At 72.3% G+C, this 57,035-nt stretch carries 55 protein-coding genes (1 of these 55 running past the window's edge); 38 read left to right on the top strand and 17 right to left on the bottom strand.

Annotation, left to right across the window (positions count from 1 at the left end; translation table 11 throughout):
- The first annotated feature begins 471 nt into the window (after positions 1-471).
- On the top strand, positions 472-1,848 hold the full coding sequence (locus tag ASG88_RS03585) for an HNH endonuclease (protein ID WP_082599856.1): 1,377 nt from the start codon (positions 472-474) through the stop codon (positions 1,846-1,848).
- A 49-nt stretch (positions 1,849-1,897) separates the two neighbouring features.
- Here ASG88_RS03585 and ASG88_RS03590 read toward each other — a convergent pair whose 3' ends face one another.
- Positions 1,898-2,527 (bottom strand): sulfotransferase family 2 domain-containing protein, encoded by a 630-nt coding sequence (locus ASG88_RS03590; protein ID WP_056886066.1) that lies wholly within the window; start codon positions 2,525-2,527, stop codon positions 1,898-1,900.
- A gap of 82 nt (positions 2,528-2,609) precedes the next feature.
- On the opposite strand from ASG88_RS03590, the gene ASG88_RS03595 reads away from it, so the two are divergent.
- The gene (locus tag ASG88_RS03595) at positions 2,610-3,071 is read left to right on the top strand and encodes an SRPBCC family protein (protein WP_056886067.1); all 462 of its coding nucleotides are present in this window, start codon (positions 2,610-2,612) and stop codon (positions 3,069-3,071) included.
- Positions 3,071-4,126, top strand: a complete 1,056-nt coding sequence (locus tag ASG88_RS03600) for an NAD(P)H-binding protein (RefSeq protein ID WP_056886068.1) — start codon at positions 3,071-3,073, stop codon at positions 4,124-4,126. Before ASG88_RS03595 ends, ASG88_RS03600 begins: the two co-directional genes overlap by 1 nt.
- Before the next feature lie 19 nt (positions 4,127-4,145).
- Here the strand turns inward: ASG88_RS03600 and ASG88_RS03605 are convergent, their stop codons facing one another.
- The 4 genes from ASG88_RS03605 to ASG88_RS03620 form a co-directional block, all read right to left on the bottom strand.
- The gene (locus ASG88_RS03605) at positions 4,146-6,206 is read right to left on the bottom strand and encodes a M3 family metallopeptidase (protein WP_056886069.1); all 2,061 of its coding nucleotides are present in this window, start codon (positions 6,204-6,206) and stop codon (positions 4,146-4,148) included.
- A gap of 58 nt (positions 6,207-6,264) precedes the next feature.
- Positions 6,265-6,843 carry a hypothetical protein gene (locus ASG88_RS03610; RefSeq protein ID WP_056886070.1) on the bottom strand — a complete coding sequence of 193 codons (579 nt, stop codon included), beginning with the start codon at positions 6,841-6,843 and terminating at the stop codon, positions 6,265-6,267.
- Positions 6,844-6,954: 111 nt separating this feature from the next.
- A complete protein-coding gene (locus ASG88_RS23435; protein WP_200956337.1) occupies positions 6,955-8,229 on the bottom strand; it encodes a glycosyltransferase in 1,275 nt (424 codons plus the stop codon).
- Positions 8,226-9,239: a hypothetical protein gene (locus tag ASG88_RS03620; RefSeq protein ID WP_056886072.1), complete on the bottom strand. Its 1,014-nt coding sequence runs from the start codon at positions 9,237-9,239 to the stop codon at positions 8,226-8,228. Before ASG88_RS03620 ends, ASG88_RS23435 begins: the two co-directional genes overlap by 4 nt.
- Positions 9,240-9,367: 128 nt before the next feature.
- Between ASG88_RS03620 and ASG88_RS03625 the strand changes: the two genes are divergently transcribed.
- The 5 genes from ASG88_RS03625 (at position 9,368) to ASG88_RS03645 (ending at position 13,236) form a co-directional block, all read left to right on the top strand.
- Positions 9,368-9,775 carry a hypothetical protein gene (locus tag ASG88_RS03625; protein WP_157559539.1) on the top strand — a complete coding sequence of 136 codons (408 nt, stop codon included), beginning with the start codon at positions 9,368-9,370 and terminating at the stop codon, positions 9,773-9,775.
- 71 nt (positions 9,776-9,846) lie between these two features.
- A complete protein-coding gene (locus tag ASG88_RS03630; protein WP_056886074.1) occupies positions 9,847-10,503 on the top strand; it encodes a hypothetical protein in 657 nt (218 codons plus the stop codon).
- Between the two features lie 11 nt (positions 10,504-10,514).
- A complete protein-coding gene (locus ASG88_RS03635; protein WP_056886075.1) occupies positions 10,515-11,324 on the top strand; it encodes an alpha/beta fold hydrolase in 810 nt (269 codons plus the stop codon).
- A 40-nt stretch (positions 11,325-11,364) separates the two neighbouring features.
- Positions 11,365-11,865 carry a hypothetical protein gene (locus ASG88_RS03640; RefSeq protein ID WP_056886076.1) on the top strand — a complete coding sequence of 167 codons (501 nt, stop codon included), beginning with the start codon at positions 11,365-11,367 and terminating at the stop codon, positions 11,863-11,865.
- A gap of 39 nt (positions 11,866-11,904) precedes the next feature.
- A complete protein-coding gene (locus ASG88_RS03645) occupies positions 11,905-13,236 on the top strand; it encodes a lanthionine synthetase LanC family protein (protein WP_056886077.1) in 1,332 nt (443 codons plus the stop codon).
- A gap of 47 nt (positions 13,237-13,283) precedes the next feature.
- Here ASG88_RS03645 and ASG88_RS03650 read toward each other — a convergent pair whose 3' ends face one another.
- Complete coding sequence (locus tag ASG88_RS03650) at positions 13,284-14,093, bottom strand: Fpg/Nei family DNA glycosylase (RefSeq protein ID WP_056886078.1); 810 nt, start codon at positions 14,091-14,093, stop codon at positions 13,284-13,286.
- Positions 14,094-14,098: 5 nt separating this feature from the next.
- Complete coding sequence (map, locus tag ASG88_RS03655; protein WP_056886079.1) at positions 14,099-14,866, bottom strand: type I methionyl aminopeptidase; 768 nt, start codon at positions 14,864-14,866, stop codon at positions 14,099-14,101.
- A 45-nt stretch (positions 14,867-14,911) separates the two neighbouring features.
- Here map and ASG88_RS03660 point away from each other — a divergent pair, with 45 nt between their 5' ends.
- From ASG88_RS03660 to ASG88_RS03675, 4 genes are all read left to right on the top strand, one after another.
- Positions 14,912-17,617 carry a bifunctional GNAT family N-acetyltransferase/acetate--CoA ligase family protein gene (locus ASG88_RS03660; RefSeq protein WP_056886080.1) on the top strand — a complete coding sequence of 902 codons (2,706 nt, stop codon included), beginning with the start codon at positions 14,912-14,914 and terminating at the stop codon, positions 17,615-17,617.
- A 27-nt stretch (positions 17,618-17,644) separates the two neighbouring features.
- Entirely contained in the window at positions 17,645-18,220 is a 576-nt protein-coding gene (locus tag ASG88_RS03665) for a DUF5998 family protein (protein WP_056886081.1), read from the top strand.
- On the top strand, positions 18,217-19,353 hold the full coding sequence (locus ASG88_RS03670; RefSeq protein ID WP_056886082.1) for an alkaline phosphatase family protein: 1,137 nt from the start codon (positions 18,217-18,219) through the stop codon (positions 19,351-19,353). The genes ASG88_RS03665 and ASG88_RS03670 overlap by 4 nt, the downstream gene beginning before the upstream one ends.
- A gap of 85 nt (positions 19,354-19,438) precedes the next feature.
- The gene (locus ASG88_RS03675; protein WP_056886083.1) at positions 19,439-20,377 is read left to right on the top strand and encodes a class I SAM-dependent methyltransferase; all 939 of its coding nucleotides are present in this window, start codon (positions 19,439-19,441) and stop codon (positions 20,375-20,377) included.
- On the opposite strand, the gene ASG88_RS03680 is transcribed toward ASG88_RS03675, so the two are convergent.
- Positions 20,374-21,027, bottom strand: a complete 654-nt coding sequence (locus ASG88_RS03680; protein ID WP_056886084.1) for a thymidine kinase — start codon at positions 21,025-21,027, stop codon at positions 20,374-20,376. The genes ASG88_RS03675 and ASG88_RS03680 overlap by 4 nt on opposite strands.
- A gap of 54 nt (positions 21,028-21,081) precedes the next feature.
- Between ASG88_RS03680 and ASG88_RS03685 the strand changes: the two genes are divergently transcribed.
- Together ASG88_RS03685 and ASG88_RS03690 are read left to right on the top strand one after the other, a co-directional pair.
- The gene (locus ASG88_RS03685) at positions 21,082-21,906 is read left to right on the top strand and encodes a sulfurtransferase (RefSeq protein ID WP_056886085.1); all 825 of its coding nucleotides are present in this window, start codon (positions 21,082-21,084) and stop codon (positions 21,904-21,906) included.
- Positions 21,907-21,963: 57 nt separating this feature from the next.
- Complete coding sequence (locus ASG88_RS03690; protein ID WP_157559540.1) at positions 21,964-23,793, top strand: carboxypeptidase regulatory-like domain-containing protein; 1,830 nt, start codon at positions 21,964-21,966, stop codon at positions 23,791-23,793.
- Positions 23,794-23,856: 63 nt separating this feature from the next.
- Here ASG88_RS03690 and ASG88_RS03695 read toward each other — a convergent pair whose 3' ends face one another.
- From ASG88_RS03695 to sepH, 3 genes are read right to left on the bottom strand one after another with little or no spacing between them, the layout of a single operon-like run.
- Complete coding sequence (locus tag ASG88_RS03695; RefSeq protein WP_056886087.1) at positions 23,857-24,696, bottom strand: MOSC domain-containing protein; 840 nt, start codon at positions 24,694-24,696, stop codon at positions 23,857-23,859.
- Between the two features lie 9 nt (positions 24,697-24,705).
- Positions 24,706-26,715, bottom strand: coding sequence for an SDR family oxidoreductase (locus ASG88_RS03700; RefSeq protein WP_056886088.1), 2,010 nt, complete (start codon positions 26,713-26,715; stop codon positions 24,706-24,708).
- 20 nt (positions 26,716-26,735) lie between these two features.
- Positions 26,736-27,794, bottom strand: coding sequence for a septation protein SepH (gene sepH, locus ASG88_RS03705; RefSeq protein ID WP_056886089.1), 1,059 nt, complete (start codon positions 27,792-27,794; stop codon positions 26,736-26,738).
- Positions 27,795-27,928: 134 nt separating this feature from the next.
- Between sepH and ASG88_RS03710 the strand changes: the two genes are divergently transcribed.
- The gene (locus ASG88_RS03710) at positions 27,929-28,564 is read left to right on the top strand and encodes a trimeric intracellular cation channel family protein (RefSeq protein WP_056886090.1); all 636 of its coding nucleotides are present in this window, start codon (positions 27,929-27,931) and stop codon (positions 28,562-28,564) included.
- Positions 28,565-28,576: 12 nt separating this feature from the next.
- On the opposite strand, the gene ASG88_RS03715 is transcribed toward ASG88_RS03710, so the two are convergent.
- On the bottom strand, positions 28,577-29,890 hold the full coding sequence (locus ASG88_RS03715; protein ID WP_056886091.1) for a D-arabinono-1,4-lactone oxidase: 1,314 nt from the start codon (positions 29,888-29,890) through the stop codon (positions 28,577-28,579).
- A 246-nt stretch (positions 29,891-30,136) separates the two neighbouring features.
- Here ASG88_RS03715 and ASG88_RS03720 point away from each other — a divergent pair, with 246 nt between their 5' ends.
- The 10 genes from ASG88_RS03720 to ASG88_RS03765 all read left to right on the top strand — a co-directional run bounded on the left by ASG88_RS03720 (position 30,137) and on the right by ASG88_RS03765 (position 41,693).
- Entirely contained in the window at positions 30,137-31,168 is a 1,032-nt protein-coding gene (locus ASG88_RS03720; RefSeq protein WP_200956338.1) for a glycosyltransferase family 2 protein, read from the top strand.
- Positions 31,165-33,336 (top strand): glycosyltransferase family 2 protein, encoded by a 2,172-nt coding sequence (locus ASG88_RS23280; RefSeq protein ID WP_082599867.1) that lies wholly within the window; start codon positions 31,165-31,167, stop codon positions 33,334-33,336. Before ASG88_RS03720 ends, ASG88_RS23280 begins: the two co-directional genes overlap by 4 nt.
- Positions 33,333-34,151: a polysaccharide deacetylase family protein gene (locus tag ASG88_RS03730; protein ID WP_157559541.1), complete on the top strand. Its 819-nt coding sequence runs from the start codon at positions 33,333-33,335 to the stop codon at positions 34,149-34,151. The genes ASG88_RS23280 and ASG88_RS03730 overlap by 4 nt, the downstream gene beginning before the upstream one ends.
- Positions 34,152-34,189: 38 nt before the next feature.
- Entirely contained in the window at positions 34,190-35,224 is a 1,035-nt protein-coding gene (locus ASG88_RS03735; protein ID WP_056886094.1) for a GNAT family N-acetyltransferase, read from the top strand.
- Entirely contained in the window at positions 35,217-36,062 is an 846-nt protein-coding gene (locus tag ASG88_RS03740) for a family 16 glycosylhydrolase (RefSeq protein WP_056886095.1), read from the top strand. The genes ASG88_RS03735 and ASG88_RS03740 overlap by 8 nt, the downstream gene beginning before the upstream one ends.
- Positions 36,063-36,067: 5 nt before the next feature.
- Positions 36,068-38,359 carry a phosphotransferase gene (locus tag ASG88_RS03745; RefSeq protein WP_162259804.1) on the top strand — a complete coding sequence of 764 codons (2,292 nt, stop codon included), beginning with the start codon at positions 36,068-36,070 and terminating at the stop codon, positions 38,357-38,359.
- Positions 38,356-40,143: a hypothetical protein gene (locus tag ASG88_RS03750; protein WP_056886097.1), complete on the top strand. Its 1,788-nt coding sequence runs from the start codon at positions 38,356-38,358 to the stop codon at positions 40,141-40,143. The genes ASG88_RS03745 and ASG88_RS03750 overlap by 4 nt, the downstream gene beginning before the upstream one ends.
- Positions 40,140-40,520: a hypothetical protein gene (locus ASG88_RS03755; protein WP_056886098.1), complete on the top strand. Its 381-nt coding sequence runs from the start codon at positions 40,140-40,142 to the stop codon at positions 40,518-40,520. The genes ASG88_RS03750 and ASG88_RS03755 overlap by 4 nt, the downstream gene beginning before the upstream one ends.
- A complete protein-coding gene (locus ASG88_RS03760) occupies positions 40,517-40,699 on the top strand; it encodes a hypothetical protein (RefSeq protein WP_056886099.1) in 183 nt (60 codons plus the stop codon). Before ASG88_RS03755 ends, ASG88_RS03760 begins: the two co-directional genes overlap by 4 nt.
- 127 nt (positions 40,700-40,826) lie before the next feature.
- Entirely contained in the window at positions 40,827-41,693 is an 867-nt protein-coding gene (locus ASG88_RS03765) for a family 16 glycosylhydrolase (protein WP_082599871.1), read from the top strand.
- On the opposite strand, the gene ASG88_RS03770 is transcribed toward ASG88_RS03765, so the two are convergent.
- Entirely contained in the window at positions 41,653-42,867 is a 1,215-nt protein-coding gene (locus ASG88_RS03770) for an MFS transporter (protein ID WP_056886101.1), read from the bottom strand. The two genes, ASG88_RS03765 and ASG88_RS03770, sit on opposite strands and share 41 nt — an antisense overlap.
- A 33-nt stretch (positions 42,868-42,900) precedes the next feature.
- On the opposite strand from ASG88_RS03770, the gene ASG88_RS03775 reads away from it, so the two are divergent.
- The 3 genes from ASG88_RS03775 (at position 42,901) to ASG88_RS03785 (ending at position 45,301) form a co-directional block, all read left to right on the top strand.
- Positions 42,901-43,995 carry a ferrochelatase gene (locus ASG88_RS03775; RefSeq protein ID WP_056886102.1) on the top strand — a complete coding sequence of 365 codons (1,095 nt, stop codon included), beginning with the start codon at positions 42,901-42,903 and terminating at the stop codon, positions 43,993-43,995.
- A complete protein-coding gene (locus ASG88_RS03780; RefSeq protein WP_056886103.1) occupies positions 43,995-44,849 on the top strand; it encodes an inositol monophosphatase family protein in 855 nt (284 codons plus the stop codon). Before ASG88_RS03775 ends, ASG88_RS03780 begins: the two co-directional genes overlap by 1 nt.
- Positions 44,850-45,010: 161 nt before the next feature.
- The gene (locus ASG88_RS03785) at positions 45,011-45,301 is read left to right on the top strand and encodes a DUF4193 domain-containing protein (protein ID WP_056886104.1); all 291 of its coding nucleotides are present in this window, start codon (positions 45,011-45,013) and stop codon (positions 45,299-45,301) included.
- A 117-nt stretch (positions 45,302-45,418) separates the two neighbouring features.
- On the opposite strand, the gene ASG88_RS03790 is transcribed toward ASG88_RS03785, so the two are convergent.
- Both ASG88_RS03790 and ASG88_RS03795 read right to left on the bottom strand, forming a co-directional pair.
- Complete coding sequence (locus ASG88_RS03790) at positions 45,419-45,751, bottom strand: DUF4235 domain-containing protein (protein WP_056886105.1); 333 nt, start codon at positions 45,749-45,751, stop codon at positions 45,419-45,421.
- 9 nt (positions 45,752-45,760) lie between these two features.
- A complete protein-coding gene (locus ASG88_RS03795) occupies positions 45,761-46,210 on the bottom strand; it encodes a DUF3093 domain-containing protein (protein ID WP_056886106.1) in 450 nt (149 codons plus the stop codon).
- A 71-nt stretch (positions 46,211-46,281) separates the two neighbouring features.
- Here ASG88_RS03795 and dut point away from each other — a divergent pair, with 71 nt between their 5' ends.
- The 4 genes from dut (at position 46,282) to ASG88_RS03815 (ending at position 48,608) form a co-directional block, all read left to right on the top strand.
- On the top strand, positions 46,282-46,749 hold the full coding sequence (gene dut, locus ASG88_RS03800; RefSeq protein ID WP_157559546.1) for a dUTP diphosphatase: 468 nt from the start codon (positions 46,282-46,284) through the stop codon (positions 46,747-46,749).
- 76 nt (positions 46,750-46,825) lie between these two features.
- Entirely contained in the window at positions 46,826-47,488 is a 663-nt protein-coding gene (locus ASG88_RS03805; protein ID WP_235534714.1) for a DUF3710 domain-containing protein, read from the top strand.
- Positions 47,489-47,493: 5 nt separating this feature from the next.
- Entirely contained in the window at positions 47,494-47,880 is a 387-nt protein-coding gene (locus tag ASG88_RS03810; RefSeq protein WP_056886109.1) for an OB-fold nucleic acid binding domain-containing protein, read from the top strand.
- The gene (locus ASG88_RS03815; RefSeq protein ID WP_200956339.1) at positions 47,877-48,608 is read left to right on the top strand and encodes a DUF3159 domain-containing protein; all 732 of its coding nucleotides are present in this window, start codon (positions 47,877-47,879) and stop codon (positions 48,606-48,608) included. The genes ASG88_RS03810 and ASG88_RS03815 overlap by 4 nt, the downstream gene beginning before the upstream one ends.
- 24 nt (positions 48,609-48,632) lie before the next feature.
- On the opposite strand, the gene ASG88_RS03820 is transcribed toward ASG88_RS03815, so the two are convergent.
- Positions 48,633-49,304, bottom strand: coding sequence for a potassium channel family protein (locus tag ASG88_RS03820; protein WP_056886110.1), 672 nt, complete (start codon positions 49,302-49,304; stop codon positions 48,633-48,635).
- 1 nt (position 49,305) lies between these two features.
- Positions 49,306-49,968: a potassium channel family protein gene (locus tag ASG88_RS03825; protein WP_056886111.1), complete on the bottom strand. Its 663-nt coding sequence runs from the start codon at positions 49,966-49,968 to the stop codon at positions 49,306-49,308.
- A 68-nt stretch (positions 49,969-50,036) separates the two neighbouring features.
- On the opposite strand from ASG88_RS03825, the gene ASG88_RS03830 reads away from it, so the two are divergent.
- The 6 genes from ASG88_RS03830 to ASG88_RS23285 all read left to right on the top strand — a co-directional run.
- Positions 50,037-52,079 carry an APC family permease gene (locus ASG88_RS03830; protein WP_056886112.1) on the top strand — a complete coding sequence of 681 codons (2,043 nt, stop codon included), beginning with the start codon at positions 50,037-50,039 and terminating at the stop codon, positions 52,077-52,079.
- Positions 52,076-53,218, top strand: coding sequence for a class I SAM-dependent RNA methyltransferase (locus tag ASG88_RS03835; protein ID WP_056886113.1), 1,143 nt, complete (start codon positions 52,076-52,078; stop codon positions 53,216-53,218). Before ASG88_RS03830 ends, ASG88_RS03835 begins: the two co-directional genes overlap by 4 nt.
- A 139-nt stretch (positions 53,219-53,357) precedes the next feature.
- The gene (locus ASG88_RS03840) at positions 53,358-53,705 is read left to right on the top strand and encodes a UBP-type zinc finger domain-containing protein (RefSeq protein ID WP_056886114.1); all 348 of its coding nucleotides are present in this window, start codon (positions 53,358-53,360) and stop codon (positions 53,703-53,705) included.
- Positions 53,706-53,724: 19 nt separating this feature from the next.
- Entirely contained in the window at positions 53,725-54,081 is a 357-nt protein-coding gene (locus ASG88_RS03845) for a hypothetical protein (protein ID WP_056886115.1), read from the top strand.
- Positions 54,082-54,217: 136 nt separating this feature from the next.
- Entirely contained in the window at positions 54,218-56,887 is a 2,670-nt protein-coding gene (gene acnA, locus ASG88_RS03850) for an aconitate hydratase AcnA (RefSeq protein ID WP_056886205.1), read from the top strand.
- A gap of 2 nt (positions 56,888-56,889) precedes the next feature.
- Positions 56,890-57,035 carry the 5' portion of a hypothetical protein gene (locus tag ASG88_RS23285; protein WP_056886116.1) on the top strand. The gene runs 445 nt beyond the window's last position, so the window shows 146 of its 591 coding nt (coding positions 1-146); it begins with the start codon at positions 56,890-56,892; the stop codon falls past the right edge of the window.

Below are 57,035 nucleotides of genomic sequence, written 5' to 3' on the forward strand. Positions count from 1 at the left end.
CCCCGTCCGCAGCCAGCCTCCTGATCAGCGCCCAGTCCTCCAAAGTGATCACACTCCAATCGTTGAGTGCTCACTTTTCACCACCGAAACTGTTCAGTTTTCGAGCGCCGCCGACAGTGGGCATCGGGACCATCTCCAGCCGTGATGCGTGCACGCCTATGCCGCCGAGAGTGCTCGCTGTGTGGGTTCACAACGTCATGGAGGAACCAGCTGGCAAGCGGCCTCGAGTGCCGTTCCAGCGACCGGCGGACCTGGCAGTGCCCGCGGCTCGTCGGCGACGGCGGCGCACCGACCTCGCGCCGCCGAGCACACCCGATCAGCCCCCGGGGTCACGTACGCCGGCAACAGCCGACCCGCGGCCAACGCCCCAAGACCACCGGAAGTGTCACCGATGTCCTGATGCAGAACTGTCACCGATGTCTTGAGACATGACACTTCCCTTCCGCGCCGGCTCGGCGTACAATCGAACACATGTTCGATGATCGACGAGCCGACTCAGCCGAACGGCCCCTCTCGGGCCGGCACGCGGTGCTGGGCGCGTCGGGCATCGAGGAATGGGCGGCAGCCCTGTCCGGCGCGCTCGAGGACGGGAGCGGCCTCGACGACAGTGAACGCGTCGATGCACTGCGGGCCCTGGAGCGGCTCGGCTGCGTCGTCACCGCCGCGCAGGCGCACCTCGCGCGCGAGCTCGACGACTCGCAGCGAGCCGTGCAGGCCGACGCGGGCGTCCGCCCGTCGCGGCAGGGAGCCGGGGTGGCGCAGCAAGTGGCGCTGGCGCGGCGGGAGTCGCCGCACCGCGGGCGACAGCACCTCGGGCTCGCGAAGGTCGTGGCCCGCGAGCTCCCGCACACGTGGTCAGCCTGGCGGGCGGGTCGCATCACCGAGTGGAAGGCCACCATCGTGGCGCGCGAGACCGCGTGCCTCTCGCAGGCCGACCGGCTGGCGGTCGACGAGGTCGTCGCCCGGGATGCGGCAGCACTGGAGGCGATGGGTGATCGTGAGCTGGCCTCCGCGTGCTTGGCGCAGGCCGCCCGGCTCGACGCCGCCGCACTGGTGGCTCGGCGACGCCGGGCGGAGGGGGAGCGCCGGGTCACCCTGCGTCCCGCTCCGGACACGATGACCTACCTGACCGCCCTGCTGCCGGTCAAGGACGGCGTCGCCGCGTTCGCGGCGCTCACCAGGGCCGCCGACTCGGCGCGAGCCGTCGGCGACGAGCGCAGCCGCGGCCAGGTGATGGCCGACGCCCTCGTCGCCCGGGTGTGCGGGATCGCGGACACCGCCGCGACACCCACCTCGGGGGAAATCGCGGCCCCGGTCTCGCTGGGCCTCGTCATGACGGACGCGGCCCTCTTCGGCGGAGCCGACGACGAGGCCCACCTCGAGGGCTTCGGCCCGATCCCTGCCGAGCTGGCGCGCGAGATCGTGTCCGGCGCCTGCGCACGCGACGAGGAGGTGTGGCTGCGCCGGCTCTACGCCAGTCCCACGAGCGGTGAGCTGGTCGCGATGGACGGTCGGGGACGCCGCTTCCGCGGGAGCCTCGCCCGTTTCATCCGCCTGCGCGACCGCATCTGTCGGACGCCGTGGTGCGACGCACCGATCCGGCACGTGGATCACGTGCGACGCCACGCCGACGACGGCCCGACCCGCGAGCAGAATGCCCAAGGGCTGTGCGAGGCCTGCAACTACGCCAAGGACGCACCCGGCTGGCTCGCGAGACCCGGCCCGGACGGCGGCGTCGAGACCATGACACCCACCGGCCGGATCGTCTCCTCACGGCCGCCGCCGGTGGCCCGGATCCGCGGCCGCCAGCTCCCGGCACTGACGATCGACTACGTCCTCGCAGGCTGACGGAGCCTGAGCGTGCACCCCATGGTGCCGCCCGGTGGGGCCGGTCCGGTCAGAACCGGTAGTCGAACTCCGCGACGTCCTTGGCGTAGACCTCGGCGATGCGGTCGCGGGTGGCCGGGGTGTAGTAGTCCCGCCACGAGCCGCTGGAGCGCGCGTTGCGGTGGGGGAGCTCGATCGGGGGCAGGTCGAGCTCGCGCTGGATGGTCGCGATGTCCTCGGCGAGGTGCTCGGTCCGGCCGATGAAGTCGGCACGGTGGTCGTCGCCCACGAGGTAGTCGACCTGCGGCATGGCCAGCCGGTCGTGCTCGGCGGTGCCGCGCAGGACGAACTCGTCGAAGTCGGCGTACGCCGCGACCGCCCGCCACAGCGGGTTGCCGTCCCGAGTGGAGCCCCACTGCCCGTCCTGGGGGCGCCCCGACGCCGGCCCCCAGCGGTGGTTCCAGGTGTCGATCATCGAGTACCACGACACCATCCGCGACCACGGGTTGCGGACGAAGCCGAACGACCAGTAGTCGACCAGCCCGGGCTCGTGGCGCAGGATCCGCTGGAGCCGAGCGTGCCGCTGTTTGCCCACCGTGCGGGCGTCCGGGCAGGCCTCGCGGAGCAGTTGCTCGACCGACGCCCCGCCCGTCTTGGGGATGTGGACGAAGAGCATCCGGCGGTCGTCGGAGATGAGCACCCGAGCAGGCTAGACGACGGTCCGCGGCCGCGTGGCGGGGCGGCCCGTCGGGCGGTGTGCAGCCGCCACCTACGCTTGCCGGGTGAACCGCTTCCGCGCCCGCAACCAGTCCGAGGCCACGCTCCGGTCGTCCCCCGACAAGGTGTGGGACGTCCTGACCGACCCGGTCCTGCTGACCAAGCTGACGCCATACCTCAAGCACATCGAGGTCGACGGCAAGCACTGGACCTGGAACCTCACCCACATCCCGGTGATGAGCGCGACCGTGGCGCCCACCTTCACCGAGGTGATGACCTTTGACGAGCCGACCCGGATCACCTTCACCCATGATCCGGAGCGTCCCGACGAGCGCACCGGCGTGGACGGCGAGTACCTCCTGCGACCCGAGGGCACGGGCACCCACGTCTCGATCGACCTCGAGATCTGGTGCGACCTGCCCCTGCCGCGGCTGTCGCGGATCCCGGTCGAGACCGTCATGCACGGCGTCGTCGCGGCCATGGGCCGCCGCTTCGCCCACAACATGCTCCGCCACCTGGGGGAGTGATGGCCGACTCCGCTCGCCGGGTCCTCGTCCTGGGGGCCACCGGCTACATCGGCTCCCGTCTCGTCCCCGAGCTGCTCGACCGCGGCTACGTCGTCACCGCGGCGTCCTCGCGGCAGCCCACGCCGGAGCGCTTCTCGTGGGGCCACCAGGTCGACTGGGTGCGCTGCGACGTGACGGACGAGTCCGACGTGGAGGTCGCGCTGGAGGGCGTGGACGCGGTCTGCTACCTGGTCCACTCGCTGAGCTCGCGCGGGTTCTCCGAGACCGACCGGCTGGGCGCCGAGACCGTACGCCGCGGCGTCGACGCCGCGGGCGTGTCCCGGCTGGTCTACCTGTCCGGCCTGGTGCCGCAGGTGCCCCGCGACCAGCTCTCCGAGCACATCACCTCGCGCCTCGAGGTCGAGGAGGAGCTGCTCGCGTCGACCGCCTCGTCGGTCGCGCTGCGCGCCGGCGTGGTCATCGGCGCCGGCTCCACGTCGTTCGAGGTGATCCGCCAGCTGGGGAGCCTCCTGGTCTTCCAGCCCATCCCGCTGTGGCTGCGCTCACGGGTGCAGCCGATCTCGGCCACCGACGCGGTGCGCGCCCTCGTCGAGGCGCTCGAGCCCGGCTCGACCCTGACGGGCGCGGTCGACATCGGCGGACCGGACGTCCTGCGCTACCCGCGGCTTCTGGCGGCGTACGCGCGTGCGGCACGGCTGCTGCGGATCCGGATCCCCGTCGCGATGATCCCCACGCCCGTCGCGGCGGTCGGGACGGCCGGTCTCGTCCAGGCGCCGTTCTGGACCGTCAACGCGTTGGTGGAGTCCCTGCGCCACGACATGGTCTGCCGGCCCGGGGCGACCTGGGTGCCGGCCGACGGTGTGGCGCTGATCGACGTCCGCGAGGCGATGCGCCGCGCGGTGAAGGGGGAGGTCGGCACCGCGGAGGCGCCGCTGCCCAGCGACCCCGACTGGACGCGCCAGCGTGCGCCGGTCCTCGACGCCCTGCACGCCCCGCGCACCGTGCGGGCCGGCGCCAGTCTCGCGTGGCACCGGCTCCGCCAGCTGTCCGACTGAGCCGGGGCGGACCGGCGAGCTACTCCGCGCCGATGCGGCGCAGCAGGTGCGCGAGGTCCGGGTCGCCGCCACGGAAGCGGCGGTAGGACTCCATCGCGTCGACCGACCCACCCGGTCCGAGGAGGGTCCGGCGGAAGTGCTCACCGGACTGTCGGTTCATCCCGCCCTGCTCGCCGAACCACGCGACGGTGTCGGCGTCCATGATCTCCGACCACAGGTAGGAGTAGTAGGCCGCGGAGTAGCCGCCGCCGAAGATGTGGTGGAAGTACGCCGAGCGGTAGCGCGGCGGGACCGGGGCGTAGCGCACGCCGGCGCGCTCGAGGGCGGCCAGCTCGAAGGCCTCGACGTCGGCCGGGTCGATGGGCAGCTCGGCGGCGGGCGTCTGGTGCCAGGCCTGGTCGAGCAGCATCGCGGCGAGCAGCTCGGCGTACCGGTAGGTCTCCTTGCCCGACGTGCCCAGCAGCTGCTCGACCCACGCGGCCGGCATCGGCTCACCGGTCTCGTGGTGCACGGCGTAGCGCGCGAGCAGCGTCGGCTCGTACGCCCAGATCTCGTTGACCTGGCTGGGGAACTCGACGAAGTCGCGCGGCACCGACGTGCCGGAGCGCGACGGGAACCGCACGTCGGAGAGCAGCCCGTGCAGGTCGTGGCCGAACTCGTGGAAGAGCGTGATGACGTTGTCCCACGACAGCAGGCTGGGCGCACCCGGGGCCGGCGGCGGGAAGTTGCACGTGTTGGTGACGACGGGCCGGTCGTCGAGCAGGTGGCTCTGGTCCACGATGCTGGTCATCCACGCGCCGCCCTGCTTGGTCGGACGCGTGTAGGGGTCGATGACGACGACGCCGAGGTGGCTGCCGTCCTCCTCGCGCACCTCGTGGACGCGGGCTACGTCGGTGTAGCCGACCAGGTCCTCGCGGGGGTGGAAGGTGATCCCGTAGAGCGCGGTCGCGGCCGCGAACACGCCCTCGGTCAGCACCCGGTCGAACTCGAGGTAGGGACGCAGGGCGCCCGGGTCGAGCGCGGCCTCCTCGCGTCGCAGCCGCCCGTCGACGTACGCCCAGTCCCACGGCTCGAGGGTCGCGCCGGGCTCGGTCTGCTCGAGGTGGGCCTGGAGCTGCTCGCCGCGCGCCCGGACCAGGCCGTACGCCGCGGGGCCGAGGCGACCGAGGATCTCGTTGACGGCCTCGGTGCTGCCCGCGCAGCCGACCTCGGCGGCGTACGCCGCGTGGTGCGGGTAGCCGAGCAGCAGCGCGCGCTCGTGGCGGAGGCGGGCCATGGTGAGCAGGACCTCGCGGGTGTCGGTCTCGGCGTCCGCCCCGTCGGCGCTGACGAGGCCGCGCTGGGCACTCGCCCGGAAGACGCGCTCGCGGGTGGGACGGTGGGTGAGGGAGCCGAGCACCGGCTGGCCGGTGGTGTTGGTGATGGTGAGCAGCCAGCCGTCCCGTCCGGCGGCCTGTGCGGCCTCGTGCGCGGCGGCCCGCTGGCCGTCGTCGAGGCCGTCGAGCTCGGCCTCGTCGGTGACGTGGACGGCGGCGGCGTTGCGGCCGGCGACGAGCATCTGGTCGAACCGCGTGGAGAGGGTCGCGAGCTCGGTGTTGAGCTCACGCAGCCTGGCCTGCTGCTCCTCGGGCAACGCGATGCCGCCGCGCTCGAAGTCCTTGAGCCGCTCGGACAGCAGGTGCTCCTCCTGCTCGTCGAGGGCGACCTCCCCGGCGTCGCGGCGGGCGGCCAGCGCGGTGAGGCGGCCGTAGAGGCGGGCGTCCATCAGGATCGCGTCGGAGTGCTGCGCCAGCCGGGGCGACATCTCCTCCTCGATCGCGTCGCGCTCGTCGTTGGTGTCGGCGGACTTGGCGACCCAGAAGGCGTTCATCGCGCGGGTCAGGAGAGCCCCGGACCGTTCCCAGGCCTCGAGGACGGTGGCCACGGTGGCGGGGGAGTCGTCGCTCGCGATCGCGGCCAGCTCCGCCAGGTGCTCGGCCATGCCCTGCTCGATCGCCTCGCGGTAGTCGGCGTCGGTGAGGTGGGCGTAGTCGGGCAGGTCGAACGGCAGCGTCGACGGGGCCAGCAGCGAGTTGGTCATGGGCCCCATCCAAGCAAAGGACCCGCCGCGGCCGGACGCCCCCGCGCGGGCGCAGCTCTCAGCCGCAGTTGTCGCAGACCTTGGTGGCCGGCAGAGCCATGTTGCAGGTGGCGCAGGTGTCGATCGGCTTGGCCAGGGCGGAGGCCTTGCGGGCCCGGGTGCGCGCGGCGCTGACCTTCTCGGTCAGGGTCGGGACGCCGCCGTCGGCCGGCAGGTCGGCCGCCTCGAAGTAGGTGTGGCACGCCAGCCGCTCGCGGGCCGCGTGGTCGTCGGCGTCGCCGATCTCCTCACCGCGGGTGTCGAGGACGGTCGAGGCGTACGCCGCACCGACGCTGCCCTGGGCGTTGACGGCGAGGGCGGCGAGGTTGGGCTCGTTGCGCTCGGCACAGTCGCGGGCCACGCGGTTGAGGACGTCGGCCATCCAGTGCTGCATGGGCTGACGGGTGGTGATGCCCGTCGCCTCCTGCATCTGCGCAGCGAGGTCCTTGTAGCTGATCATGGCGCGGTAGCGCTTCGCGGTCCTGATCAGGACCGGTCGGGCAGCCTCGGCCCACGCGGTGCGGGTCGACTCGGTCGGGGGGCCGCTCACGTCCTCTTGCTCGATCTGGTCAACAGTGTCGAGCTCAAGGTCAGTCATACCGCGACAGTAGCCCCCGAGGGGTGGTCCGGCCCCTTCGGGGACCCGGGGGCGACCGGTAGTCGGACGCTCGGGCGGAGGGTGTGCGAACGAGTCCGCTCCTCCGCCTCGTCACTCGCCGGCCCACCCGCCGAGCCACGCGGCCAACGTGACCTCGTCCGTCCACGGCCGCAGCCGCGTCTCGAGCGGCGGGCCGGGCGGGGCGAGGTCGGGCCGTCCCCACCGGGCCGCCCGGCGGAGCAGGCGCAGGTCCTGCAGCTCCGCGCAGCCGCGGGCGATGTCGCGGGTGGCCGCGCGGCCGTCGAGATCCGCGAGGAGTGCGGACCAGGCCGCGGCATCCCCGGTCAGTCCGCGTCTTACGACGAGGTGCTGGCGCGCGGTGGCCGGCACGTCCTCCTCCAGCGGCACGATGCGGGGGTCGGTGCCCACGAGCTCCCGGTGCCGCGTCCCGAGCCGGACGGCAGCACGCGGCAGGGCCGCGAGCAGCGAGTCGAGGGTGACGAGCACCTCGGTGTCCCCGAGACCGGGAGCGCAGGTCACGACGACGTCGGCCGGGCCGCGCGCGAGCCCGCGCCACGTCGTGCCCGGCGCCGACGTCCGGTCGGCCACGGCCGCGGTCTCGGCGAGCCGGGCTCCGGGGTCGATGTCGCGCGCCCCGGCGTCCGGGCCGTCGTGCCACGCGACCGCGTCCGGGCGGTGGGCGAGCAGCCCGCCCGCGGTCCAGGACCGGTGGGCGAGGTCCCAGTCCTCACCGCCGTAGGTGTCGAACGTCTCGTCGAAACCGCCGAGCTCGTCGTACCACCAGCGGCTGCACGCGAGCACGGCGCTGATCACGAAGCGGTGGCCCGACCCGTCGGCGTCCAACAGGTCACGGGTGTCCGCGTAGGCGGTGCGCAACCACGCGGGCTCGGGCAGCTCGAGCGCCGGCCCCACCTCCTCGACGGCGGTGCCGGGAGCGATGCCGGCGAGGTCGGCGTGGCGTCGCCTGCCCACGACGAGGGCCTCGGGCAGTGCCTCGGGCAGGGCGACCATGCGCTCGACGAAGTCCGGCTCCGGGGTCGTGTCGGCGTCCAGGAGCACCAGCACGTCGCCGGTGGTCGCGGCGACGCCGAGGTTGCGGACGGCGGCGGCGCGGAATCCGTCGTCGTCCTGCCGCACCAGCCGCACCCCGTCTGGGACCACCGGCGCCCGGCGCGACCCGTCGTCGGCGACCACGACCTCGTCGGGCGGTCGGGTCTGGCGACCCAGCGCCGCCAGCGTGCGGTTGAGCTCGACCTGCTGCTCGTAGTGGGCCACGACCACCGAGACGGTCCGCCGGGGGGCACCACGGGGGGCGAGGTCCCAGCGGTTGCCGGGCACGCTCGTCCCGAACGGCGGTGCGGTCATCCGCCCACCGACGCCCACCACGCGCGGTAGGCGGCCACGGTGTCCTCGAGCCGCGGCCCGAGGTCGGTCCCGGACGGGATCCACGTCGTCTCCGGTCGGAGCAGCGCGGCCTCCAGGCGGGGGACTAGCGTCGCGTCGTCGAAGAGGGTGATCGTGCCGGGCCGCAGCGCCGCCATCTCGCGGGCGTACTCGCCGTCGCGGACCAGCGGTCGTCGTCCCGCCGCGATCCACGAGTTGACGCTCCCGGACGCCGACACGTTGCGGTGCGCGGCCACCGGCACGGCGACCCGGCGCAGCGCGCGGCTCACCTCGTCCTCAGGGACGCGACCGGTGACCTCCACCGGGACGCCGCGCGCCCGGCTCGTCCGCAGCAGCTCCTCGACCTCGTCGACATGGCCCGGCGCGGCGTCGCCGAGGACGCGCACCCGCACCGCGGTCCCGCCACGACGCAGGGCCGCCGCGGCCCGCACGACCTGGCGGTGGCCCTTGCCGGGGTAGACGAACCCGAAGACACCGACCACCGGTGCCGTCGCGACCCGGCTGCCGCGGGCCTCCGGGCCGACCGTGTCGAAGACCGGCAGGGGGATCACCGTCCCGCGGGCGTCCGCGGCGCACCAGCGACCGACGAGGGCGTGCTCGTGCCACGAGTTGGTGGCCCAGGCGTGGGTGGCCCGCACCATCCGCCCGTACGCCGCCGCACGGGCCTCGAACACCGGCCCGTCGGTGGGCTGTGGCACGTCGTGCAGCGTCACGGTCAGTCGCACCCGACGGGCCAGCGACTCCACCGCGGCCGCCGCGGCCGCCGGGTCGCGGTCGAGGAGGCGGTCAGTGACGTGGAGGTGGACCGACCCTCCGGCGTACAGGTGGTCGACGTCCCGGACGACGTGCGCGCCTGCGGCGCCACCCACCTCGCCGGCGTACCGGTTCACCCCGTGGGTCTCAGGCCCCAGCAGCAGGTGGAGCGGGGTCGCGAGGTCGGCCTCGCGTCGTCGGGTCGGGGATGGCAGCACCCCGACATCCTGCCGGTCTTCGGGAGCCTCGGGCTCCCCCCAAAGCGTGGTGCTGAGCTCGTCGTGGGAGAGGAGCCAATCCTCAGGCGCACGCAGCGGCCGGGTGTCGAGTGCGGCAGACTTCCGGCATGGGGTCCATGTCCGGTCGCGGCGACTGCCGTGATGCAGGTCGGGGGCCGTGGGTCACGGGGGCCTTCGTGGCCGTCCTCGCCGGGGCGGTCCTCCTGACCTGGGTGGTCGTGCGAGCAGCGACGACGGAGCCGGTCCCGTGGGTCAAGCCGGCGGAGGTGGACGGCGCGGTCGTGCGCCTGACGTACATGGGCAGCGAGTGCCGCGACGGTGCGTCCGTGGACGTCGAGGAGGATGCCGGGCGAGTGGTCCTCACCGTGCACGAGACGGTCTACAGCCGCTCGTGCAGTGACGTGGGCGTCACCTACGACCACGAGGTGCGGCTCGACGAGCCCCTCGGTGAGCGGGAGCTGGTCGACGGGGCGTGCCTCGTGGAGGAGCTGTCGCGCCGCAGCGCGTGTCGATGATGCCGACCGCACGTGCCCGAGCGGATCGCGAAAGGCGCGCCGTCGACGATCTGCGGGCCTAGGGTGGACGCATGTCGTGGAACCCGTTGCGCAGGGCCCGGGAGCGCCGTGAGGCGGAGCTCGAGGCCGTGGACCGGTGGCGCATCGCCCGGCGGGTGGCCGACGAGGACGTGACCGTCCTGGGTGAGCAGCTCGCCGACCTCCACCTCGACACCCTCGCCGACGATCTCGACGACGAGACCGCGCACCACTACGGACGTGCCCTCGAGCACTACGAGCAGGCCAAGGACGCGGTGCGTGCCTCCACGACGGTGGCGGACGTCTTCGCCGTCGAGCAGGTCGTGGCCGACGCGCGCTACCACCGCGCGGCCGTGCTGGCCCTGCAGGCGGGCGACCCGCTGCCCCAGCGCCGCGAGCCGTGCTTCTTCGACCCGCGCCACGGCCCGAGCATGCGCGAGATGCCGTGGGCGCCCCCGTCCGGCGTCGAGCGCACGGTGGCCGTGTGCGCCTCCGACGCCCGGCGGCTCGAGGGTGGCGAGTCCCCGGAGGTCCGGATGGTGCGGGTGGGCGACCGGTACGTCCCGTCCCACGAGGCCGGTGGCATCGCGGCGGTCGTCGACCGGCACCGCACCATGCGCGACGAGCGGCCGGAGTCGCACAACCGCAAGAACCTCGCCGAGGCCTACATCGACCAGGCCATCAACGGTCCCGACGGTCGGTTCGGCTGAGTGCCAGTGCCATGGGCGTCGTACGGACCGGGAGCGCCGTCCTCGCGAACGGGCTGAGACTGCCGTACGCCGAGACCGGGAGCCCGACGGGTGACCCGGTGGTCTTCGTGCACGCGTACGTCGAGTCCTGGCGCTACTTCGAGGCGGTGCTCGGGCACCTGCCCGCGTCCCTGCACGGGTTGGCGCCCACCCAGCGCGGCCATGGTGACGCCGACGCGCCGGAGGACGGCTATGGCGTCGAGGACTTCGCCGCCGACCTCGTGGGGTTCATGGACGCGCTGGGCCTCGGGTCCGCGGCCCTCGTCGCCGCGTCCAGCGGCGGCCTCGTGGCCCAGGTCGTCGCGAGCACCCGGCCCGACCGGGTGCCCGCCCTCGTCCTCATCAGCAGCCCCGTCCACCTCGGCGACCACCCGGCCGTCGGCGCGATGTGGAAGGAGGTCGCCGGCCTCGAGGACCCGCTGGATCGTGCGTTCGTCGAGGACTTCGTGCGCAGCACGTCGCCGGCCTCGATGCCCGACGACCTCGTCGACGTCCTGGTCGAGGAGAGCCTCAAGGCGCCCGCTCGCGTGTGGCGGGAGACCCTGCGCGGCCTGATCCGCACCGACGCCCGGGCCGACCTGGGCCGCATCGCGGCGCCGACGCTCCTCGTCGTCGGCAGCGAGGACGAGCTCGTCGGCGACGACCAGGACGAGCTGCTCGCTGGGATCCCGGACGCCCGGCTGGTCGTGTACGACGGGGTCGGGCACGGCGTGCACCTGGCTCGCCCGGGACGCGTCGTCAGCGACGTCGTCACGTTCCTGACCGACCTGAGCCTCCGCTAGCCGCCCGGTGACTGTCGGTGCCCTGCGACAGGGTGCGGCCATGGTCGATCTCGAGACACCCCACGACACCTCCGCGCGGCTGGAGGCCTACCAGGACGTGGAGGGGCTCGCCGAGTGGTCCCCGTGGGCGCCCTTCGCCGAGGCGCTCCCGTGGGCTCCCCGGCTCCCCGGTGTCTACCTCTTCCGCGAGCACGACACCCACCGGATCCGGTACCTCGGCATGGCCGGCGAGCGTGGAGGCGGCGGCCGGCCCCAGGGCCTCTACGGCGGGCTGTCGGTCCACCGCACCGGCACGGGGGTGATGTCCGGTTTCGCGGAAGCAGCGCTCGACCGGGCGCTGGCCGACCCCGCGTGGGTCGAGGCCAGGCTGGGCCGTCTCCGCGCCGGTCACCCCGGGCGGACCCGGGACTGGGCCCGCGACGCCGTGCTCCGTCTCGCCCCCGAGGTCAGCTGGACCGCCTGCCACGAGCGTGCCGACGCCCGCCACCTGGAGGTGCAGGTCGACGCCCTGCTGCGGCCGTTCGGCCTGTGGAACAGATGACCGTCGATCACGAGGAGGGGCCGCTGGCATGATCGTCGGGTGCTTGCCGACACCTCCCGCGACGTTGCCGAGGCTGCGTGGCGATGGGTGCTGGCCCAGGTCGGGGGCGACGGCTCACCCTGGATCCCGGAGTCCGTGCCCAGCCAGGTGCCCGGCCCTCCCGAGCAGCGCGACGGCCTGCACAGCGGCATCGGCGGACTGGCCCTCGCGCTCGCCGAGGTGCGCGCCACGCGAGCGTGGTCCGACGAGGAGCAGACGCTCGCCGCCGCCCTCGCCGACCGGCTGCAGGCCCGGACCGCCACGGCGACGGCGTACGACTACTTCGACGGCCTGGTCGGGGACCTCGCCTCCCTGGTGGCCCTGGATGCGGACGGCGCCGACGCCGTCGTCGACCGGTTGATCGTGCTGGCCGCGGGCGACGGGTGGACCCAGGACGTCGTCGGTCCGCCGCGGTTCCGTCCCGCAGCGAGGATCAGCGACGCCACCCTCGGGACGGGCTCGGTGCTCCTGGGCGGTCTCTGGGCGCGTCGGCACGGGGTGGCGCGCTCCGACGAGCTGGTCGAGCATGCTGCCGAGGTCCTGATGGGCGAGGCCGAGGACGTCCCGGCCGGTCTTCGCTGGCGCTTCGTCCCGATGCGCTTCAGGACCGAGGAGGACCCGACCGAGATGCCGAACTGGTCGCACGGCCAGGCCGGGATCGCGGCTGCGCTCGCCCTGGCCAGCGCCGAGCTCGGCCGGCCGGCGTGGGTCGAGGCGGCCCGCAGTGGCGCCGAGCACCTGGTCTCCCTCGGCGACACCTCGGACGGCGGGCTCTCCGTGCCCCGCTACGTGCCGCACCGCGCCATCGACGAGGAGCCGTTCGCCCTGGGCTGGTGCCACGGCGCCAGTGGCACGTCGCTCCTGTTCGCCGCCCTGGAGCACGCCGGGGTTCCGGACGTCGCAGGCGCCACGCCCGGCGAGTGGCGCGGACGCTGCCTCACGACGGTCCACACCTCCGGGATCCCGGAACGGCTACGACCCGGGTTCTGGGACAACGACGGTCGGTGCTGCGGTACGGCCGGTGTCGGCGACATCGTCCTCGACGCCTGGCAGCAGCACGGGCGCCGGGCCGACCTCGATCTCGCGCTGCGGCTGGCTGACGCCCTCGTGCGGAACGCCCAGGTGGACGGTCCCCATGCGTGGTGGCGGTTCGTGGAGCACCGCGCCGCGTCGCCCCTGCTGCCGCCGGGAGTCGGGTGGATGCAGGGCGCTGCCGGCATCGCGGCGTACCTCTTCCGGGTGGATCGCGTGCTCGAGCACGGTCCGGCGGCCGCTGCGGTCCCGCGTCTCGACACGTGGTGGGCCGGTCCGGGCGCCCGCCCGGCGCCCTGACCTCGCTCCGAGCACGGCCGCGACCGATCGTCCGGCCCGCTCCTGCGTCAGCCCTGCTCCTCCGAGCAGAACCACGTCGTCCGCCCACCGACCGTGGCCCGCTGCATCGGCGCCCCGCAGCGGGGGCAGTGGCCACCCGGCGACCGGTGCTCGATCACCTCACCGGTGTGCACGCCACCGCGCCGCATCGCGGCGCGCGTCGCCTTCTTCAGGGCACCGTGCAGTGCCGTGAGCGTGTCGTGGTCGAGGGTGTCCACGCGACGTCGCGGGTCGAGCGAGGCCTGCCAGAGCGTCTCGTCGGCGAGCAGGTTGCCCACCCCGGCGAGGACCGACTGGTCGAGCAGGCGCGCCTTGACCGGGGCCGTGCCCCGCCCGACCCGCTCGCGGAAGTCCGCTACCCCCACCTCGGCGGCGTCCGGACCGAGACGGCTCAGGTCCGGGTCGAGCCGCACGCGGCCGAGCCGCCGCTTGTCGAAGAGGCGCAGCTGGCCGCCGTCGGCGAAGCGCACCGTGAAGCGGTCCCACGCGGGATCACGCTCGGGCGAGGTCGCCGCCGTGCCGCGCACCCGGTCGCCGCCCTCCACGGGTGAGCCGGACCCGTCGGTGACGACGATCCGCCCGCTCATCCCGAGGTGGATCCCGAGGACCGGTCCGTCGGAGGAGGTCTCGCACCACATGCTCTTGCCCCGGCGCAGGGCGGCGGTCAGCCGGCGCCCGACCAGCGCGTCGCGGATCTCGCCGGGGGAGTGCGGCCGGCAGACCCAGGTGTCGGAGTCGTCGACGTCGGCGATCTCCCGGTCCAGCGCACCGGACTCGATGACGGCGCGCGCGCTCTCGACCTCGGGCAGCTCGGGCACGGGCGTCAGGCCCGGGCGGTGAGGATGATCGGGTCGTCCTCGGTGATCGCGATGGTGTGCTCCATGTGGGCGCCCCGGGACCCGTCGGCGCTGCGCAGCGTCCAGCCGTCGGGGTCGGTGAAGATCTCGTCGGTCGTGTGCAGGAACCAGGGCTCGATGGCGATGACCAGCCCCGGCTTGAGCGGGAAGCCGCGTCCCGGGGTGCCGTCGTTGGCGATGTGGGGGTCGCCGTGCATCGTCCGGCCGACCCCGTGGCCGCCGAACTGCATGTTGATGCCCAGCCCCGCCTCCCGGGCCACCGACCCGATCGCGTGGCCGATGTCGCCGATCCGGTTGCCCGCCCGGGCGGCCGCGATGCCGGCCTCGAGCGCCCGCCCGGTCACGTCGATGAGGCGCAGGTCCTCGTCCCGCGGCGTACCGACGACGAAGGAGAGCGCGGAGTCGGCGACCCAGCCGTCGACGGCCACGGCGAAGTCCAGGGTGACCAGGTCGCCGTCGGCGAGCCGGTAGTCGTGGGGGAGGCCGTGCAGGACGGCGTCGTTGACCGACGTGCAGATCACCTTGCCGAAGGGCGAGGCCCCGAACGACGGGTGGTAGTCGATGTAGCAGGACTCCGCCCCACGCTCGCGGATCATCTCGTGGGCGATCTCGTCGATCTCGAGCAGGTTGGTGCCGACGTCGACGACGTCCGAGAGGTGCGTGAGCACCTCGGCCACGAAGCGCCCCGCGGGACGCATCTGCTCGATCTGGGATGGACTGCGCAGCTCGATCACACCGGCCAGCCTATGGCCGAGGGTCACGACCGGTAGATTTCGGGTGTGACCGAGACCCAGGCCCAGCAGGCCACCCCTCCGCCGCGTCACTGGGAGGCCGACGTCCTGCTGCGGGACGGCCGGACGGCGCACATCCGGCCGATCCAGCCCGAGGACGCCGAGCTGCTGGTCGAGTTCTACGCGCGCGTCTCCGACGAGTCGAAGTACTACCGCTTCTTCTCGCCGATGCCGCAGCTCTCCGAGCGCGACGTCAAGCGCTTCACGCAGGTCGACTACACGACCCGGGTGGCATTCATCCTCACCGTGGCCGGCGAGATGATCGCGGTGGGTCGCTGGGACAGCACCGAGCCCGGCAAGGCCGAGGTCGCGTTCCTGGTCGAGGACCGCCACCAGGGCCGCGGGATCGGCCAGCTCCTGCTCGAGCACCTCGCCCAGGCGGGTCGTGAGCGGGGCATCGAGCGCTTCGTCGCCGAGGTGCTGCCCGACAACCAGGCGATGATCCACACGTTCAAGGACGCCGGCTACCAGGTCACGAGCGTCTACGACGAGGGCGTGATGGAGCTCGAGTTCCGCATCGACCCCACCGAGACCGCCATCGGGGTCATGGAGCAGCGCGAGCACCGCGCGGAGTCGGCCTCCATCGAGAGCTTCTTCAGGCCCAAGTCCGTGGCCGTCATCGGCGCCAGCCGCCGGCAGGACACCATCGGTCGCGCCCTGGTGCGCAACCTGGTGCTCGGCGACTTCACCGGGCGCGTCCACGTAGTCAACCCGAGCGCCGACGCGGTGGCCGGCATGCCGGCGTACAAGACCGTCGGGGACATCCCCGGGCAGGTCGACGTGGCCATCGTCGCGGTGCCCGCGGAGGCCGTGCAGGACGTCGTCCTCGACTGCGCCGCGAAGGGCGTGCACGGCCTCGTCGTCATCTCGTCCGGCTTCGCGGAGACCGGGGAGGAGGGCCGCCACCGCCAGCGTCGCCTGGTGGGGCTGTCCCGCTCCTACGGCCTGCGGCTGATCGGCCCCAACGCCCTCGGCATCATCAACACCGACCCCGAGGTGTCGCTCAACGCGTCGCTCTCCACCCTGATGCCGCCCCGCGGCCGCGCCGGTTTCTTCTGCCAGTCCGGCGCACTCGGCTCGGCGATCCTGGAGAAGGTCAACAACCGGGGCCTGGGTCTCTCGACCTTCGTCAGCGCCGGCAACCGTGCCGACGTGTCGGGCAACGACCTCCTGCAGTACTGGGAGGAGGACGACGCCACCGAGGTGGTGCTGCTCTACCTCGAGTCGATCGGCAACCCGCGCAAGTTCTCCCGCATCGCCCGCCGGGTCAGCCGGCGCAAGCCGATCATCGCGGTGCGCTCCGGGCGCAGCACGCAGGGCGTCCCGATGGGGCACGCCGTGCGCAAGATCGCCGCCCCCTCCCAGGCGGTGGACGCGATGTTCCGCCAGGCCGGCGTCATCCAGGTCGACACGCTGGAGGAGATGTTCGACGTCGCCCAGCTGCTCGCCCACCAGCCGCTGCCCCGCGGCCGCCGGGTGGCCGTGGTCGGCAACTCCGACGCGCTCGGCCTGCTCGCCGCCGACGCCGCCACCAGTGTCGGGCTCGTGGTCAACAAGCAGGTCGCGCTCGGGGCCGACGCCGGCGCCGAGGACTTCGAGGACGCCCTGGACGCGGCGATCGACGACCCCGAGGTCGACGCGGTCGCGGCGATCTACATCCCGCCGCTCAACATCTCCGGCGAGGACGTCGCCAACGTGCTCGCCGCCGTCGGCGAGCAGTCCGACAAGCCGATCGTGTCGACCTTCCTGGGCGCCGAGGGCGTGCCCGAGCTGCTGCGCGTCCCCGACGTCGCCGGCTCGAGCGCGGGCCGCGGCTCGGTGCCGTCGTACCCCGCCGTCGAGGCCGCCGTCCGGGCCCTCGCCCGGGTGGTCGAGTACGCCGTGTGGCTGCGCACCCCGGACCGGGCCCACTCGGACGAGGCACTCGTCGACCGGACGGCCGCCCGCCGCTTCGTCAACGAGCTGCTCATGCACCACCCCGACGGCAAGGACCTGTCCTACGGCGAGCTGCGCGAGCTGTTGTCGTCGTACGGCATCGACCTCTGGGACACCCGCGCGGTGGCCACCCTCGACGAGGCGCTGGCGGCGGGGGAGGAGCTCGGCTTCGACGTGGTGCTCAAGGCGACGGCCGACCACCTGCGGCACCGGCCGGACCTCGCGCACGTGTGGCGCAACATCGACACGGCCGCGGAGATGCGGGATGCCTGGGCGACGCTCAGCCGGGTCATCGACTCCCCGGAGCGCGCCGGCTTCGTCGTGCAGAAGAACGCCCCTCCCGGCGTGCCCGTCGGCATCTCGTCCATGGAGGACCCGCTCTTCGGGCCGGTGCTGTCCTTCGGCATCGGCGGCCCGCTCACCGAGCTGCTGGGGGACCGGTCGTTCCGCATCCCGCCGCTCGCCGAGCACGACGCCCAGGACATGGTCCGCGAGATCAAGGCCTCCCCGATCCTCTTCGGCTACCGCGGCTCCGAGATCGTCGACGTCGTCGAGATCGAGCGGCTCGTACGCCGCGTGGCGCAGGTGCAGAACGACCTGCCGGAGGTGCGGACCCTCGAGCTGCCCCTCGTCCTGGCCGGCGCGTCGGGTGCCTCGGTGCTGGGTGGCACGGCCCGGATCGAGCCGGTCCTGGACCCGCGGTCGGACTGGTTCGTGCGTCGCCTGTCCACGCCTCCGGGAGACACGCTGCCCGACTGACGCCGGCCGCGTGACAGGATGCCCGGCATGCGCACCACCAGGCGAGACGCGGGAGCGCTCCGCGTCGCCATCGACCACACCGGCTACTACCCCGAGGTGGTGACCGACGGTGTCTTCGCGGCGGTGGCCGGCGAGGACGTGCTGTCGTTCTACGTGCACCACGAGCCGACGTTCGACCGCGACGAGGTGCGCCGCCACCTCACGGTCGTCGTCCTCACCCCGTCGCGGCTCATCCTCGCCCACACCGACGAGCACCCCGGCGACGACCTGCTGCCCGACCCCTACACGTCGACCTCGACCGAGGCCATCGCGCTCGCGTCGGTCCGCTCGGTCGTGGTCACCCGGATGATCGCCAACCCGACGTCGGGCCCGACCCCGCCCGCGGAGGCCGTGCTCACCATCGGCTGGGGAGGCGTGGGCCGGGTCGACCTCGAGCCCGCCGCCTGCTCCGATCCCGAGTGCGACGCCGACCACGGCTACACCGGCGTCATCGCAGGAGACGACTTCTCACTGCGGGTCTCGGCCGTCGCCGAGGGCAAGAAGGCCGTCACCGGCCTGTTGGAGTTCGCCGAGGCGCTCTCGTCGCGCACCCACGGCGCGTGACAGCCGCCGAGGCGTTCACCGAGCCGGCGTACGGCGACCGCTCGCTCGGCGACGTCGTCCCGGCCGTCGCCCGCTCCCTGGGCATCGGCGCGGACGCGGTCGGGCCGCCGCCCACGGGGCTGCTGCTGCCCGACGCCGGGTCGTGGGTCGTCTTCCTCGTCGACGGGCTGGGTGCCGAGCTGCTGCAGCGCTACGCCCACGCGGCGCCCTACCTCTCCTCGCTCGTCGAGGGCAGCGCCACCGGCACCGCCGGTGTGCCGTCGACGACCGCCACCAGCCTCACCTCGCTCGGCACCGGCCTCACCCCCGGCACCCACGGGCTGGTCGGCTTCACCGCCCGGGTGCCCGGCACCGACCGGCTCCTCAACCACCTGTGGTGGGACAAGAGGGTCGACCCGATGGAGTGGCAGCCGCACCCGACGGCGTTCGCACGCCTCGGCGCCGCCGGCGTCCAGGTGACGGTCGTCAACAAGCGCGAGTTCGAGGGGTCCGGCCTCACCGTCGCGGCCCACCGCGGTGCCGAGTACGTCGGCGCCGACCGGGTCGGCGAGCGGATCGCCGGGGTCGTCGCAGCGGCCGCCACGTCGCCGTCGCTCACCTACGTCTACGACTCCGACCTCGACTGGACCGGGCACAAGTTCGGGGTCTCCTCCACCCAGTGGCTCCAGCAGCTCGCCATGGTCGACGCCGAGGCCGAGCAGATGCGGGAGGCGCTGCCCGCCTCCACCCGCCTGCTCGTCATCGCCGACCACGGGATGATCGACAGCCCCACGGACGCGCGGGTGGACGTCGACGAGGTCACCGAGCTCCGCGACGGCGTCGCCCTGATCGGCGGCGAGGCCCGCTTCCGGCACCTCTACTGCTCGCGCGGCTCGGTGGCCGACGTCGTGGACACCTGGCGCGGGGTGCTGGGCGACCGTGCGACCGTGCTGACCCGCGACGACGCGGTGGCGCGGGGCTGGTTCGGTGCCTCGAGCGCCGGGGTGCTGCCCCGGATGGGTGACGTCCTGGTGGCCTGCCGGGGTGACCTGGGCATCGTGTCGAGCGTCGACTTCGCCTACGAGATGTCGCTCGTCGGCCTCCACGGCTCGCTCACGTCGACGGAGATGCTCATCCCGATCCTCGTCGGCTGACGCCACGCCCGGACTGCGCAGCGGCGCGGAGATGACGGAGAGGACTACGCTCGCCACCGGCACCGCAGACCGACCAGGGGGAGCCGTGGACGACGACGCCGCACGCGTGCGAGCGCGGTTGGAGCACTACCGCAGGGAGGGCCTGCCTGCGGTCCGGGGATGGTTCGAGCCCGAGTCGGCCGAGGTCATGGCATTGCTGTTGGCCCGGCAGGTCGCCGACGGCGTCCGGGGCGGTGTCGCTGAGATCGGGGTGCACCACGGGCGTTCCTTCCTGCTGCTGGCCAACGGCCTGGTGCCGGGGGAGTCCGGCGTCGCGCTCGACGTCTTCGAGCGTCAGGACCTCAACCAGGACGGCTCCGGGCGCGGGGACCGCCGGGTCTTCGAGGACCACCTGCGCCGGTGGGCACCGGACGCGGACGTCACGGTGGTGTCCCGCTCCAGCCTCGAGGTGTCCACGGCCGAGGCGGTCGACGTCTTCGGTCGCACGCGGATGTTCTCCGTCGACGGCGGGCACACCGCGGAGATCACCCGCCACGACCTCAAGCTGGCCGAGGCGTGCCTGGTCGAGGGCGGGGTGGTCGTCCTCGACGACGTGCTCAACGGGCACTGGCTGGGCGTCTTCACCGGGATGGCGGCCTACCTGCTGGACCGTCCCGGGCTCATTCCCTTCGCGCTGTCGCCCAACAAGCTCTACCTGGCCGGTTCCCACGACGACGCCGCGTCGTACGCCGCGCATCTCCGGGAGGTCGTGCCGGACCTGATGTCCAAGCCGGACGTGGAGTTCTTCGGCACCACCGTCGACGTCTACGAGCGCCGGGCGCCGGCAGTCGCAGCGACCCGGCCGGGTGGGTCGACACGGACACCGGGCGGACCGGGGCTGCGCCGCGAGCGGGCCGCGCGGGAGGCGGCCGAGCGTGACGTGGCGGCGCTCGAGCAGCGGCTCGCCGCGGTGCAGGGATCGCGGTCGTGGCGGCTGACCCGACCGGTGCGCTGGGCGTCGGCCCGCGCGCGCCGCCGCGGCTAGCCGAAGGGCAGCGGCTCGGGCGCCAGGCTGACCGCCTTGGCCCGGGCGGCGGTGAGCCGACGGCGGTGGTGCTGGCGGCACAGGACCTCGTAGGCCACCTCGGCGGGCGGCTCGTCGACGGTGTCGACGTCGCCGACCACCACGACCTCGCCCTCGACCACCATCACGCCGTTCTCCGTGCGGGCGTTGTGGGTGGCCCGCTTGCCGCACCAGCACAGGGCCTCGACCTGGAGCACGTTCATCCGGTCGGCGAGCTCGACGAGCCGCGCGGAGCCCGGGAAGAGCATCGACCTGAAGTCGGTCAGGATCCCGAAGGCGAACACGTCGATCTGGAGCTCGTCGACGACCTTGGCGAGCTGGTCGATCTGCGCGGTCGTGTAGAACTGCGCCTCGTCGCAGATGAGGTAGTCGATGCGCCCGCCCGCCGTCAGGGTGCTGACGACGTACTGCCAGAAGTCGAAGTCGATCGGCACCTCGAGCGCGTCGTGCGTCAGCCCGAGACGGCTCGACAGCACCGCCTCGCCCGCGCGGTCGTGGGACGTGAAGATCCGGCCCACCCGCCCACGCGCGGCGTGGTTGTGGTTGGTCTGGAGCGCCAGGGTCGACTTGCCGGAGTCCATGGTGCCGGTGAAGAAGTGCAGTTCAGCCACGAAGAGCGATCCTGTCACAGCCGACCCGGCTCGGGCGGGTGCAGGATGGGTGTCATGACCGACACTCCGCTGATCTCGGCCGACGACCTGCGTGAGGGGCTCGCCGGCGTCACCGTCCTCGACGTCCGCTACCGCCTCCTCGGGCCGCCCGGTGCGCCGGAGCACGCCGCCGGGCACGTCCCCGGGGCGGCGTACGTCGACATGGACACCGAGCTCTCCGACCCACCCTCCGACCCGGTCGACGACCGTGGCCGGCACCCCCTGCCGTCCAGCGAGCGGTTCATCGCGGCCATGCAGCGCGCGGGAGTCGGGCTCGAGGCGTCCGTGGTCGTGTACGACGACTGGCAGGGTCGCGCGGCCGCCCGGGCGTGGTGGCTGCTGCGGCACCACGGGCACCGCGACGTCCGCGTGCTCGACGGCGGCTGGGCGGCCTGGGTCGCGGCCGGGGGAGAGGTCGAGACCGGTCGTGTCGAGCCGGCACCCGGTGACTTCCACGGCAGCCCCGGCTCGATGCCGGTCGTGGCCGCCGAGCGCCTCCTGGAGGTGCCCGTCGTCGTCGACGCACGGGCTCCCGAGCGCTTCCGCGGCGAGACCGAGCCGGTCGACCCCGTCGCCGGGCGCGTCCCGGGCGCGGTCAACGTGGACACGGGCCGCAACCTCGACAACCACGGGCACTTCCGCGACGCCGCCGAGCTCCGGGCGCTCTACGCCGCTGTCGGGGCGACGCCGGACGTCGAGGTCGCGGCGTACTGCGGCTCGGGGGTGACCGCGACCCACGACATCTTGGCGATGGAGGTCGCGGGCGTCCGGGCGGCGCTCTACGGCCCGAGCTGGAGCGGCTGGGTCGCCGATCCGGAGCGGCCGGTCGAGCGGGGCTGAGGGTCAACAGACGTACCTCCTCGCAGTGATGGCCGGCCCGACCACGCCACCGCGGAGTTGTCCGCCGATCCCCTGAACTACCTCTCCAGGGGTGAAGCGTGGTCCAGACCTGCCGAACCGGTCTGGACAAGGTTGATGAAAGCCACCACGGCGTGCCGCCCCGCGCTCCTACCGTCGCCGCATCGCCCGCCGACTCGCGGCCCGGGCAACCCACCACTGGGAGCTCTCTTCATGACTTCTCGACTGCGCCGGCCTGCCGGCGCGATGCTCGTCGGTGCGCTCACCGTCGGCGTCCTGGCTTACGCGCCGCTCGCTCATGCGGCGGTCGGTGGCACCATCTCCGGCACGCTGACCGAGCCGGACGGCGACGCCGTGTCCGGTGTCGGTATCAGCGCCTACGTGTGGGACGAGGATTCGTGGCGCTATGCGCCGGACGGCTACTCCTACACGGAGCCTGACGGGACCTACACGCTGCAGCTGCCGCCCGGTGAGTACCGGATCGGCTACTACGACGGCTACGACTACGTGGAGGAGTTCTTCGACGACGCCGCCACGGTGGAAGACGCTGACACCCTCACCGTGGCCGACGGGAGCACCATTACTGCCGACGCGGAGCTGGCACTGGCCAGCCACATCGCGGGCAGCGTCGTGGGCCCGGGTGACGTACCCCTCGGCGGCTTGAGCGTGGCGGCCTACGAAGAGGTTGCCTACGACGGCGGTACCTACTGGCAGGCGGTTCAGTACGCCGACACCGACGAAGCCGGCGACTACGACCTCGGGGGCCTCGCCGCAGGTGTGTACCGCGTGGAGTTCTCGGACGGCGGGGACCTCCCTGTCTACGCCACGGAGTACTACAACGACGAGGCCAGCGTGCTGGTGGCGGACGACGTGACCGTGGCACCTGGAGGAGTCACCGGCGACATCGACGCGAAGCTGGCCGAGGCCTCGCAGATCCGTGGCACCGTGACCGATGCCGACGGGGAGGCTATCGGGGACGCCGATGTCTACGCCTACGTCAAGGCCGGCGACGAGTGGGACTACGCGGGGCGAGCCTTCACCGACGGTGACGGCGGATACACCGTGGACGGGCTTGCTGCGGGAACCTACCGCGTGTCCTTCAACTACGAATCGCCGGACGACTACCTCTACGAGGTGTGGAACAACAAGGGCTCGCTCGAGGCGGGCGATGACGTGGTCCTCGGACCCGACACCGCGGTCGAGGGGAAGGACGCCCAGCTCATCTCCGGGGAGCACGACACCAAGTACCTCGATCGTGTGACCCAGCCCTCGATCAGTGGCAGCACGCAGGTCGGCAGCACCCTCACTGCGACTGCGGGCACCTACGAGCCGGCAGCTACCTCGATGAGCTACCAGTGGTACCGCGGCTGGGAGGCGATCCCGGGCGCGACCGGCCTCACGTACACGCTCACCTCGGCCGACGAGGGGCAGTACATCGCCTTCGAGACCGTCGCATCGCGCGAGGGTTACGAGACCGACTACAACGGCACTGAGTACGTCGGGCCGATCGCCGCAGCCCCGGCCCCGCCGGCGCCTGTTCCCGGGCCGGCTCCCGCGCCGGCTCCAGCGCCCGCCCCGGCTCCTGCTGCCGATGAGCCGACGATCTCGTTCCCGAAGTTCATCGACGTCAAGGGAGACCTCAAGGTCGGTTCGACCTTGGTGCTCAAGAACTACAAGGCTCTCGTCGCTCGCTCCACGGTGTCCTACAAGTTCCAGTGGTTCGCCGGTTCGAAGAAGATCAAGAAGGCGACCAGGACGAAGCTCAAGGTCACCAAGCCGCTCAAGGGGAAGAAGATCTCGGTCAAGGTGACCGCCAAGGTCGGCAGCACCTCCAGGGCCGTGAAGGTCAAGGTGGGCAAGATCCGATGACTTCGGTCGAGCAGTGACCATGCATTGACAGCGACGGGGGCGGCCATCGGCCGCCCCCGTCCGTCATACCCGGGCCGTGACCTCGTCGCCGACCCGGACGGTCCCGGCGTTCTCGGGGACGAGGCTCACGGCGAAGAGCGTCTTGTGGTCGACGAGCCGGTGCCGGGCGAGGGTGCGGATCGGCTCCTTGCCGGTGGTCAGCGACCCGAGGTCGATCGTCGTCATCACGCAGCGGTCGGTCGGCTTGGCGACCCGGAAACGCACGTCCCCGACGGTCACACCGGTCCAGGCGTCCTCGGCGAACGGCTCGTCGCCGTCGACGACCAGGTTGGGGCGGAACCGCTCCATCGGCAGCGGCTCCGGCGGCTCCTCGCCGCGGGAGAGCGCACCCTCGACGATCCAGTCGTTGAGCCGGCGCAGCGACGCCTCGCTCGCGATCGTCACCGGATAGCCGTCGGCGTAGGCCGTGTGGTCGCCGGGGCGGGAGAACTCCGGGTTGAGCCGGCGGCGCGTCGGGTCGTCGCACCAGACGAGCCGGACGTCGTCGCGACCCAGGGCCTTGCGCACCCACGCGTCGGCCTCTCCGCCTGCCGGGACCCCCTCGAGCTCCCGGGAGAACAGCTTCACCCGCACCGGGTCCCCCTCGGGGTGGTCGAGCAGCAGATCGGGCAGGTCCGCCGTCCTCAGCCTGAGGTCCCGGTCCAGCGCCGGGTCGGTGCGGGGCGTGTCGGCGACGAGCGCGAACAGGCCGTGCTGCTCACGGGCGGTGACGACTACCCCCTCGGCGTCCACGACCACCCAGGAGCGGTCGTCCTCGAACCCCCGCGGCAGCACGGCCACGGTGGTGAGGAGCCGGATCGCGGTGCTCTTGACGGGATGGACGGCCAGGGAGGTGATCTGCACGGCAGATGTCTACCAGTGCACGCCCTTGAACATCCGCGCCAGCATGATCTGCTCGGACTCGCGGTGGCCCGCCTCGGCCTTCTCGCCCTTGGCCGCCGCCGAGTCGGGGAAGACGTTGTAAGCCATGTTGAGCAGCCGGAAGGTCGCCTTCGGGGCCACCGTGTGTGCCACGGCACCGACGTTGCCGAGGGCGGTGTTGATCTCGTGCGGGCGCTCCACCATCGCCCGGACGAGGATGTCGGCGGCCTGGGCCGGGCTGATCATCGGGAACTTGTCGTAGAGCTTGGTCGGCGCGGTCATCGGCGTCCGGACCAGTGGCATGTGGATGTTGGTGAAGGTGATCCCGTTGCCGACGACCTCGCTCGCGACCACGTTGGACCACGAGTCCAGCGCGGACTTGGACGCGACGTACGCCGAGAAGCGCGGTGGGTTGGTCTGCACGCCGATGGAGCTGACGTTGACGACGTGACCCGACTGCTGGCGCTGCATGACCGGCATCAGCCCGATCACCAGCCGGACCGCGCCGAAGTAGTTGAGCTGCATGGTGCGCTCGAAGTCGTGGAAGCGGTCCTGGGACAGCCGCAGCGACCGCCGGATCGAACGGCCGGCGTTGTTGATGACGAAGTCGACCGAGGGGAGGTCTGCTGACACCTGCTCGCAGAGCCGGTCGATCGACTCGAGGTCGGAGAGGTCGCAGGCGTAGACGTGCGCCGTGCCGCCGCGCATCTCGATCATCGCCCGGGTCTCCTCGAGCTTGTCCTTGCCGCGCGCGACGAGGACCGGGACGCCACCGGCCTGGGCCACCTTGAGCGCGGTGACCTGGCCGATGCCGGACGAGGCGCCGGTGATGACCACGTGCTTGCCCTGGAGGGCCGCGCGGGTGGCGCGGTCGCGTCCGGTCGTCTGGTCGAGGTGGTCCTCCCAGTAGCCCCACAGCGTGCCGGCGTAGGACTCGAGGTCGGGCACGGAGATGCCGGAGCCCGAGAGCGCCTTCTCCGTACGCCGCGAGTCGAACGTCGCGGTGAAGCTGGTGTGGCCCAGCACCTCGGCCGGGATCCCCGCGCGACCCAGGGTCTGGTCGAGCACCATCCGGCCCGGCGCGGAGCGGACGACGGCCCCGACGATGGTCGAGGGGCGCAGGGCGCGCGGGACCAGCCCGAGTGGTCCGGCCGACGTGACGTGGCGGTCGATCGGGGTGGCGAAGCGTGGTGCACCGGCGGCGGCGCAGATGAGGTTGATGACCTCCACCACGGGCTGGGGCTCGGGGTTGACCAGGTGGAAGGCCTCTCCGTCGCGACCGGGCAGGTGCGCCAGGTGGTCCATCGCCGACGCGACGTAGTCGACGGGCACCACGTTGGTGTCGCCGAGGTCCGCCCCGACCAGCGGCAACCAGGCGGGGAGGGTGTCGCGCAGCAGCTTGAGGAGCGGGAAGAAGTAGTAGGGGCCGTCGATCTTGTCCATCGCCCCGGTCTCGGAGTGACCGACGACGATCGAGGGACGGTAGACCCGCCACGGCACGGTCGACTCCTCGCGGACGATCCGCTCGGACTCGTGCTTGGTGCGGTGGTAGGGCGAGGGCAGGTGCTGGCCCTCGTGGAACATCGTCTCGTCGAAGACGCCGCGGAAGTCGCCGGCAGCCGCGACGCTGGAGACCTGGTGGAAGCAGCCCGCGTCGAGCGCCTCCGCCAGGGCGAGTGCGTGCCGGGTGCCGTCGACGTTCATCGCGTCGTTGGTCGCGTCGTCGGCGGTCATGTCGTAGATCGCGGCCAGGTGGAACACGTGGTCGATCCGCCCGGTGTGCTCCTCGACCCAGGCGGGGTCGACGCCCAGCGCAGGCTCGGCGAGGTCGCCGATGACGGGGACGACGCGCGGGTCGTCCCACTGCCGCACGAGCGTCTCCAGACGGGCGCGCGAGCCCTCGCGGACCAGGACGAAGACGTCGCCCTCGCGGTGGTCGAGCAGCTCCTCGACGAGGTGGCGGCCGATGAACCCGGTGGCGCCGGTCACGAAGTACGACATGCCAGCGGAGACTACTCGGGTCAGTCGGACTTGCCCCCGCCGAACATGATCTCGTCCCAGCTCGGCACCGAGGCGCGACCGCGACCCTTGCGGGCGGGACGTCGCGCGGGACGCTCGTCCTCCTCGGCGGCGGGCTTCGCCGGCTCGTCCGTGGTGGTCGGCGACTCGACGTCGTCGCCGGCTGTGTCGTTGCCTGCCTTGTCGCTGCCGGACTGCTTCGTGCCGGACTGCTCCTGGCCGGGCTCGTCGAGGTAGGCCTCGACGGGCTGCTCGGCACCGAGGCCCGCGACCTCGGTGAGGTCCATGGTGGTCTCGGTGTCGGAGGCGGTCTCGTCATCCGTGTCTGTGGCGCCCTGGGCGGGCGCGTCGGCGTCGTGCACCATCTCGATCGCGTCGTCGCCGAGCGGCAGCTCGTCGGCGGGCACCGACGACAGACGACGCTGGCGGGCGTGCTGGAGGTCGTCGCGGCTCGTCGTCGGTTCCTTCTCGGCGCGCTCGGGCTGCGAGACCTGCTCGCCGACCAGCCAGCGGGCGTGGTCGTCCTCGACGGTGACGAAGTTGCCGCGCACGTCGAAGGCGAACGTCGCGGTGCCGGCGCGCTTGGGGGCGGTGAAGACACCGACGAGGGTCCAGCGGCCGTCCTCGCGCCGCCAGGCGTCCCACTCGACCGCGGACGGGTCGGAGCCGACGCCGCGCAGCTGGGCGGCCGCGGCCTCGCCGAGGGTGCGCGCACCGGTCTCGCCGGAGCGGCGGCGTACGGACGAGAGCTGGGCGCGCTGGGCGACGTGCGCACGCTCGGCCAGCACGGGTGCGGCGAACGGCATGATCCGCTCGACCGTGGTCTGCGCGGCCTGGGCCACCGACTCGGCCGACTCACCGGCCCGGATGCGGGCCTGGATGTCGCGGGGACGGAGGGCTGAGTCCATGGTGATCTCCAACTGGCCGATGCGTGCGTGCTCGCCGCGGAGGGCGGCCCGGAGAGCGTTGTCGACGTCGAGGGTGTGTTCGTCGCCGTTGTCCCCCACCAGGAGAAGCCGCTTGCCGTCCTCGCTCAGTCCCGCGAGCGTGAGGTGGGCCATCGGTGCTGGACTCCTTGAAGCGGTGGTGGTTCTCCGGTCCGTCCGAGCCTACGCCAGCGTCGACGCGCCGCACCGCTAGGCGGACGGCGCGCCCACCGACCAGATCCGCGGCGGCCACTCGATAGCCTGCGTCGGTGCCTCCCTACGACCCGACGTACCTCCTCGTCGTCGTCGACCTGGTGGGCATCTTCGTGTTCGCCATCTCGGGTGCCCTCGTGGCCGTGCGGCGTGGCTTCGACCTCTTCGGGGTGCTGGTGCTGGCCGGTACGACCGGGCTCGGTGGCGGCTTCCTGCGCGACGTGCTGATCGACGCGACGCCGCCGGCGGCGCTCGAGGACTGGCGCTACCTCACCGTCCCGCTGGTCGCCGGGCTGCTCACCTTCGTCTTCCACCCGACGGTGGGTCGGATGGAGCGCGTGATCGACGTCTTCGACGCGTTCGGGCTGTCGCTCTTCTGCGTCACCGGGGCGCTCAAGGCCGTCGAGTACGGCCTCGGCCCGATCCCGGCCGCCCTGATGGGGATGGTGACCGGTATCGGCGGCGGGATGGTCCGCGACGTGCTGGCGGGTCGGCCGCCGGTGGTCTTCAACAGCGACCTGTACGCCACCCCGGCGCTCCTGGGGGCGGCGGTGGCGGTGGGGCTGGACGCCGCCAGCCTGCCCCTGGGCGTGGTCGTCGTCGCGGGGGCCGGGGTCTGCCTCGTGCTCCGGCTGCTGGCGATGGTCCTGGACTGGCGGGCGCCGCTCCCGCACGGGCCCGCCAACGTCTGAGCGGTCGCGCGCTCAGCCCAGCACGCGCTCGAGGTAGGAGTTGGTGAAGACCCGGTCCGGGTCGAGCCGGTCGCGCAGCTGCTGGAACTCGTCCCACCGCGGGTAGACCCGGGCCAGGTCCGCCGCGTCGCGGGTGTGCATCTTGCCCCAGTGGGGACGGCCGTCGGCGGCCGCGAGCACGGCCTCGATGCCGGCGAAGTAGGCACGGTGGTCCGCGGCGACGGGCACGTGGAACGCGAGGTAGAGCGAGTCCCGTCCCGACGCGGTGGACAGGGTGATGTCGTCCGCGGGCGCCGTGCGGATCTCGACCGGGAAGCTCACCAGCCAGTCCGACGCGTCGAGCTCCCGGCGCACCTCGCGCAGCACGTCGAGGCCGACCTCGCGCGGGACGGCGTACTCCATCTCCTTGAAGCGGACGTTGCGCGGCGTCGTGAAGACGTGGTGGGCGATGTCGGAGTAGCGGCGCTCGGAGAGAGCGCGGGCGCTGACCCGGTTGATGAGCGGGGTGGTGCGCGGTGCGCGGGTGGCGACCGTGGTCAGGGCGCCGAAGACCGTGTTGGACAGCAGCTCGTCGTCGAGCCAGCCGCGCCACCGGTGGAGCGGCTCGGCGCTGTCGAGGTCGGCGAGCCGGTCGTTGGTCTTGGTCATCATCCGGTCGGTGTGCGGGAACCAGTACATGTCGACGTGGTGGTGCTCCGCGACCAGCTCGTCGTACGACGACAACGCGTCGTCCCAGGTCATCGGCCGCTCGTGGGCCTCGAGCGCGAAGAGCGGCTCGACGTGGAAGGTGATCGACGTCAGGACCCCCAGCGCGCCGAGGCCGACCCGGGCCGCGGCGAAGACCTCGGGGTGCTCGTCGGCGCTCGCCCGCAGCACCTCGCCGGTGCCGGTGACCAGCTCGAGCCCGGCGATCTGGGCGGCCAGGGACGCCAGCACGCCGCCGGTCCCGTGGGTGCCCGTCGAGGTCGCACCGGCGATGGTCTGGGCGTCGATGTCGCCCATGTTGTGCAGCGAGAGGCCCAGCCCGGCCAGCCGTGCGTTGAGCTCGTGGAGGGGGGTCCCGGCGCCCGCCGTCACGGTCATCGCCTCGCGGTCGACGGCGAGGATGCCGCTGAGGCCGTCGGGTCGCAGCTGCCCGTCGGACGCGACCGCGATCCCGGTGAAGCTGTGCCCGCTGCCGACCATCTTGACCGTGCCGCCACGCTCGCGGGCGGCGAGCACCTCCCGCACCACCGCCGCGGTGTCGGCCGGCGACGTCGCCCGGGCCGGGCTCGCCGACTCCGTCCGGGCCCAGTTGTGCCAGGTGCTCGTCGGCGCAGCGTTCACAGGGGTCCTCCTCGCGCGAGTGCTCGCAAGCAGAGGCTAGACGGTGGGACCGGGACCAGTCGTCGCCCCACCACGCCGTCATGGGTCAGACCCAATTGCGGGTAAAGACGCATCCTCAGCGCGCCGCGTCCGGTAGGCGTGTTCAGGTTCAGGTGAACGGCAGGTGACACCGTCTGCCGTGGAATCGATCAACACGGGTCTGAGTGGTCGGGACGGGTCCATGTCGAGTACATGGGGGTGGAGTACGTGCAGCACGCATGGGAGTTCAGCAACAACGGTCACGACCCGGGTCGCTACGTGACCCGCGGGGATCGAGCCCTGCGCAACCTCAAGGACCCGCGGGTGAGTGTCGTGATCCCGACGCGCAACGAGGCCAAGAACCTACCGATGGTGATGCCGAGGCTCCCCAGGGGGCTCTTCGAGGTGCTCATCGTCGACGGGTGCTCCACCGACGGCACCGTGGACGTGGCCCGGGAGCTGCGCAGCGACGTGCGTTTCGTCGAGCAGACCGGGCAGGGCAAGGGCAATGCGCTGTCCGCCGGCTTCGCGGCGGCACGTGGCGACATCCTGGTCACCCTGGACGCGGACGGATCCGCGGACCCGGCCGAGATACCTCGCTTCGTCTCGGCACTGGTCGCCGGGGCGGACCTGGCCAAGGGCTCGCGATTCGCCCAGGGGGGCGGCAGCGCCGACATCACGCGCACGCGAAGGCTCGGCAACCGGGCGCTGTGCATCATGGTCAACGGGATCTACGGCACGGGCTACACCGACCTCTGCTACGGCTACAACGCGTTCTGGGCGGACTGCCTGCCCGCGCTCTGCACGTCACGGCCGTTGTACGCCGCCGACCCGACCCTCGAGTCGCCGCTCGGCGAGGGGTTCGAGGTCGAGACCGTGCTCAACGTGCGTGCCGCCAAGGGGGCGCTGCGGGTGTGGGAGGTGCCCAGCTACGAGCTGCGACGCATCCACGGCCAGAGCAACCTCCACGCCCTCCGCGACGGCTGGCGGGTGGTGAGGACGATCTGGGGCGAGAGCCCGGCATTCTCGACCCGCTACTCGCCGTCGGCGGCGGCTCCACCCGGGTCGGTGGACGGGATCCTTCCCCATCCGGCGACGAGCCAGGCGATCACACCTGTGACCCCCCTGCTGGCCGAGGCCCCGCGGGTCCCGTTGCCGCGGACGACGCCGGCGATCGAGCATGGTCCCGCCCTGGTGGGGGACTCCCAGCCGCCCCCGGGCACGAGAGCCAGCAACGGACACGGACCGGACGAGCCGTGACGACCCCGGACACCGACGGTCCGCTCTCGGTCTCGGTGGTGATCTGCGCCTTCACCGAGCACCGTCTGGCTGACCTCACGGCCGCGATCGACGCCCTGCGGGGCCAGAGCCGACCCGCGGACCAGGTGATCCTGGTCATCGACCACAACGAGGTGCTGCTGCGTCTGGCCCGGAGCGCCTGGGCGCCAGGTGCCGAGATCCTCACCAACCAGGGGGCGCCCGGCCTCTCTGACGCCCGCAACACCGGCGTGGCGGCCGCGACCGGTGCGGTGATCGCCTTCCTCGACGACGACGCGACTCCCGAGCCGGATTGGCTCGAGCACCTCGTGGCACCGTTCGCGGACCCGCGCGTGGTCGCGGTCGGTGGGGCGGCGATCCCTCGGTGGGAGAGCGCACGCCCCCGGTGGTGGCCGGCAGAGTTCGACTGGGTGGTCGGGTGCACCTACCGGGGAATGCCGACAGTCGGTGGCGAGGTCCGCAACGTCCTCGGCGCCACGATGGCCTTCCGTGCCGATGTCTTCGCCGGTGGCGAAGGCTTCTCGCTGGTGGTGGGGCGCGTCGGTGCATCCGCGACGGGGTGCGAGGAGACCGAGCTGTGCATCCGGCTACGGCAGCACCGGCCGGACGCGAGCATCCTGTTCGAGCCGCGCGCGGTGGTCCACCACCGGGTCACCCCGGCCCGCGAGCGGTTCGCCTACTTCGCGCGGCGGACCTTCGCGGAGGGCAGGTCCAAGGCCGCTGTCGCCCGGTTGGTCGGAGCACGTGACGCGCTCAGCACCGAGCGCTCCTACGTGGCGAGGACCCTGCCGGCGGGAGTGGGTCGCGGGTTGGTCTCCACGTGCTGGCGGGGAGATCTCTCCGGCGCCGCCCGCGCCGGGGCGATCAGCATCGGGTTCCTGCTGACGGCCACCGGATACGGCCTCGGTCGGGTCGGCGGGCTCGCGCGCCCGGCGTCGGCGTCCGAGGACGGCGACTTCGTCCCGATCAGACTGGTGCAGCTCGAGCTCACCGACCCGTCTCCTCCCGCGGCGGCACCCGGCTACCGGCGGGCACGGGTCCTGGTCCGCTCCGAGGGACGACCGGTGGGCACCACGGACGTCCCGCTCGACGAAGGCCGCGTGGGTCCCGTGGCCGAGGCCCGGATACGGGAGGACTTCGGGAGCTCGACGCCCCGTCCGAGTCCGACCGTCGCGTCGCCCCGAGCGATCGCGCCCGGAGTCTCGGTCGTGGTGGCGACCCATGACCGGCCCCGCGAGCTCCAGCGCTGCCTTGATTCGTTGCTGGCGACGCACTACCCCTGCCTCCAGGTCATCGTCGTGGACAACGCGCCCAGCTCCTCGGTCACCCGGGACATGGTGCAGCACGACTACCCGACAGTGACCTACGTGCACGAGGACGTGGCCGGCCTGGCCCGAGCGCACAACCGGGGACTCCAGCACGTGGCTGCCCCGGTCGTGGCCTTCACCGACGACGACGTCGTCGTCGACCCGAGCTGGGTCAGGAGCCTCGCGGCACAGTTCTCCTCGGACCGGGTCGGCTGCGTCACCGGACTGATCTGGCCGGCCGAGCTCGAGACCCCCGGCCAGGCGATGATCGAGGCGCACGGCGGCTTCGGCAAGGGATTCGCGACCCGCACCTTCGACCTGGACGGGTCGCGGCCCGACGACCCGCTCTTCCCCTACACCGCCGGTGCGCTCGGATCCGGCGCCAACATGGCCTTCCGGACCGACGTGCTCCGCGAGCTGGGCGGCTTCGACCCCGCACTGGGCGCCGGCAGCAGGGGACGGGGTGGGGACGACCTCGCCGCCTTCCTCGACGTCATCGAGGCGGGGTACTCCCTGGTCTACGAGCCCGCAGCGATCGTTCACCACCACCATCGACGCGAGGCGGGAGACGCCCGGACGCAGGCCCTCAACTACGGGATCGGTCTGGGGGCCTACCTCACCCGTGCGGTGTCCCGCCGACCCTCGAGTGCGATCGACTTCCTCCGGCTGGCTCCCCGGGCGGTGGTCCACCTGGTCGCGAGCTCCTCGGCAGGGGATCCGGGACTGGGTGCAGATCGCGTGCGCCGGCTGCTGCCCTGGCAGCTCCTCGGTCTCGTCCGCGGGCCTTTCGTCTACGCCCGCAGCGCCCGGGAGGCACGTCGTGCGCCTCAGGGGGCGTCGTGAGGACCCGCATCCCGGTGCTGCTCTACCACAGTGTCGCGGACGAGTCCTCGGCACGGTTCCGGCCCTGGTGCGTGCATCCTCGTCGGTTCGCCGCCCACATGGAGCTGCTGGCCGATCGTGGTCGTCACGGCCTCACCGTCGGACAGCTCGAGCAGGCCCTGCGCCCTGGGGGCCCGCCGCTGCCTGAGCGCCCCGTGGTGATCACCTTCGATGACGGTTTCGCCGACTTCCACTCCACGGCCCTGCCCGTGCTCGAGAAGCACCACCTCGCCAGCACCATGTACGCCACGACCGGCTACCTCGGCGGGACCGCTCGCTGGCTGGCGCGTGAGCGCGAGCAGGACCGTCCGATGCTCCACCCCGAACAGCTGCACGACATCGCCGCGCGCGGGGTGGAGATCGGTGCCCACAGCCACACCCACCCCAGGCTCGACGAGCTGAGCGCGGCGGACTCCCGTGCTGAGATCCACCGCAGCAAGGAGGTCCTCGAGCAGGAGCTGCAGCGACCGGTGACCAGCTTCGCCTACCCCCACGGCTGCCACAGCCGGCGGGTGCGGGAGCAGGTGATCGAGGCCGGATACTCGTCGGCCACGGCGGTCCGACACGCCATGTCCTCGCCCGAGGACGACCTCTTCGCCCTGGCCCGCGTCATGGTGCTCGCCGACACCACGACCGAGGACCTGGCCGAGCTGCTCGCCGGTCAGGGAATCCCCCAAGCGCCCTACCGACCGCGGACGCGGACCGCCCTGTGGCGTGTTGCGCGGCGCACACGGCGGGTGCTGGTCCCGGCGCACAGGGGACGCCGGGCGGCATGATGCGGTCCAGTGGAGCGGCGGGCGCGCAGACGACCCGGGTGCGGCCAGCACCCCGGCGGACCTGGCGCGAGCTCGTCGCCGTCGACCCGGACGCCCTGCCGACCCAGTCACCCGAGTGGCTCGACAGCCTGTGCGCGGACGGACGGTACGTCGACGCCAGCCGGTGCTACGAGCTCCCGGACGGTCGTCGCGCACTGCTGCCGCTGGTGCGGCGCGCGCACCGCACGGACCGGGCGTCGACGCTGGCCTCGATGCCTGCCAGCTGGGGCTTCGGCGGGTTGTTGGTCGAGGGGGGAGTGACGGTGGAGGCGGTGTCGGCCGTGGTCGACGACCTGGTCGGCCAGACCGCTCTGCGAGTCCGTCTGCGCCCCAACCCCCTGCACGCAGACGTCTGGGCGGCAGCGATGGCAGAGCGACGGGGAGTCAGCACCACGCCGTCGTGCGCGCACGTGCTCGACCTCGGCGGTGGCTTCGACACGGTCTGGCAGCAACGCTTCAAGGCAACGACCCGCAACCAGGTGCGCAGGGCCGAGCGGATGGGCGTCGTGGTCGAGACCGACACCACCGGTCGTCTTCTGCCGGAGCTCCACGCGCTGCTGCGGACCTCGGTCGACCGCTGGGCGAGCCGTCAGCACGAGCCGGCCCGCCTGGCACAGCTCCGGTTCGCGCGTCGGGACCCCCCGGCCAAGCTGCGGGCGATCGCCGAGCACCTGGGCGGGTCCTGCCGGGTGTCGGTTGCTCGCCTCGACGGTGTCGCGGTCGCCGCGATCCTGGTGCTCCAGGGTCGCAACGCCCACTACACCAGGGGAGCGATGGACGAGGAGCTGGCCTCGCGGACCCACGCCAACAAGCTGCTGCACAAGGTCGCGATCGAGGCTGCCTGCGAAGCAGGGAGCGGGACCTACCACATGGGCGAGTCCGGGGAGTCGGCCGGACTCTCGCAGTTCAAGAGCCGGTTCGGCGCGGTGGCGCACCCCTACCACGAGTACGTCATCGAGCGGCTGCCTCTCACCCGGCTCGACCAGCTGGCGCGATCCAGCGTCAAGCGCGTCCTCCGGTTCCACGATGCCTGACCGGCGGCGCTGGTCGCTCGTTGCCGCCGCCGTGGCGGTGACGACGGGCGTGGTGACCGCAGGAGTCATCACCGCGACCCGGGCCGACCCGGGTCGCGAAGCGCCCGAGCAGGTCCTCGCGTTCGTCGACGAGTTCGATGCGGGCACGCTGGACCGGAGCCGGTGGACCACCTGCTACTGGTGGGACGACGGCGGCTGCACCAACGAGGGCAACGACGAGCTCCAGTGGTACCTCCCCGACAACGTGGGTGTCGAGGGTGGTGTCCTGCGACTGGAGGCGCGGCGGGACTGGGTGCAGGGTTCGGACGGGGAGGGCTACCCCTACACCTCGGGCATGGTGACCACCGGCCGGAGCGCGGACGACCAGGCGCAGGCGCCGCGGTTCGGGTTCCAGTACGGCCGGGTCGAGGTCCGGATGCGGATGCCTGCCGGCAAGGGACTGTGGCCCGCGCTGTGGCTCCTGCCGCTCACGCACGAGTCCCGGCCGGAGATCGACGTGATGGAGGTCCTGGGCGACACCCCGTCCACGCTGCGCGCACACTTCCGCTACCTGGACGACGGCGAGCGGGTCACCCTCGGTCACACCTGGACGGGGGAGGACTCCTCGGCCGGGTGGCACGTCTACACCCTGCGCTGGACCCCTGAGGAGCTCGTGTGGCTGGTCGATGGGGAGGAGCAGTGGCGGTTCACCGAGGCGGAGTTCGTGCCCGACGAACCGATGTACCTCCTGATCAACCTGGCGGTGGGAGGGGAGTGGCCCGGCGCACCCGCCCCCACCACCGACTTCCCGGCCAGCCTCGAGGTCGACTACGTCCGCATCTGGCAGGAGGACTCCTGATGCGGATGCCCACCGAAGCCCGAGCGGGCCGGGTCGGCCCCCGCCTGACCGAGCATGTCCGCCAACCACTGTTGCGCAACGGCTACGCCCTGGTGCTCAACTCGGGGACGTCCGCCGTCCTCGGGATGGGCTTCTGGGTGCTGGCTGCCCGGCAGTTCTCGGTCGAGGAGGTGGGCGTCAGCTCGGCCCTGGTGGCGTCGCTGGCCCTGTTGTCGACGATCGCGCAGCTCAACCTGTCCAACGTCCTGGCCCGGTTCCTGCCCACCGCGGGGAGGCACACCGGCCGGGTGTTCGCGGGCTGCTGCCTGGCCAGCGCGGTCACGGCAGTCGTGGTCGGTGTGGTCTTCCTCGCGGGTGCGCGGTGGTGGGCGCCCTCCCTGCCCCTGAACACCCAGGACCTGCTCTTCGACGTCTGGTTCGTGGTCGCACTGGTCCTGTGGTGCCTGTTCGTGCTCCAGGACGGCGCCCTGTCGGGACTCCGCCAGTCGGACTGGGTGCTCGCCAAGAACACCGCTCACGGTGTCCTCAAGCTGTGCGCCCTCATGGCCCCGGTGATCGCCCTCTCGTCCCACGGGGTCTTCCTCGCCTGGACCGTTCCGGTCGCGGCGATACTCGTGGCGGTCGGCCTCGTGATGGTCCTGCGCCTCATTCCTGCCCACGTCTCTCGCACAGCACATCTGGCGCAGCCCCTCGCGCCTCGGCAGATCGCCTCCTTCGCCTCCTTCGACTATGTCGTGGCGCTCGTGGGGACAGGCCTGACCAGCGCGTTGCCCCTCGTCGTGCTGGAGACCTCCGGAGCGGCGACCGCGGCGTACTTCACCCTCGCGTGGAGCATCTCCTACTCGCTCTACCTGGTCAGCCGGAGCATGGCCACCTCGCTGCTGGTGGAGGGAGCCCGCGACACGGGGCGGCTCGGTGAGTACAGCTGGCGCACGTTCGTGCACACCACCTGGATCGTGGCCCCTCTCGTGGCCGCGACCGTCGTGCTGGCTCCCGTACTCATGCGGCTCTTCGGACCCGAGTACGCCACCGAGGGGACGAGCGTCCTGCGGCTCCTCGCCCTGTCGGCCCTCCCCTCGGCCGTCGTCGTCGTCTACAGCGCCGTGGAGCGGGTCCGCAAGCGGATGCTCCGGCTGGTGCTGGTGACGACGACGATCAACCTGACCTCCCTCGCGCTCGTCTGGGTGCTCCTCCAGGCCCACGGACTGGTCGGTCTCGGAATCGCCTGGCTGGCCACCCAGACGGCGGCCGCGGCGATCTTGCTCGTCGCGACCCTGGGTCCGTTGTGGCTCCCCGGGCTCGAGGGCCGGACGATGTCCCGGCTGGTGAGGGTGGGCAGCACGGCGCGGGCCGCGGTCCGCCGAGGGCAGCACCAGCAGCTGCTGCGGGGGCGTTACCCCGAGGTGGCGCGCTCCCTCGACCTACCTCCTGACTGGACGGTCCGGCGCACCTTCACCACGGTCGGGGACGTGGCGGTCGCCGAGGTGGGGGCCACGGCCCCGGACGCGATCCTCAAGCTCGCGCTCACCGACCGGGGGTCCGATGCGCTGCTCGCCTCGTGCCGGGCGGTGGACGCCCTGTCGTCGGATCCCCGTGTGGACCGATGGGCGGACCTGCTGCCACGGACGCTGGCGGTCGGCCGGGAATCCGGACGGTTGGTGGTGCTCGAGCGCACTGTCGTCGGGAGGGACGGTCGGGACGTGATCGCCCAGGCACGGGACGACGTCCCGGTCTCGACGGTGCTCGGCGACATCAGCTCACTGCACCGGCGCACTGGCCGCACAGCCGTGATGGACGCGCCGCTGCTGGGATCGTGGGTGGACGAGCCCGTCGCCCTCCTCGAGGCCTGGCTCGACCCCACGGCACCGCCCGGGGCGACCGGGGACCTCCGGACGCTCCTGTGGCACGGATGGCAGGGCCGAGCGGTGACCCTCAGCTGGACCCACGGTGACCTGGCCCCCGGCAACGTGGTCTTCAGTGCCGAGGGTCGTCGGACCGCGGGGATCATCGACTGGGAGCGGGCTCGCGCCGATGGGATGTCCGAGCTGGACCGCACGCACTTCCTGCTCACCGTCCGGATGCTGCGCGAGGACCGGGAGCTCGGCAGCCTGGTGTGCGAGCTCCTACGACGCCCCGAGCTCGGCGCGGGAGTCCTGGGCGATCCCGCCCTCGTCCTTCTCGCCTGGCTGGACCACGTCGTGGGCATCGTCTCCAAGAGCGACCGCTTCCCCCCCGACGGCTTCTGGGCGGCCCGCAACGTCCATCCGGTGCTGCGTCAGGTCCGGAGCACGACATGAGCGCGACCGTGAAGAGCGAGGTCAGATCGCAGACGCGGGAGGAGCCCGCACGCCGCGTCCGGACAGAGTGGGTGAGCTCGCTCGTGGAGCTCGGCGTCGCGTCGAGCCTGTGGGTCCTGACGCTGTCCCGGGTCGACGTGCGCGCGATGACCGACCTGGGTCTGGTCTCTGTGCTGCCGTGGACCGCGTGGGCCGCCCTGGCCCTGATGGCGTTCAGCTTCGCCCGGGCCCTCGGACGTCGGACGTCTCCCGGTTGGTTGCTGACGGGCTACCCCCTCGCCCTGTGCGCGCTCGTCTTCAGCACGCCACCCATCCTCTACGGGGTGCCTCGCTACTCCTGGGCCTGGAAGCACGCCGGGATCGTCGACTTCATCGACCGCACGGGAGCGGTGGACCCGCAGGTCGATGTGCTCTCCGTCTACCACAGCTGGCCGGGGTTCTTCGCCGCCAACGCGATGCTGAGCGACCTGGCCGGGTTCGACACCTCCTTGAGCTACGCCGCCTGGGCGGAGCCGCTCCTGAATCTGCTGGCGCTCGCGGCCGTGCTCGCCCTCATCCGGGCCTTCACCACTGACGCCCGGACGATCGCGGTCGGTGGATGGTTGTTCGTGCTGGGCAACTGGGTCGGGCAGGGCTACTTCTCCCCGCAGGGGATCAACTACGTCTGGTACCTGATCGTGCTGACAGTCCTCCTTCGCTGGTTCCCGGGCAGGCCCGCCCCGTCCGCCCCGGACCTGGGTGCGGCCAGGCGCGTGGGTCTGTGTGCCGTGGTCCTGCTGCTCCTCGTCAGCATCGTGAGCACCCATCAGCTCACTCCGGTGATCACGCTCCTCGTGCTGGTCGCGCTGGTCGTCCTGCGGCAGACCAGCCTGCGCAGCCTGCCCTTCTTCATGGTCGTGGTGCTGGGCGCCTGGGTGCTGTACGTCGCCGAGCCGTTCACGCGCACCGAGCTTCGCGAGGCCCTCAGCGAGGTCGGGACGGTGGGCTCCAACCTCGAGAGCACCCTGATCGGCTACGGGACGGCCAGTGCCGGGCAGGTCCTCGTATCCCTGTCGACGCGCGTCTTCACCCTGGTCTTCTGCCTGATGGCCGCGCTCGGGCTCCTCACCTCCTTGCGGTCCGGACGACGGGACCGTGCGGCCCTCGTCCTGGCCGTCGTGCCGTTCCTGATGGTCGGGTTCAGCACGTACGGCAACGAGGTGCTGTTCCGTGCCTACCTGTTCGCCATGCCGGGGCTGGCCTTCTTCGCGGCCTGCCTGCTGTGGCCACCCGGGACCCCCGCGGTCCGCCGACGAGCGGCGCTGGTGGGTGTGGTGACCGTGCCCCTCATGGTCGGGTCCGGGCTCGCGCAGTTCGGCAACGATCGTCAGTACCACTTCTCGCCCGAGGAGGTCGCAGCGGCCGAGTTCGTCTACGACAACGCTCCACCCGACAGCCTGCTGATCGAGGGCTCCCGCAACTATCCTTCCCAGTTCCGCAACTACGAGCGGTTCACCTACGTCCCGATCAATCGTGAGGATCCCGAGGACATCCAGCGGATCCTCGACGACCCCGAGCGGGTGATGACGCGCTGGATGAGCGACACCGACACCTACCGCGCCTCCTACCTCATCATCACCAGGTCCCAGGTCGACGCCACCACGGCTCTGGGAGAGATCCCCGGGGACGGCCTGCTCGGGATCGAGGCCGCGCTGAGGTCGTCGCCCGGGTTCCGCGTCGTGTTCGAGAACCGGGACGCCACCGTGTTCGAGCTGGCCACCGCCGCCGGGGGCGAGGCCCCGTGAGCCGCCCGGGCTCCCCGGTCGCCATCCGCGCGGCGGTGACCACCGCGTCCGGCCTGGCGGCCGTCGCCGGCGTGCTGGGGGACGTCGGTGCACCGGTCCAGCCGACGCTGGTCCTCTGGTTCGTGCTCGTCTGCCCGGGAATGGCGCTCGTCGGCCTGATCCGGCCTCCTTCGCTCCTGTTCGCGCTGACCCTGTCGATCGCGGTCAGCTGCGCGCTGGCGGTCATGGTCTCCCAAGCCCTGCTCTACGCAGGGGCCTGGAGCCCTGTGACGGGCCTGGTCGTCCTGGCAGGACTCACGGCCGTGGCCGCAGGGGCAGATCTCCGGGCCGATCGCCGAGCCGGACCGATGGGCGCCGACACGAGCGAGGGCCGATGAGTGCCACTGTCCCGCTGTTGTGCCTGATCGGCATCCTGGGGCTCCTCGCCCTGCTGCAGGCACATCATCCGGGGGAGACCCGAGGAGCGGACCGGGCACTGGTGGTGGTGGCGTCTGCCCAGGGGCTGGTCGTCCTCGTCCTGGCCCTGAGCCAGGTGCTCGCCCTGACCCGGCCCTGACCGAAGCCCTCCCGGGCGGCCCGCCGGTGGGCGCTCGCGCCGGGTGCGGACCCGTCCGCGCTGTAGCCTGTCGGGCACGTCGTCCCCAGTTCCTCGATTCCCTCGATCCCCTGAGTGAGTTGATGTCGTGGCTCATCGCCCGCTGTCCCGCCTCGCCCTCGTGGTGGTCGCCCTCCTGGTCGGCGGCACGTCGCTCCCGTCGTCGGCGTCGCACCCGACTGCCGGATACGCCGTCGCCGAGGGGCGCAGCTCCGTGGCCGTGACACCGTCCGGGGTTCCGGGGCGCTGGAGGTTGGTCTTCAGCGACGAGTTCGGAGGCACTCGCCTCGACCTCGACAGGTGGCGGCCCAACTGGCTGGCTGGGTCAGACCGGGAGGTCACCAAACCGGTGAACAGCGCCGAGCTGGCGGCGTACGACCCCCGGCAGGTGCGGGTGGCTCAGGGCTCGCTGCGACTGCGCGCCGTGCGCCGCGACATCAGGGACAACCGGGGCAGGCGGTACCAGTACGCCTCGGGACTGGTGCAGTCCCGCCACGACTACCGGTTCCGGTACGGCTACGCCGAGGCGCGCATGTTCCTCGCGGCCAACACCGACCCGTCGCTGGCGGACGTCGGCAGCTGTGGTCCCAACTGGCCGGCCTTCTGGCTGAACGGCGAGAACCACCCCGAGGACGGGGAGATCGACGTCATGGAGTGCCTCAGCGATGACGACGTCGCCTGGCACTACTGGTGGGCGGGGGGCGTTCGCGGGGGTTACCCGGACCGCTGGAGGGCCAGCATGCCCGGGGGCGGAGGCTGGCACACCTTCGGAGTGAACTGGCAACCCGGCCGCCTGACCTTCTACTACGACGGTCGCAAGGTGGGCACCCACACTCGCGGCGTCACCGGGTCTCCCCACTACCTCATCCTCAACCACGGGATCAGCGGCCCCGAGGTCAAGGTGCCCGCGACGCTCATGATCGACTACGTGCGCGTCTGGAAGACGAGACGGTAGCCGCGGAGCGGGTGCGGGTCGCCTGGGCGCCGAGGACGGCGACGAACCCGGCGACGACGGCGACGAGGTAGGCCGCGGAGGCGCCGTGGTGGTCCACCACGAAGCCGGCGATCGCGGCACCGGGCGCGACGCCGGCCATCAGCCCGGTGTGCAGGACGGCCATGCCCTCGGTCAGCCGCCCGGGCGGGACGGTCTGCTCGGTGAGCGACATGGTGGCGATGAGGGTCGGGGCGATCGAGCAGCCGCCCACGAGCAGGGCCAGGAACATCAGCGGGAAGCCCTCGACGAACACGGGCGGGACCATCGCCAGCATCATCGCGAACGAGCCCCATCGCACCCGCACGGCGGGGCCGCGCTTCCAGGCGATCGCGCCGGTCACGATGCCGGCGAGCATGCTGCCGACGGCCCAGACCGCCAGCAGCCAGCCCGACACGGCCCGCGACCCGGTCTCCTCGGCGAACGCCACGGTGGTGACCTCGGCCGAGCCGAACAGTGCGCCCAGCGACAGGCACACCAGGGCCAGGGGGAGCACGGTGCGCCACGGCATCGGCAGCCGGGTGCCACCCCGGCGGTGCTGCCCCGACGGGGGCTCGGTGGCCCGCTGGGCGGCGAACGCATAGGTGCCGCCGAGGCCCGCGACCACCGCGACGACGAGTCCGGCGACCGGGTGCCACAGCGTGGCGAGCATCGTGGCCAGCACCGGGCCGACGACGAAGACGACCTCGTCGAGGACCGACTCCAGTGCGTACGCCGTCTGCACCTCGCGCGGGCGGTCGAGCAGGTGCGACCACCGGGTGCGCACGCACGCCCCGACCTGGGGCTGGAAGGCACCGGTGAGCGCCGCCAGGACGTAGGTGAGCAGCATCGGCCAGTCGCGGGTGACCGCCATGACGAGCAGCGCCATCGACACCGCAAAGCCGGTGATGGCCAGCGGCAGGACCCGCCCCTGGCCGAAGCGGTCCACCAGACGGCCGTGCAGCACGGCACACGACGCCTGCCCGAGCACGACGACCCCGGAGACGACACCGGCGAGCCCGTAGGAACCCGTCTCACCCTCCACCAGCAGCACCACGCCCAGGGTCACCATCGACATGGGCAGCCGGGCCACCAGCCCGGCCGAGCTGAAGCGGAAGGCGCCGGGCCGGGACAGCACGCGGCGGTAGGAGTCGAGCATCGCGAGGATGCTAGGCCTCACTAGGCTGGCGACATGAATCCCGATGTGTCGCCGTACGACGCCCTCCTGCTCCTCTCCTTCGGCGGTCCGGAGAAGCCGGACGACGTCGTGCCGTTCCTCGAGAACGTCACCCGCGGACGCGGCATCCCCCGTGAGCGGCTCGAGGAGGTGGGGGAGCACTACTTCCTCTTCGGCGGTCGCAGCCCGATCAACGACCAGAACCGCGACCTGCTCGCGGCCATCCGCGAGGACCTCGCCGGCAGCGGCATCGACCTCCCGGTCTACTGGGGCAACCGCAACTGGGACCCGTACCTGGCCGACACCCTGACCCAGATGCGTGACGACGGCATCCAGCGCGCGGCGGTGATCACCACGTCGGCGTACTCGTCGTACTCCTCGTGCCGTCAGTACCGCGAGAACCTCGCGGATGCTGTCGCCGCGGTCGAGGGGGCCCCGCGCCTCGAGCGGCTCCGGCAGTACTACAACCACCCGGGCTTCGTGGAGCCCGTCGTGGACGCCACGCTGGCGGCGATGGCCGACCTCCCCGACGCGGTCCGCGAGGGCGCCGAGCTGGTCTTCGTCACCCACTCCATCCCCACGTCCATGGCCGAGTCCAGCGGGCCGCCGCTCGAGGGCGGCAACGCCTACGTGCGCCAGCACCTCGCGGTGGCCGAGGAGATCACCGGCCGGGTGCGTCAGGAGACCGGCCGCCGCCACAAGCACGAGCTCGTCTACTGCTCCCGCTCCGGCGACCCGCGCACCCCTTGGCTGGAGCCCGATGTCAACGACCACCTCGAGGCCCTTGCCAAGCGCGGCGTCGCCGCCGCCGTGATGATCCCGGTCGGCTTCGTCTCCGACCACATGGAGGTCATCTACGACCTCGACACCGAGGCGATGGCCACCGCCGAGAAGGTAGGCATCGAGGCCGTCCGCGCCGCCACCCCGGGCATCGACCCGCGCTTCGTCGCCATGGTGCGCGACCTGCTGGTCGAGCGTGCGGCGGTCGAGCGGGGCGAGGAGGTCGCCCGCAGCACGGTCGGCGACCAGAGGCCCTGGCGCGAGATCTGCGCGGCCGGGTGCTGCCCCAACCCGCGTGGCCCGCGCCCGGCGCTCTGCGGGTCCGACTGATGTCCCACGACCCGGTAGAGCTGCGCGACATCGCCTCCACCATCGCCCGCGAGGGCGCCGACCTGGCCCGTCGCATGCGCCACGGCGGCATCGACGTGGCCGACACCAAGTCCAGCGCCGTCGACGTCGTCACGGAGGCCGACCGTGCCGTGGAGGCGCTCGTGCGGCGTCGGATCCTCGAGCAGCGCCCCGACGACGCGATCCTGGGGGAGGAGGGCGACGACCACCCCGGGACCAGCGGGGTCCGGTGGGTCGTGGACCCGATCGACGGCACCGTCAACTACCTCTACGGCCTGCCCGACTGCGCGGTCTCGATCGCCGCGGAGGTCGGGGACGAGGTCGTCGCCGGCGTCGTCGTCACGATCCCGACCGGGGTCGAGTACGCCGCCGCCCGCGGCCACGGTGCCACCCGCGACGGCGTCCCCATCTCGGTCCGACCCGCTCCGCCGCTGGCCGAGATGCTGGTCCTGACCGGTTTCGGCTACCGCACCGAGGTGCGTGCCCACCAGGTCGCGTCGGTCGCCCGGTTGCTGCCGCAGGTCCGTGACGTTCGTCGCATGGGCTCCTGCTCGCTCGACCTGTGCCACGTCGCCGACGGGAGCGGGGACGCGTACGTCGAGGAGGGGCCGGCCCGGTGGGACTGGGCGGCGGCGTCCCTGGTCGCCACCGAGGCCGGGGCCGTGTTCGCCCGCCTGCCGGGCCGGATGAGCGACCACCTGGCCCCCGTGGAGGCGCAGATGGCGGCCACTCCGGACTGGCCGGAGCGGTCCGTGATCGCGGCAGCCCCGGCCGACGGCTGGGACGACTTCCTCGGCGCCCTGGAGGCGGCGGGTTTCGTGGCCGACCACCCCTGACGGGGCGGGGAATACCGGCGGTCTGAGGCGTGTTGCGGCGACACGTCGAGACCGGCGTGGCGCATGCGCCGGTCATGGTGCACAATCCACCCGCGACGAAGAGGATGAACGATCCAATTTTGCGCTGACGACGTGGATCGCTCGGCATGGGAGAGGGAGCAATGGCTACTGACTACGACGCGCCACGCAAGACCGAAGAGGACCAGAGCGAAGAGAGCATCGAGGAGCTCAAGGCGCGGCGGCACGACAAGAACTCGGGCAAGGTCGACGAGGACGAGGCCGAGGCGGCCGAGTCCTTCGAGCTGCCCGGTGCCGACCTGTCGCACGAGGAGCTCGCCGTCGAGGTGATGCCCCGGCAGGAGGACGAGTTCACCTGCATGAGCTGCTTCCTGGTCCACCACCGCTCGCAGCTCGCGGACGAGAAGAACCTCATCTGCCGCGACTGCATCTGAGTCGAGTGCGCCGGGGACGGCCGTCCCCGCGACAGGCAGCACCGCACACGTCGAAGGCCGCGGACCCCGAGGGGTCCGCGGCCTTTCGTGCGCCCGCCCCGTGGGGCGGCCGGTGGGTCAGCTGGTGGGGGTGGGCGCCTTGTCGGCGTCCTGGTCGTCCTTCTGCAGCCCGGGCGGCAGGTGGCCGGTGGACCTCGTGTAGTAGTTGGCCGCCCGGCGGGTGGCCAGCATCCGGGCGATGGCGATGAGCGTGCCGCTCACCGCGGCCCACGCCACGGCCTCCCACACGTCGACGTCGGGATCGGCCGGGTTGGCCGGCGGGTTCTTGCCGGTCGCCGCGCGCCAGGTGGTGTTGAGCCCCTTCTTCGCGACGGCGGCGGCGCCGAGCGCCGCGGCGAGGGAGAAGACCGACCAGACCTTGCTGCTGTTGTTGCTACTGCTGGATGCCATACAGGCACCCTACCCAGCGGACCGGGTCCCCATGAGCGCTGCCGCCAGGCGGTCCGGACGGCGGGTGCTGACGAGCCAGTACGGCGTGGGGTCGGCCGGGTCCGTGATCTCGACGCGGACGCCGCGCTTGAGGTAGGGCCGCAGCAGCAGGTAGGCGCGGGCGTCGGCGTCCTGCCCGGCCACCCGCCGCATCTCCTCCGCGTCGAGGGGGGTCACCTCGCCGACGTGCTCGAGCCCGATGCGGGCCTTGCCGGCCTGCAGGCGGCCGTCGGCGACGACGACCCGGGCCGCGCCGTACGACACGAACGCGACCACCAGCCCCGCCATCGCGAGCCCGGTGACGGCCCACGCCACGACGGGCGGGGTCGCCACCACCACGGCCAGCCACAGCGTGGCCACCAGCATGGTCCCCTGCACCCACCAGCGCAGCGGGACGCCCAGTCGTTCCGCGTACTCCACGTCGCAGAGCCTAGGCGGCACCCCTGCGGGTAGATTCACCGCCCGTGCCCGACGAGCTCCCCACCACCGATCTGCCCGCCGATCTCCCCACCGACCTCGACGTCGCGATCGTGCGCCTCGACCCCGACCTGCCGCTGCCGTCGTACGCCCACCCCGGCGACGCCGGGGCCGACCTGCGCACGACCGTCGACGTGACGCTGGCACCGGGGGAGCGGGCCCTGGTGCCCACCGGGATCGGCATCGCGCTGCCGGACGGGTACGTCGCGCTGGTGCACCCGCGCTCGGGGCTCGCGGCCCGCCACGGGCTCTCGATCGTCAACAGCCCCGGGACGGTCGACGCGGGCTACCGCGGCGAGGTCAAGGTCATGCTGATCAACCACGACCCGATCGAGGCGGTGGAGCTGCGGCGCGGCGACCGGATCGCCCAGCTGGTGATCCAGCGCTTCGAACGCGCCCGGTTCGTCGAGGTCGGGCAACTCCCCGACTCCGTGCGGGGCGAGGGGGGCTACGGTTCTACAGGGGGCTTCGGTCGTCCCTGACCGCTCGCCCCCGGTCCCCACGGACCGCGAAGGATGCCCACGGCCCACCCGGGTCGTCATGAAGGAGTGATTGTTCGTGAAGTTCCGCCGCAAGGCCGAGCCCACGCAGGCGCCGGACGAGTCCGCCCCGTCCGCCGCCGGTGAGACCACCGCCGCGACCGGGGACGAGACCGCAGCCCCTGTCGCACCGACCGGCTCCGGGCCGTTCGACGAGTCCGAGGTCGCCGGCGACGGCGTCGAGCGGGTCGACCTCGGGTCCCTGCTGGTCGCCCCCACCCCGGGCCGCGAGCTGCGCCTGCAGGTCGACGAGCCGACCGGCACCGTCCAGGCCGTGATGCTCGCGGGCCCCGACGGGGCCCTGGAGTTCCAGGCGTTCGCCGCACCGCGCAACGGCGACCTCTGGTCGACCGTGCGCCCCCAGATCGCCGCCGACATCGCCCGGCGTGGTGGCACGACCACCGAGCGCGAGGGGCGTTTCGGCACCGAGCTGCTGTGCCAGGTGCCCGTCCAGCGTCCCGACGGCACCCCGGCGACCCAGCCGTCGCGCATCATCGGGGTCAACGGCGACCGCTGGATGCTCCGCGCCTCGCTGCTCGGTCGCCCCGCGCTCGAGCCCGACGGGGCCGAGGAGTGGGAGGACGCGCTCGCGCAGGTCGTCGTACGCCGCGGGTCCACCGCCATGCCGGTCGGCGAGCCGCTGCCGGTCGTGCTGCCCGAGCAGGCTCGACGGGTCAACTGATCGCCATGCCCGACACCGCCGGCCCGTCCCCGCACCGCAGCCGACTGCGGCGCAGCCTCTCGCGCTGGGCCGACTCGGAGGACCAGCACGCCCGGGACCTCCGCAAGACGCACGCGACCGTCGCCGGCGAGACCTGCATCGCTGATGCCCCCGACCGGGAGCACGTGCGGCTGCGGGGCACCGTCAAGACCGTGACGCTGCGCCCGCGCGGCGGTGTCCCGGCGCTGGAGGCCGAGCTCGACGACGGCACCGGCGTGGTGCTGATCGTGTGGCTGGGCCGCCGCCGGATCGCCGGGGTGGGGCCGGGTCGCGCGATGTACGTCGAGGGCCGCATCGGCACGGCCACCGGCCACCGGGTCGTGTTCAACCCGCGCTACGAGCTGATCCCGTGAGCGAGCCGTCCGCGTCGTCCCCGTCCGCCCCGTCCCATGTCGCCTCCGTCGAGACGGTCGAGGAGGTCGTGCGCCGGCAGCTCTCGCAGGCCCTCGGCGGCCGGCGGGGCATGGTCGAGGCGGCCGTCCCGACCATCGTGTTCACCGTCCTGTGGCTCACCACCCGCGAGATGCAGCTGGCGCTGGCCGTCAGCGTGGGGGCGGCGCTGGTGCTGCTCGTCGTACGCCTCGTGCAGCGCTCCAGCGTCCAGTTCGTCGTCAACGCGCTGGTCGGCATCGGCATCGGATGGTTCTTCGTGCAGCGGTCGGCTGCGGCCGGCGGCAGCGCCGACGACCAGGCGCTGGCCTACTTCCTGCCCGGGATCCTCTACAACTCCGGCTACACCGTGGTGCTGGTCTTCACCATCGTGATCGGCTGGCCGCTCGTCGGCTTCATGGTCGGCAGCGTGACCGGTGATGCGACCGCCTGGCACCGCGACAAGCAGGTCGTCCGGCTCTGCTCGCTGCTCACCTGGATGCTGGTCCTGCCCTGCGTGGTGCGGGTCGCCCTGCAGGCGCCGGTCTGGCTGGCCGGGACGTCGGGGTCGATGGACGCCGACACGGCCGTCGCCGCCCTGGGCATCATGAAGATCGCCCTCGGCTGGCCGCTGCAGCTCGCCGCCCTCGGTGGCATGGTGTGGCTGCTCGCCCGCAACCACACCCCGATGGAGCCCGCGCCGGCCGAGTGACCCCCGGCTGCGGGACCCGGGGGCTCAGCCGCCGTGGTTGTGCGGCGAGAGGAGCCGCTCGAGCCCCTCCTCGACGTCGGCCGGCACCACGAAGAGCAGCTCGTCGCCCGCCTCGAGGGGCTGCTCCGCGGACGGGGTGTAGACCTGCCCGTCGCGCAGGATGGTCACCAGCGCGCAGTTGTCGGGGAACGGCACCAGTCCGCTCGGGGTGCCGACGTACGGCGACTCCGGCGGCAGCGTCATCTCGACCAGGTTGGCGTTGCCCTGGCGGAAGGTGAACAGGCGCACGAGGTCGCCGACCGTCACGGCCTCCTCGACCAGGGCGGACATGATCCGCGGCGTCGACACGTTGACGTCGACGCCCCAGGCCTCGGTGAAGAGCCACTCGTTGTTGGGGTGGTTGACCCGACCGACGGTGCGCGGCACGCCGAACTCCGTCTTGGCGAGCAGCGACGTCACGAGGTTGGCCTTGTCGTCACCCGTGGCGGCGATGACCACGTCGCACTTGTCGAGCTGGGCCTCCTCGAGCGAGGACATCTCGCAGGAGTCCGCGAGCAACCACTCGGCGTTCGGCACCCGCTCGGGCCGGATGGCCGAGGGGGACTTGTCGATGAGCAGGACCTGGTGGCCGTTGTCGATCAGCTCGCGAGCGATCGATCGGCCGACGGCACCGGCCCCGGCGATGGCGACCCTCATGTCAGCCCTCCTCCGGTCCGTGGTCGAGCACGGAGTAGGCGTGCGCGGCGCCTTCCTCGCGGATGACGAGGTGCAGCATGTCGCCCTCCTGGATGACGGTGTCGCGGGTGGGCAGCATGCCCTCGCCCAGGCGGTCGATCCACGCGATGCGGCTGCGGGACTGCTCCTGGAAGTGGATGGTGCGCTGGCCGACCCAGTGCTCGGGGACGCGGATGTGGTCCACGCGGATGGTGCCCGACGGGTCGCGGAAGTCCGGCTCGGCGCCCGCCGGCAGGATCCGGCGCAGCACCTGGTCGGCCGTCCACTTGACCGTGGCGACCGTGGTGATGCCGAGGCGCTGGTAGACCTCGGCGCGACCCGGGTCGTAGATGCGGGCGACGACCTGCTGGATCCCGAAGGTCTCGCGGGCGACACGCGCGGCGATGATGTTGGAGTTGTCGCCGCTCGAGACCGCCGCGAAGGCGTCGGCGCGACGGATGCCGGCCTTCTCCAGGACCTCCTGGTCGAAGCCGTAGCCGGTGACCTTGTCGCCGTTGAAGGTCGGCCCCAGGCGTCGGAACGCGTCGGGGTCGCTGTCGATGATTGCGACCGTGTGGTTGCGGTCCTCGAGGCTGCGGGCCAGCGTGGAGCCGACCCGGCCACATCCCATGATGACGACGTGCACGGACGCACCGTATCCCAGTCGGGCGGCGATCCCGACGGCTCGCCCCAGGGTGGCTAGGCTGTCCGCTCGTGGGTGTCGGCGACGTATCTAAACGGATCCTGCTCGGGCGCAAGCTCCGGAGCAGCCAGCTGGGGGAGACCCTGCTGCCCAAGCGCATCGCGCTGCCGGTCTTCGCCTCCGACGCCCTCTCCTCGGTGGCGTACGCACCGGACGAGATCTTCATCATGCTCGCGGTCGCCGGCGCCTCGGCCTACGCCTGGTCCTGGAAGATCGGCCTCGCCGTCGCGCTGGTGATGCTCACCGTCGTGGCGTCCTACCGCCAGACCGTGCACGCCTACCCGTCGGGCGGCGGCGACTACGAGGTGGCCACCGTCAACCTCGGTCGCTCGGCCGGCATCACCGTGGGCAGCGCGCTGCTCGTGGACTACGTTCTCACCGTCGCGGTGTCGATCTCCTCTGCCGCCCAGTACGCCGCGGGGGCCATCCCGGCGCTGATCGGCCACGAGGCGCTGGCCGCGTGCGTCGCAGTGGCCCTCCTCGCCGCCCTCAACCTGCGCGGGGTGCGCGAGTCCGGGACGTTCTTCGCCGTCCCGACCTACCTCTTCATGGTGGCCATCCTCGGCATGTGCGCCTACGGCCTGATGCGGCTGCTCGCCGGGGACCTCCCCGACGCCGAGAGCGCCCAGCTGCAGATCCAGCCCCAGGAGGGCTGGGAGGGGCCGCTGACCCAGGTGGCGCTCTTCTTCCTGCTGGCGCGCGCCTTCTCGTCGGGCTGTGCCGCCCTGACCGGCGTCGAGGCGATCTCCAACGGCGTCCCCGCCTTCCAGCGACCGAAGAGCCGCAACGCCGCCACCACGCTGCTCCTGCTGGGCCTCATCGCCATCAGCATGATGATGAGCGTCATCGTGCTCGCCAAGCAGATGAGCATCCGCTACGTCGACCCGCACGAGCTCGAGCGGCTGCGCACGGCCACCGGAGACGCCCTGCCCGAGGGCTACGAGCAGCACCCGGTGATCTCCCAGATCGCGGCGGGCGTCTTCGACCAGTTCCCGCCCGGCTTCTACTTCGTGGTGTCGGTGACCGGCGTGATCCTGGTGCTGGCCGCCAACACGGCGTTCAACGGCTTCCCGGTGCTCGGCTCGATCCTCGCGCAGGACGGCCTGGCCCCGCGCTCGCTCGGCTCCCGTGGCGACCGCCTCGCCTACAGCAACGGCATCGTCTTCCTGGCCGTCATGTCGATGCTGCTGATCTGGGCCTTCGACGCGGAGACCACCAAGCTGATCCAGCTCTACATCGTCGGCGTCTTCGTGTCCTTCAACCTCAGCCAGCTCGGCATGATCCGGCACTGGACCCGGCACCTGCGCACGGAGCGCGACCCGGCCGTGCGGCGCCGGATGATGCGCTCGCGCGCCATCAACACCTTCGGCCTCGGCCTCACCGCGGTGGTGCTGGTGATCGTGCTGATCACCAAGTTCCTCGCCGGCGCGTGGATCACGATCATCGCGATGGGCTTCTTCTTCCTCGTCATGCAGGGCATCGCCAAGCACTACGACCGCGTCGAGCTCGAGCTCGCGGCCGACGAGCAGGACAAGGTGATGCCGACCCGCGTGCACGCGATCGTGCTGACCTCCAAGCTCCACAAGCCCACGCTGCGGGCGCTGGCCTTCGCCAAGGCGACCCGGCCCAACGCCCTCGAGGCGATCTACGTGTCGACCGACCCGGTGGCCACGGCCAAGCTGATGGAGGAGTGGGACGAGCGGCACATCGACGTCCCCCTCAAGGTCCTGCACTCGCCGTACCGCGAGGTGACCCGGCCGATCGTCCAGTACGCCCAGGAGATCCGGAAGTCCAACCCCCGCGGGGTGGTCGCCGTCTACATCCCCGAGTACGTCGTCGGGCGCTGGTGGGAGCAGCTGCTGCACAACCAGACGGCACTGCGCCTCAAGGGCCGGCTGCTGTTCGCGCCCGGGGTCATGGTCATCTCCGTGCCCTACCAGCTGCGGTCGTCGCGCATCGCCCTCGAGCGCGAGGAGGCCCTGGAGGGCCGCGTGCACGCCGGGGACCTGCGCCGCGGACGCGTCGACTCCAAGCGCAACCCCAACGAGCGATGAGCCGGTCCACCAGGCCGCGCCGGGCGCGCGGGCGATCACGTGTCGGGGAGCGCTTCGAGGCCGAGGTGGGCCCGGTGGCGCACGGCGGGCACTGCATCGTCCGGCTGCCCGAGCCCGAGTCCCGGGTGGTCTTCACCCGGCACGCGGTGCCGGGGGAGCGGGTGGTCGTCGAGATCACCGAGGGCACCGACGGCGACCGCTTCTGGCGCGGCGACACGGTCGAGGTGCTGTCCCCGTCGCCGGACCGGGTGGAGGCGCCGTGCCCGGTGGCCGGCCCCGGGCTCTGCGGTGGCTGCGACTTCCAGCACGTCGCGGTGCCGGCGCAGCGTGACCTCAAGGCCGCGGTGGTGCGCGAGCAGCTGGTCCGGCTCGGACGCCTGCCGGCCGACGACCCGCTCGTCGCGGGACTCGTGGTCGAGGCCGTCCCCGGTGACGACCACGGCCTGCGCTGGCGCACCCGCATGCAGTGGGCGCGCACCGACGACGGCCGTCGGGGCCTGCGGGCGCACCGCTCGCGCCGCGTCGTACCCGTCGACGACTGCCTCATCGCCCACCCCGACGCCCGCACCCCCGAGCCCGGCCCGCCGATCACCGAGACCGTCGAGGGCCGTGACTTCGCGGTGGAGCCCGACGGGTTCTGGCAGGTGCACCCGGGGGCGCCGTCGGTCCTCGTCTCGACGGTGCTCGAGCTCCTCGACCCGCAGCCGGGGGAGCGGGTGCTCGACCTGTACGCCGGCGTGGGGCTCTTCGCCCGCTTCGTCGGCGAACGCACCGGCTCCCGGCTGGTCGCGGTCGAGGGTGACCGGGCCGCGTGCGCGCACGCCCGCACCAACCTGGCCGGCCACGAGGGCGCGGTCGTGGAGCACGGGCCCGTCGACCGGGTGCTCGCGTCGTCGTACGACGAGCCCTTCGACCTCGTCGTCCTCGACCCGCCCCGCGAGGGCGCCAAGCGGGTCGTCGTGGAGCAGGTCGTCGACCGGGCCCCGCGCGCGGTGGCGTACGTCGCCTGCGACCCCGCCGCCCTCGCCCGCGACCTCGCGATCTTCGCCGAGCACGGCTACCGGCTCGAGCGGCTGCGCGCCTTCGACCTCTTCCCGATGACGCACCACGTGGAGTGCGTCGCGCTGCTGGTGCGCTGACCCCTCGGGGACCAGCCCCTGAAGATCCGCGCAGGTGCGTGGAACTACGGGCGGTGACCGGGGACCAGCCCTGCATTTCCGCGCAGGCGAGTGGAACTCCACCCTCGCGCTCGCGCCCCCGCGTCGGTAGCGTCGCGCCATGAGCGACAACGGGTTCGACCCGAGCGCACCGCCGAGCGGTCCCGGGTGCGTGGAGTGCGAGGAGGCCGGCGGGTGGTGGGTGCATCTGCGCCGGTGTGCGCAGTGCGGCCATGTCGGATGCTGCGACTCGTCCCCGAGCCAGCATGCGACGGCGCACCACCGCGAGACCTCGCACCCGGTGATGCAGAGCTACGAGCCGGGGGAGGACTGGTTCTGGGACTTCGTGCGCGAGAAGGGCGTCCTGGGCCCGGTGCTCGCACCGCCGACCTCGCACCCCGATGACCAGCCGGCCCCGGGGCCGGCCGGGCGGGTGCCCGACGACTGGCGCGACCACATCCACCAGTGAGCCGGCCGGAGGGGGAGCCATGGCGTCGTACGCCGTCAACGAGGCCTCGGTCGGGCACGCCCGCAAGTTGATCGAGGCCCGCCAGTACGTCCTCGACAGCGACTGGGGGGAGGTCCAGCCCGACGCGGCCGCGCAGAACGCCTACCTCGAGGGGCACACCTGGGAGGAGTACGCCGCGTGGCACCTCGGCCTGACCGACGGGGCGAACGACGGCACCAAGGCCCGCTACGCGTTCGGCTACGGCGACCTGCGCCGGGTCCACCGCAGCGGCCTGATCGCCTGCGTCTACCGCGCCGCGGAGTGGCGCCACAAGCAGGTGGAGCTCGCGGCCCACGACCTCCTCCAGCGGCTCGACGCGCGGGCCGGCATCACGTGACACCTCTCTCGGCATCATGTATCTTGATGTCGAGATAAACACCCGCACCCGAAGTTAGGTGTGCCTTGCTTCCGCAGGCTCGACGTCCGTGGGCAAGATGGGTGCAGACCCGACGACTCAACAGGAGATGTGGCTGATGGCCAGTCAGGACAGCTTCGGCGCCAAGAGCACCCTGGACGTGGACGGAAAGTCCTACGAGATCTTCCGCCTCGACAAGGTGGTGGGTGAGGGTCTCGACGTCGAGAGCCTGCCCTTCTCGCTCAAGGTGCTGCTCGAGAACCTCCTCCGCACGGAGGACGGTGCGGACATCACCGCCGACGACATCAAGGCGATCGCCGGCTGGGACGCGGACGCGGACCCCAGCAAGGAGATCCAGTTCACGCCGGCGCGCGTGATCATGCAGGACTTCACCGGCGTCCCGTGCGTCGTCGACCTCGCCACCATGCGCGAGGCGATGGCCGAGCTCGGTGGCGACGCGACCAAGATCAACCCGCTCGCGCCCGCCGAGATGGTCATCGACCACTCCGTGATCGCCGACGTCTTCGGCACCCCCGAGTCGTTCGAGCGCAACGTCGAGATCGAGTACGAGCGCAACCGCGAGCGCTACCAGTTCCTGCGCTGGGGCCAGGGCGCCTTCGACGACTTCAAGGTCGTCCCGCCCGGCACCGGCATCGTGCACCAGGTCAACATCGAGCACCTCGCCCGCACCGTCTTCACGCGTGAGGTCGACGGCGAGCTGCAGGCCTACCCCGACACCTGCGTCGGCACCGACTCCCACACCACCATGGTCAACGGCATCGGCGTCGTCGGCTGGGGCGTGGGCGGCATCGAGGCCGAGGCCGCGATGCTCGGCCAGCCGGTCAGCATGCTCATCCCGCGGGTCGTGGGCTTCAAGCTCAACGGCGACCTGCCCGAGGGCGCGACCGCGACCGACCTCGTCCTCACGATCACCGAGATGCTGCGCAAGCACGGCGTCGTCGGCAAGTTCGTCGAGTTCTACGGCCCCGGCGTCTCCGCGCTCCCGCTGGCCAACCGCGCCACCATCGGCAACATGAGCCCGGAGTTCGGCTCGACCATCGCGGTCTTCCCGATCGACCAGCAGACGGTCGACTACCTGCGCCTCACGGGCCGCTCCGAGGAGCAGCTCGCGCTCGTCGAGACCTACGCCAAGGAGCAGGGCCTCTGGCACGACCCGGACGCCGAGCCCCGCTACAGCGAGCGCCTCGAGCTCGACGTCTCCACCGTCGTCCCGTCGCTGGCCGGCCCGAAGCGTCCCCAGGACCGCGTCGAGGTCACCAAGGCCAAGGAGGGCTTCCGCACCGCCCTCGCCGACTACACCGACGACCCGGGCGCGACGGCCACCGTCAACCTCGACGGCCAGGAGTTCGAGATCGGCCACGGCGCCGTCACGATCGCCGCGATCACGTCGTGCACCAACACGTCCAACCCGAGCGTGATGATCGGCGCGGCGCTGCTCGCCAAGAACGCCGTCGACAAGGGCCTGTCCCGCAAGCCGTGGGTCAAGACCACGCTCGCGCCCGGCTCCAAGGTCGTCAGCGACTACTACGACCGGTCCGGCCTCACGCCCTACCTCGACAAGCTCGGCTTCAACCTCGTCGGCTACGGCTGCACGACCTGCATCGGCAACTCGGGCCCGCTCATCCCCGAGGTCTCGGCCGCGGTCAACGAGGCCGACCTCGCCGTCACCAGCGTGCTGTCGGGCAACCGCAACTTCGAGGGCCGGATCAACCCGGACATCAAGATGAACTACCTCGCGTCCCCGCCGCTGGTCGTCGCCTACGCGCTGGCCGGCTCCATGGACGTCAACCTGTACGACGACCCGCTGGGCCAGGACCAGGACGGCAACGACGTCTACCTCAAGGACATCTGGCCGAGCCCTGCCGAGGTCGAGGAGACCATCGCGCAGGCCATCAACTCGGAGATGTTCGGCGAGTCCTACAAGGACGTCTTCGCCGGCGACGAGCGCTGGCAGTCGCTGCCCACGCCCGAGGGCAACACCTTCGCGTGGGACGAGAACTCGACGTACGTCCGCCGTGCGCCGTACTTCGACGGCATGCCCGACGAGCCCACGCCGGTCGAGGACATCGACGGCGCCCGCGTCCTGCTCAAGCTGGGTGACTCGGTCACGACCGACCACATCAGCCCCGCGGGCGCGATCAAGAAGGACAGCCCGGCCGGTCGCTACCTCGCCGAGCACGGCGTCGGCCAGCGTGACTTCAACTCCTACGGCTCGCGCCGTGGCAACCACGAGGTCATGATCCGCGGCACCTTCGCCAACATCCGGCTGCGCAACCAGCTGGCCCCCGGCACCGAGGGCGGCGTGACGCGCGACTTCACCGCCGGCGGCGAGGTGACGAGCGTCTTCGAGGCCTCGGAGAACTACATCGCCGCGGGCACCCCGCTGGTCGTCCTGGCGGGCAAGGAGTACGGCTCCGGCTCGTCGCGCGACTGGGCGGCCAAGGGCACCTCGCTGCTCGGCGTCAAGGCGGTCATCGCGGAGTCCTACGAGCGCATCCACCGCTCCAACCTCATTGGCATGGGCGTCATCCCGCTGCAGTACCCCGAGGGCCAGAGCGCCGAGTCGCTCGGGCTGACGGGCGAGGAGACGTTCTCGATCTCCGGGATCACCGCGCTCAATGACGGCAGCACGCCCAAGACGGTGAAGGTCAAGGCCGGCGACGTCGAGTTCGACGCCACCGTCCGCATCGACACCCCGGGTGAGGCCAACTACTACCGCAACGGCGGGATCATGCAGTACGTCCTGCGCAACCTGCTCAAGGGCTGACCTTGCCCGAGTCGTCGGACTTCATGGCCCGGGTACGGGCGGCCGCCAGCGATGGCGGTCGCCTGTCCCCGGGCTCCATGGCGTCCTGGGAGGTCTTCCCCTTCGAGCGCGAGGGCCTGCGGGTCCGCCCGCTCGAGGAGTACGTCGT

Source organism: Nocardioides sp. Soil777, assembly GCF_001428425.1.
Lineage (GTDB): Bacteria > Actinomycetota > Actinomycetes > Propionibacteriales > Nocardioidaceae > Nocardioides > Nocardioides terrigena.

Coding starts and splice junctions, on each gene's coding strand:
- ASG88_RS03630 (WP_056886074.1), top strand. CDS start 9,847: ATGTCGTGGAACCCGTTGCGCAGGGCCCGGGAGCGCCGTGAGGCGGAG.
- ASG88_RS03700 (WP_056886088.1), bottom strand. CDS start 26,715: ATGTCGTACTTCGTGACCGGCGCCACCGGGTTCATCGGCCGCCACCTC.
- ASG88_RS03835 (WP_056886113.1), top strand. CDS start 52,076: ATGAGCCGGTCCACCAGGCCGCGCCGGGCGCGCGGGCGATCACGTGTC.
- ASG88_RS03840 (WP_056886114.1), top strand. CDS start 53,358: ATGAGCGACAACGGGTTCGACCCGAGCGCACCGCCGAGCGGTCCCGGG.
- ASG88_RS03685 (WP_056886085.1), top strand. CDS start 21,082: ATGACCGACACTCCGCTGATCTCGGCCGACGACCTGCGTGAGGGGCTC.
- ASG88_RS03775 (WP_056886102.1), top strand. CDS start 42,901: ATGAATCCCGATGTGTCGCCGTACGACGCCCTCCTGCTCCTCTCCTTC.
- ASG88_RS03845 (WP_056886115.1), top strand. CDS start 53,725: ATGGCGTCGTACGCCGTCAACGAGGCCTCGGTCGGGCACGCCCGCAAG.
- ASG88_RS03780 (WP_056886103.1), top strand. CDS start 43,995: ATGTCCCACGACCCGGTAGAGCTGCGCGACATCGCCTCCACCATCGCC.
- ASG88_RS03640 (WP_056886076.1), top strand. CDS start 11,365: ATGGTCGATCTCGAGACACCCCACGACACCTCCGCGCGGCTGGAGGCC.
- ASG88_RS03760 (WP_056886099.1), top strand. CDS start 40,517: ATGAGTGCCACTGTCCCGCTGTTGTGCCTGATCGGCATCCTGGGGCTC.
- ASG88_RS03770 (WP_056886101.1), bottom strand. CDS start 42,867: ATGCTCGACTCCTACCGCCGCGTGCTGTCCCGGCCCGGCGCCTTCCGC.
- ASG88_RS03740 (WP_056886095.1), top strand. CDS start 35,217: ATGCCTGACCGGCGGCGCTGGTCGCTCGTTGCCGCCGCCGTGGCGGTG.
- ASG88_RS03745 (WP_162259804.1), top strand. CDS start 36,068: ATGCCCACCGAAGCCCGAGCGGGCCGGGTCGGCCCCCGCCTGACCGAG.
- acnA (WP_056886205.1), top strand. CDS start 54,218: ATGGCCAGTCAGGACAGCTTCGGCGCCAAGAGCACCCTGGACGTGGAC.
- ASG88_RS03605 (WP_056886069.1), bottom strand. CDS start 6,206: ATGACCAACTCGCTGCTGGCCCCGTCGACGCTGCCGTTCGACCTGCCC.
- ASG88_RS03635 (WP_056886075.1), top strand. CDS start 10,515: ATGGGCGTCGTACGGACCGGGAGCGCCGTCCTCGCGAACGGGCTGAGA.
- ASG88_RS03600 (WP_056886068.1), top strand. CDS start 3,071: ATGGCCGACTCCGCTCGCCGGGTCCTCGTCCTGGGGGCCACCGGCTAC.
- ASG88_RS03750 (WP_056886097.1), top strand. CDS start 38,356: ATGAGCGCGACCGTGAAGAGCGAGGTCAGATCGCAGACGCGGGAGGAG.
- ASG88_RS03810 (WP_056886109.1), top strand. CDS start 47,494: ATGCCCGACACCGCCGGCCCGTCCCCGCACCGCAGCCGACTGCGGCGC.
- ASG88_RS03665 (WP_056886081.1), top strand. CDS start 17,645: ATGCGCACCACCAGGCGAGACGCGGGAGCGCTCCGCGTCGCCATCGAC.
- ASG88_RS03585 (WP_082599856.1), top strand. CDS start 472: ATGTTCGATGATCGACGAGCCGACTCAGCCGAACGGCCCCTCTCGGGC.
- ASG88_RS03785 (WP_056886104.1), top strand. CDS start 45,011: ATGGCTACTGACTACGACGCGCCACGCAAGACCGAAGAGGACCAGAGC.
- ASG88_RS03820 (WP_056886110.1), bottom strand. CDS start 49,304: ATGAGGGTCGCCATCGCCGGGGCCGGTGCCGTCGGCCGATCGATCGCT.
- ASG88_RS23435 (WP_200956337.1), bottom strand. CDS start 8,229: ATGACCGCACCGCCGTTCGGGACGAGCGTGCCCGGCAACCGCTGGGAC.
- ASG88_RS03625 (WP_157559539.1), top strand. CDS start 9,368: ATGGGGTCCATGTCCGGTCGCGGCGACTGCCGTGATGCAGGTCGGGGG.
- ASG88_RS03610 (WP_056886070.1), bottom strand. CDS start 6,843: ATGACTGACCTTGAGCTCGACACTGTTGACCAGATCGAGCAAGAGGAC.
- sepH (WP_056886089.1), bottom strand. CDS start 27,794: ATGGCCCACCTCACGCTCGCGGGACTGAGCGAGGACGGCAAGCGGCTT.
- ASG88_RS03790 (WP_056886105.1), bottom strand. CDS start 45,751: ATGGCATCCAGCAGTAGCAACAACAGCAGCAAGGTCTGGTCGGTCTTC.